The following is a 57,378-nucleotide window of genomic DNA, read 5'->3' as shown; positions in this document are numbered from 1 at the left end:
CTCGGCCCGTGCGGCCACCGCCACCGGGCCGATCCTGCTGACGCTCGGCCGCGAGTGGCCGTCCGACTCCGCACGGCTCAGCCAGGCACTGGACGCCCTCGAGAGCACGGCCTGGGTCGCCCCGTCCGACCTCTCCACCGCCTCGAACGCCGTGGCGGGGTCCCTCACGCTCGCCAGCGCCTCCACCGGTGACGCCCGCATCGATCAACTCGAACGGCTCGTGCAGGGCGAGCAGGGGCTCTCCGCCTTCGCCACGATCCTCACGGACCCGAACGAACTCACCGCTCCGGCCCGCCTCCGGCTGCTCGCCCTCGCCTCGAACGCCTGGCGCGACGACGACCAGGGGCTCGCAGCCGCCGTCGAGGCACGCACGGCGGCCTGGGCGAAGAGCACCACCGAGGTCGGGATCGTCGACTCGAGCAGTCTCACCCTGCTCGGCGACCGGTCGTCCCTGCCGGTCTCGATCCGGAACAGTTCGCGGTACCCCGTCACGGTGCACCTCTCCGTACAGCCGTCCAACTCGGCGCTCCGGGTCGTCCGCAACGACATCGTCGTCGAGATCCAGCCGGACTCATCCACCCGTGCCACCGTCCCCGTGCAGTCGGTCGCGAACGGCAAGGTCGAGCTGACGATGTCGCTCTCGAGCCCGACCGGTGTCGCCGTCGCCCAGCCCGCGACGGTCGAGCTGAACGTCCAGGCGCAGTGGGAGACGGTCATCACGGCCGTCGCCGCGATCGCCCTGATCGGCATCTTCGGCTTCGGCATCTTCCGCAGCATCCGCAAGCGCGCGCGGCGCCGCAACGGCGAGCTCGACGACGAGGACGACGACGACCCGAACCGCCCCCTGGCGGTCCAGCCGACGGTCGGGGGCGCGCAGGCGGCCACGACCCGGTCTGGAGGCACGGATCACCACCCCGACGCGGCCACCGCCTCCGCGATGGCCGCGTCCACCGCCGTCGCCCCTGCCGGCGGGTCCGCCGCGGCGACGGACCGCGACCCCCTGCAGGGCGCCATCGCGCGCGCCGGAGCCGAGCCGGGCCTCCCGTCCGACGCCGCACGCAACACCGTCGCGGACGGCCGCGACGCCGAGGAGCCGACCATCAGCGCCAGCCAGCCCCAGCCCGACGTCGACGCCGAGCCGATCGCCGAGCGCAGTCTCGGGCGGGCGAGCGCGATGCTCGCGGCCGGCACGATGGTCAGCCGCATCCTGGGCTTCGCCAAGACGTTCGTGCTGGCGTACGCGATCGGGCAGAACGCGAGCCCCTCGGCCAACGCCTTCGCGGTCGCGAACCAGCTGCCGAACAACATCTACGCGCTCATCGCCGGTGGCCTGCTGTCCGCGGTGCTCATCCCGCAGATCGTCCGCGCGATGAAGACCGGCGCGGACGGCGGGCAGGCGTACGTCAACAAGATCGTGACGCTCGGTGGCTCGGCGTTCATCGTCATCACCATCGTGGCGACAGCACTCGCGCCGCTGCTCGTGCGGCTGTACACCACGTCGTCCGACGCCAGGGGTCCGGCCGCGACCGACCTCGCCATCGCCTTCGCCTTCTGGTGCCTGCCGCAGATCCTCTTCTACGCGATGTACTCGCTGCTCGGTGAGGTGCTGAACGCCAAGCAGGTCTTCGGCCCCTTCACGTGGGCACCGCTGCTGAACAACGTCATCGCGATCGCCGGCCTCATCGTCTTCATCGCACTGTTCGGCAGCGGACGCAGCGACGTCGGCGAGTGGACGCCGACGAAGATCGCGGTGCTCGCCGGCAGCGCGTCGCTGGGCGTCTTCGCCCAGGCAGCGTTCCTGCCGTTCTTCTGGAAGCGCGCCGGACTGTCGTTCCGACCGGACTTCCGCTGGCGCGGGGTCGGTCTCAAGTCCACGGGGACCGCGGCCGGTTGGCTCTTCGCGATGATCCTCGTGACCCAGATCGCCGGCATCGTGCAGTCGACGGTCGCCTGGAAGGGGCAGGACGACGGGCCCGGCAACGCCGTGCTCGGCAACGCGTGGCTCATCTTCATGCTCCCGCACTCGATCATCACGGTCTCCATCGCGACGGCGTACTTCACCCGCATGAGCCACGACGCCGAGCGCGGTGACCTCGACGCGGTCCGCCGCAACCTGTCGCTGTCACTGCGCATCGTCGGGCTCTTCACCGTCTTCGCCTCGGTCGCGCTGATCGTCGTCGCCGTCCCGTTCGGCCGCCTGTACGAGGGCACGTTCGAGAGCGCCCTGCAGGTCGGTGCCGTGCTCGTCGCCTACATGCCTGGTCTCGTCCTGTTCAGCATGCTGTTCGTCATCCAGCGCGTCTTCTGGGCGATGCACGACCACCGCACCCCGTTCCTCATGCAGTGCATCCAGTCGGTGCTCTTCGTCATCGGGGCCCTGGCGGTCTCGACGTTCCCCACCTCGATCATCGGCATCGGGGTCGCCGCCTGCACCACCATCGCGGGGTCGGCGCAGACGATCGTCGCACTCGTGCTCGTCCGCAAGCGGCTCGGGAGCATCGAGGGTCCGGTCATCACCCGGTCGCACGTCCAGTTCGTGATCGCCGCGCTGATCTCCGGCGTCGTCGGGCTCCTCGTCGTGAACTTCTTCGGCGCGTTCTCGGAGGCCGGGTTCGCGATGTCCGACCGCACCGGTGCCCTCATCACGATCATCCTGACCGGCGCCGCCATGGTGGCCGTGTACTTCGGGGCGCTCGTCGTCGCGAAGAACGGTGAGATCGGGAACGCCGTCCGGATGCTCCGCAGCAAGCTCGGCCGCTGAGCAGACCGCCGGCCCGGATCCTCACGGGCCGTGCGGAATGCCACGCCGGTACGATGGGTTGACCCGGTCAGACACAACGGAAGGGCAACCAGGCATGCGCCAGCTCATCATCATCGGTTCCGGCCCGGCCGGGTTCACCGCCGGCATCTACGCCGCGCGCGCAGAGCTCAAGCCGCTCATCGTCGCCTCCAGTGTCGAGACGGGCGGTGAACTCACCAAGACGACCGAGGTCGAGAACTTCCCGGGCTTCCCCGAAGGCATCCAGGGCCCCGACCTCATGATCAAGATGCAGGAACAGGCCGAGAAGTTCGGTGCCGAGGTCCTGTACGACGACGCCGTCTCCGTCGACCTCACCGGCAAGACCAAGAAGGTCACCGTCGGCTCCGGCGAGACGTACGAGGCCCTCGCGGTCATCTACGCCACCGGCTCGGCCTACCGTCACCTCGGCCTCCCCGACGAAGAGCGCCTGTCCGGCCACGGTGTCTCGTGGTGCGCGACCTGCGACGGCTTCTTCTTCCGTCAGAAGAACATCGCCGTCGTCGGTGGCGGCGACTCCGCGATGGAAGAGGCGACGTTCCTCACCCGCTTCGCCGACAAGGTGACGGTCATCCACCGCAAGGACTCCCTGCGTGCGTCGAAGATCATGCAGGACCGCGCGATGAACGACCCGAAGATCGAGTTCGCGTGGAACAAGGAAGTCACCGGCATCACGGGTGACTCCGCGGTCGAGGGCGTCACGCTCAAGGACACCGTGACGGGCGAGGAGTCCGAGCTCGCGCTGGACGGCCTGTTCATCGCGATCGGCAACGACCCGCGCACGCACCTGATCCACGGCCAGATCGACATCGCGCCCGAGGGCACGATCGCCGTCCAGGGCCGCTCGTCGAAGACCAGCCTGCCGGGTGTCTTCGCCGCCGGTGACGTCATCGATCCGACCTACCGCCAGGCCATCACGGCTGCCGGTTCGGGCACGGTCGCCGCGCTCGACGCCGAGAAGTACCTCGCCGATCTCGACGACGCACTGACGGACGAGGCCGAGGGTGTCGGTGCGACCGAGCCCGCGATGGTCGACGTCATCGCAGCACGCGCCTGAGCGGACCAACCCGCCTCGGAATACCACAACGGCATCGCCGTTGTACCCCCTGAACGACTTCTCGAAGGAGCACACATGTCCAACGCCAAGGCTGTCACCGACGCCACCTTCTCGGATGAGGTCCTCAAGTCCGACAAGACGATCCTCGTCGACTTCTGGGCGGAGTGGTGTGGCCCGTGTCGCGCGGTCTCGCCGATCCTCGACCAGATCGCCGAAGAGCACGCCGGCAAGATCGAGATCGTGAAGCTCAACGTGGACGACAACCCCCAGTCGGCCATGAACTACCAGATCACGTCGATCCCGGCGATGAAGGTCTTCAAGGGCGGCGAGGTCGTCAAGACCGTCATCGGCGCCAAGCCGAAGCCCGCGCTCGAGGCCGACCTCGCCGAGTTCCTCGCGTAGGTCGCCCCACAGGAAACGGCCCCGCTCTCCCCGGAGAGCGGGGCCGTTCTCGTCCGGAGCCACCGGATGACGATCGGCCCCGTCGCGGAACCCTGGTTCCCGGGGCCGATGTCGTAGTGTGGCGGGAATGTCCCACTGAACGGAGCACTCGATGACGAACGGCAACAGCCTCGACCCCTGGTACGACTCCTACGCCCAGCGCACCGCCGGGCTGAGCGCCTCCGAGGTCCGAGCCCTGTTCGCCGTCGCCTCGCGCCCCGAAGTGGTCTCGCTGGCCGGCGGCATGCCGTTCGTCTCCGCGCTCCCCAGAGAGCTCGTCACGGGCTCACTGGACCGTGTCATGAACGAGCACTCCGCCATGGCGCTCCAGTACGGCGGGGGACAGGGCCTGCGCTCGCTCCGTGAACACATCGTCGACGTGATGAGCCTCGAGGGCATCCGTGCCAGCGCCGAGGACGTCGTCGTCACCACCGGTTCGCAGCACGCGCTGGACCTCGTCACCCGGCTGTTCATCGATCCGGGTGATGTCGTGCTCGCAGAGTCGCCGTCCTACGTCGGCGCGATCGGCGTCTTCCGGTCGTACCAGGCCGAGACGGTCCACGTGACGACCGACGAGCTCGGCCTCGTCCCCGAGGCGCTGCGCGAGGCGATCGCGAACCTCCGCACCCAGGGCAAGCGGATCAAGTTCCTCTACACGATCCCGAACTTCCACAACCCCGCCGGCGTCACGATGAGCCGTGAGCGCCGCATCGAGGTGCTCGACATCTGCCGGTCGAACAACATCCTCGTGCTCGAGGACAACCCGTACGGCCTCCTCTGGTTCGACGAGCCGGCGCCGCAGGCGATCCGATCGATCGACGAAGAGGGCGTCGTGTACCTCGGTTCCTTCTCGAAGACCCTCGCACCGGGCTTCCGCGTCGGCTGGGCACTCGCGCCGCACGCCATCCGCGAGAAGCTCGTGCTCGCCAACGAATCGGCCGTGCTCGCGCCCAACTCGTTCGGCCAGTACGTCGTGAACGCGTACCTCGACGCGGCGGACTGGAAGGGCCAGGTCGACACCTTCCGGGGCATCTACGCCGAGCGCCGCGACGCCATGCTGTCTGCGCTGGGGGAGTTCCTGCCCGACCTGTCCTGGACCAAGCCGAACGGTGGCTTCTTCGTGTGGCTGACGCTGCCCGAGTCGCTCGACTCCAAGGGCATGCTCCCGCGCGCGGTCAAGGAGCTCGTGGCGTACACGCCCGGGACCGCCTTCTACGCGGACGGACGCGGTGGCGGACACATCCGTCTCTCGTTCTGCTACCCCACGCCGGAGCAGATCCGGGTGGGGGTCAAGCGTCTGGCCAACGTCGTCAACGACGAACTCGAACTGATCGAGACGTTCGGCCCGACGACCCGACCGAACACCGTGGTCCGTCAGACGTCGTCGGTCAGCGCACCGCCGCCGAACATCTCCTGATCAGCGCTTTTCCTCAGTGCTCCTCGCGCAGCACCGCAGTTCCACACCGGAGGACCCCGCATGGCCGAGCTCACCCGTCGTCACGTCGTCGTCGTAGCCGGAGGCATCTCGCACGAACGCGACGTCTCCCTCCGCTCCGGCCGTCGGGTCGCCGACTCACTGACCGGCTACGGCTGGCGGGTCGACCTACGCGACGCTGACGCGCTGCTCCTGCCGGCTCTCGCCGAATCACGCCCGGACGTCGTGTGGCCGGCACTGCACGGCGCCTCCGGTGAGGACGGGGCCCTTCGGGGCATCCTGGAGGCCGTGGACATCCCGTTCGTCGGCTCACGTTCGACGTCGGCTCGGTTGGCATGGGACAAGCCCACGGCGTCAGCGCTGGTCGCCCGCGCCGGCGTCCGCACCCCTCGTTCGGTGACGCTCTCCCACGACGTCTTCCGCGAGCTCGGCGCCGTCGGTGTCCTTGAGGCCATCGCGACCGAGCACCCTGTGCCGCTCGCCGTGAAGCCGGCGCGAGGCGGGAGTGCACAGGGCGTCACGCTGGTCGACGACGTCAAGGACCTGCCTCGGGCCATGGTGACGGCGTACACGTACTGCGACGACGTCGTGGTCGAGCAGCTGATCCGCGGCACCGAGGTCGCCGTGGGGATCATCGACACCGGAGAGGGCCCCGTGGCGCTCTCCGCCGTGGAGATCGTGCCGCGGAACGGCATCTACGGGTTCGAGGCGCGCTACAACGCGGGGGAGACGACCTTTTACACGCCCGCGCGGCTCTCGGATGAGTTCGCCGGAGCAGCCGCGGACGCAGCAGTCGCCGCGCACGCAGCTCTGGGACTCCGGCACCTGTCCCGCGTCGACCTGATCATCGACGGCGCCGGGACGCCCTGGTTCCTCGAGGCCAACGTCCTCCCCGGGCTCACCGAGACGTCACTGCTGCCGCAGGCACTGTCCGCTTCCGGTTTCGACCTCGGTTGGACCTACGCCGAGCTCGCCGAGCAGGCCATCCGGGATCACCGCGGCTGACCCTGCTGCCGATGTTCCACGTGGAACACCGGCTCTCGTATCCCGTCGGCTCTGTAGCGCGAGCTTGGATGTTCCACGTGGAACGTCGTGTCACTCGCTGAAGCGGGGGCTCCCAGCAGTCGACGGTCGGCGTATCGTCCGCCACATTCCACCGGAATTGCGCCAGGTGCCAGAGGCCCGGACTCTTCCGCGATGGGTCGATCAAACTGTCGAACCGACTTCGATGTGGCGGTCACGCACCATCCGCGACCGCGTCGGCCCCCGGCTCCGGCGATGGCCAGCCAAGGAGCCCAGGCATCCTCGGGGTCGACGCCGACGATCTCCAACGGTTCACATCGCGCAAGTCGACACTGCCGAACGCCTCGACGTCGATCACGACGATCTCCACCGCCCCAGGCCGAACGTCGTTGTGGGCGATCATCGCGGCACGGACTCCGACAACTGAGGAGTGAGGAGTGAGGAGTTTAGGGACAACGTGGGCTGGTGCGCGCTCTCGAGTACCGGCCCGACGACCGTGACCCCGCTACAGCGACCTCGCGGAACCACGGATCACAGCCCGCTAGAACATCCCTCGGACAACTGGCATGAAGGCGGAGCCGCTGTTCGTCACGACTTCACCATCTCCCCACAGGCAGACCGCGGTCACCGCTGTTGCATCCGCGTCCGAGCGAGCTGTGGAGCCGCTGGAGCGACCGAGACGACCTACCTATGTCCGCACCCGCTTTGGCCGTTCCCGGGGCTCAAACAGCCGCACAGGGCCGCTCAGCGATCGGTTCAGCCCTCGAGGTCCTGCACGCCGAGCTCACCGAGGATGCGGTTGAGGTCATCGCCGTTCGCGAAGTCGATCGTCACCGAACTCTTCCGAGCACCGACGGCGATCTTGACGCGGGTGTTGAGCCGATCACCGAGGCGTTCAGCGAGGTCGTTGAAGTGCGCCTGACGCTTCGACGGCTCGGGCTTCGGCTTCGTCGCGGGGGTCTTCGCGGACAACTGCTGCGCAATCGCCTCCGCAGCACGAACGGAGAGGTCCTCGTTGACGATCTTCTCGGCGAGGTACTCCATCGCCTCCGCATCCGGAGCAGCGAGGATCGCCCGCGCGTGTCCGGCGGAGAGCACGCCCGCGGCAACACGACGCTGCACGGGGGAGGGGAGCCGCAGGAGGCGGATGGTGTTCGTGATCTGCGGACGCGACCGACCGATCCGCTGGCCGAGCTGCTCCTGGGTGATACCGAAGTCCGCCAACAGCTGCTGGTAGGCGGAGGCTTCCTCGAGTGGGTTGAGCTGCGCGCGGTGGAGGTTTTCCAGCAACGCATCCCGGAGCATCGCGTCGTCCGGGGTGTCCTTCACGATCGCGGGGATCGTGCTCAGCCCGAGTTCCTTCGTGGCGCGGAGACGACGCTCACCCATGATGAGCTCGTACTGCGGGTCGGTGCCCGTCGCACCGGGGATGGGACGCACGACGATGGGCTGTAGAACGCCGATCTCGCGGATCGAGTGAACGAGCTCCTGGAGCTCCTCTTCGCGGAAATCCTTCCGCGGCTGCTGCGCGTTGGGGATCACATCGAGCGGATTGAGGTTCGCCAGTCGTGCTCCCGGCACGGCCACCAACTCGTCTGCCGTCGGAGCGGATGCCGGCGAGCCACCGGTCGGGAAGAACACGTCGACGGGACGATCCTGCTGGTCGGTCGCCGTCGGGATCAGGGCGCCAATGCCTCGGCCGAGTCCGGTTCGCTTCGGTGCCATCAGTGCTTCGCTCCTCGTGCTGCGATCTCGGAGGCCGCTTCCAGGTAGGACAGCGACCCGGTGGAGTTCACGTCGTAGGCGACGACGCTCTGGCCGTAGCTCGGTGCTTCGCTCACGCGGACGGAGCGGGGGATCATCGCCTTGAGCACCTGGTCGCCGAAGTGCTCTCGGACATCGTTCGCCACCTGGTTCGACAGGTTCGTGCGGCTGTCGTACATGGTCAGCAGGATCGTGGACACCCGGAGGTTCGGGTTGAGGTGTCGCTCGATCAGTTCGATGTTCCGCAGCAGCTGGCTCAGGCCCTCCAGTGCGTAGTACTCACACTGAATCGGGATGAGTACCTCTTGCGCAGCGACGAAGGCGTTGATGGTCAGCAGCCCTAGGGAGGGCGGGCAGTCGATGAAGACGTAGTGGTACGGCTCATCGAGGGACTGCAGGTACATGTCGAGCGCGGTCCGGAGGCGCTGTTCACGGGCCACCAGTGACACGAGTTCGATCTCGGCGCCGGCAAGGTGAATCGTTGCTGGCACGCACCAGAGCGTGTCCGACTCGGGGGAGGCCTGCACGGTGTCGGCCATCGGTGCCTCATCGACGATCACGTCGTAGATGCTCGCGACCTCCGCCTGGTGGTCGACACCGAGCGCGGTCGAAGCGTTGCCCTGCGGGTCCAGATCGATGACCAGCACACGAGCGCCACCGTGGGCGAGACCCGCGGCCAGGTTGACCGTCGTCGTTGTCTTGCCGACGCCGCCCTTTTGGTTCGAGACGGTGATGATCCGCGTCTCTGAAGGGAGTGGGAACTGTTGCGTGGCGATCGCGCGCCGGCGACGGTTCAGGTCGGCGATCTCGCGAGCGAGCGGCGTCGACGCGTCGTAGTCGGTCGATGAACTCAACGAGTGCCTCTTCCCCGGTTCGATGTTTCACGTGGAACGCGGAGCCACTGGCGGCCGGATGACCCGGCCCGAGCCGCAGCGTCAGTCAACTGTAGCCCGGAAGACGCGGGTCGTCTCGTCGACCACACCTTCTCCGAGCTCGAGCACCTCAACATCGGAGAGGCGCTTCCGGAGGATGACCTTTCGTGCCTTCTCGATCTCTTCGTCGACCCGCGCACCCTTCATCAGGATGAGCTGTCCACCCGAACGGACCAGGGGCACGGTGAGGGGGATGAGCTTCGACAGGGCGCTGACCGCGCGTGCGGTGACCTGGTCAACGACGACGTCGTCCGCCACGTCCTCAGCACGACCGCGGAGCACCGTAACGTTCTGCAGACCGAGCCGGTCGGACTCGCCGCGGAGCCAATCGGTCCGGCGCTCCATCGGCTCGATGAGCACGAACTCGAGGTCCGGACGGGCGATCGCCAGCACGAGACCCGGCAATCCCGCTCCGGAGCCGACGTCGGCGACGCGACCACGGGCCTCCAGGAGGGGTGCGAGCAACGCGGAATTGAGGATGTGTCGCGTCCACAAGCGGGGAAGCTCGAGCGGGCCGATCAGGCCGAGCTCCTCGCCCCGCCGGGCGAGCTCGTTCGTGAACGAGCGCGCTGCCTCGATCTGGTCACCGAAGAGTGTTGCGGCCGCCGCAGGCTCAGCCTCGAGCACCGGTGCTGCCTCCGTCGGGACGGGTGCGTCCGTCATCGGGTGACGACCGTGTGGCGGTCCCGACCCTCACCCTCGGACTCTGAGTGGAAGCCCTTCTCAGCGACCAGGTCGTGCACGAGCTTGCGTTCGTAGGACGACATCGGGGGGAGTGCAGCCGACGACGAACCGGCTTCGATACGCTCGACGGCGGTGTCCACGAGCCGCTGCAGCTCGTCGGCACGGGCGTCCCGCGAGCCGCCGACGTCGAGGATGAGCCGGCTGAACTCACCGGTCTCGGCCTGCACGGCGATCCGGGTGAGCTCCTGCAGCGCCGTCACGGTGTCGGGCTTCGACAGCACGCGGAGTGCTTCTCCGTCATCGGTGACCGACAGGTACACACGACCAGCGCGTTCCTCGATCTCGATGTCACCGTCGAGGTCGCAGATGTCGAGGAGTTCCTCGATGTAGTCCGCCGCGATGTCCGCTTCGTCGCGGACGTCCTCGGTCCCGGTGTCCGTCGTCTCGCTGTCCGTCGTCTCGATGGCGGCTGCGGATTCCTGCTCGGTCACTTACTTCTTCCCGTTCTTCTTCTGGCGCTGCTTGCCGACCGGCTGCTGACGCTGGGTGGTGACGCGCACGGGCTCGATCTCCGTCGCACCGGCGCCGGCACCGGCCTCGGCGAGGACCGGGGTGGCCGTCCCACGACGCTGTGCCTTCTTGGCCAGGCGGGCTTCACGGGCCAACGCCGCTTCGGAGCCGGGCGTCGGCATGCTGCGGATGACGAAGTACTGCTGCGCCATCGTCCAGACGTTCGAGGCCAGCCAGTAGAACATGACGCCGAGGGGGAAGCTCAGGCCCGAGATCACGAAGACCAGCGGGAGGATGTACAGCATCATCTTCTGCTGGCGGTACATCGGAGACTCCTTGGTCTCCGGGGACATGTTCTTGGCGACGAGCTGCAGCTGCGTGATGAACTGCGACGCCGTCATCACGACGATCATGAAGCCCGCGATCGCACGGACCTCCCAGCCGGAGGCGTTCGTGAACGTCTCGTGCAGGGGAGCACCGAACAGGGCCGCGTTGCCGAACGACCCCGCGAGGTCGGTCGTCAGGAGGCCGATGCCCGTCTTGTTGATCTGGGCCTCGTGCAGCACCGAGTACAGCGAGAAGAAGATCGGCATCTGCAGCAGCAGCGGCAGGCAGGAGCTGAGCGGGTTGGTCCCGGTCTCCTTGTAGAGCGCCATCGTCTCGCGGCTCATGGCCTCACGCGAGAACTGGTCCTTCTTGCCCTTGTACTTGTCCTGGATCTTCTTCAGCTGCGGCGCGACCTCGAGCATGCGGCGCTGCGACTTGATCTGCCGGACGAAGATCGGGATCAGCGCTGCGCGCACCACGAACGTCAGGAAGATGATCGAGAGCACCCAGGTGATCCCCGCGCCCGGGTCCATGCCGATGCTCTCGAAGATCCAGTGGAAGCCGACGAGGATGGCCGAGACCACCCATTTGAGCGGCCAGAGGATCGTTCCGATGATGTCCATGGGGACGGCTACGCCTTTCGAGTGCGCTGGGGGAGCAGGACCGGCCGGGCCGTTCCGACCGCGGGGTGCGGCTGCTGCGGGATCGGCGCGAGGACGAACCCGAACCGGTTGACGATGAACGGGTGACGGCGTTCCTTGACGTCGTCGATGCCGCCAGCAGCCCAGGGGTTGCAACGGGCGATGCGCCAGGCGCCCATGGCGGATCCGCGCACGACGCCGTACTGCTGGATCGCCTCGAGGGCGTACCGGGAGCATGACGGGTGGTAGCGGCAGACGTTGCCGTACAGCGGGGAGACCACCGCACGGTAGGCCCGGAGCACGACGACGCACGCGTTGCGTGGGAGCAACGCGACGACCCAGGCAAGCCGGGTCCACAGAGTGCGGTTCATGCTGGCTTCTCCACCCCGCGCGCGAAGGAGCGCGTGACGTCTTCGAGAAGGGTAGGCCATCCGGCCTGCGATGCGGCTGGCAGTACACGGACCACCACGTCGAACCCCTCGGGGCACTCGACGAGCAGGTCGTGCGCGATCGCCTTGAGCCGCCGCCTGATCAGGTTCCGGGTCACGGCGTTGCCCACCGTCTTCGCGACGATGAACCCGAACCGTGTCGGTCCGATCCGGTCGGCCGGCTGACGGACCACGGACACGACGACGTGCGCCGTGGCGCTCTTGCGACCACGACGCACGACGTTCCGGTAGTCGTCCCCGCGCACGATGCGGTTGGCGCTGGCCAACACTGCGACGCCGGGGTCAGACCGAGGACCGGATCAGGCGATGAGCCTGATCAGGCCGAGAGCTCGGTGCGGCCCTTGGCGCGACGCGCCGACAGGATGGCACGGCCGGCACGCGTCCGCATGCGGAGGCGGAAACCGTGCTTCTTGGCGCGGCGACGGTTGTTCGGCTGGAAGGTGCGCTTGCTCATGATGTTCTCCACACGGCTGCTCGCGGCGAGCCGTCACGTATGTGTAGCCGTCCGGGTGTCGAACGACGCAGATGGGCGCGACCAAAGGGCCGCAGTCAACTGGTTAACGATACGTGACAGCGGCGGGCAGGTCAAACCCCGCTCGGACCGGTCACGTCGTCGCGCCCACGGTTCCGGTCGCTCGAGCCCATTCTCCACATTGGGGACAACTTCCGTTCGGTGCGACCCGCTCCGGTCCTTTACAGTGGGGTGATCGATCGCCTCCAGGCCCGGTACGACAGGGAAGCACTCCTGTTGCACGGCTCGGAGCGGTCGTGGACAACACTGTGGACAACCCTGTGGGAACGTCCGCGGCAACGAGGCGTCGACGAAGCCCCCGGAGCCACCGACGATCCGCCGGCGACGACCTGGTCCCGAGTGCGGTCGCCGAGGACGCCACGGCATGTCCGACCCCGCAGGACGCACCCTCGTCCAACAGCGACAGCACGACACGACCCCTGGAGACGAGCGCGACATGACGATGCCGGCCGACCCCGTCGAGGACCTCTGGTCATCCGTACTCGGACTCCTCGCCGAGGACCCCCGCATCACGCCGCAGCTCCACGGGTTCCTGAACCTGGTCGAGCCGAAGGGCGTGCTCGCCGGCACCCTCTACCTCGAGGTGCCGAACGACCTGACCCGGGGCATGCTCGAGCAGCGCATCCGCATCCCCATCACGGAGGCGGTCGGCCGCATCGGTGACGACGCGGTCGCCAACTTCGCGATCACCGTCAACCCGGACATGGCCTCGGAGCCGCGGGTGGACCCGAACGTCCCCGAGTACGCCGAGCCCGTGCAGGAAGCCGTCGAGCAGAGTGCCGCTCCACGCCAGTACATCGAGGCACCGTTCGTGCCGAGTCAGATCGACTCTCCCGGCACCAGCGGGCGCCCGGAGTCGCGGCTCAACCCGAAGTACAACTTCGACAACTTCGTCATCGGGTCGTCGAACCGGTTCGCCCACGCCGCAGCCGTCGCGGTCGCCGAGGCGCCGGCCAAGGCCTACAACCCGCTCTTCATCTACGGGGACTCCGGACTGGGCAAGACCCACTTGCTCCACGCCATCGGGCACTACGCCGAGAGCCTCTACCCGGGGATCCGCGTCCGGTACGTGTCGAGTGAGGAGTTCACCAACGACTTCATCAACTCGATCGCGAACAACCGCTCGAACCAGTTCCAGCAGCGCTACCGCGACATCGACATCCTGCTGATCGACGACATCCAGTTCCTGCAGGGGAAGGACTCCACGCAGGAGGCCTTCTTCCACACGTTCAACACGCTGCACGACCACAACAAGCAGGTGGTCATCACGTCGGACGTCGCGCCGAAGCACCTGACGGGCTTCGAGGACCGGATGCGCTCCCGCTTCGAGTGGGGCCTCATCACCGACGTGCAGGCACCGGAGCTCGAGACGCGCATCGCGATCCTCCGCAAGAAGGCGCAGTCGGACCACCTGCAGGTGCCCGACGACATCCTCGAGTTCATGGCGTCGAAGGTGTCGAGCAACATCCGGGAGCTCGAGGGCACGCTGATCCGCGTCACCGCGTTCGCGAGCCTCAACCGGACGGCCGTCGACATGGCCCTGGTGCAGACGGTCCTGAAGGACCTGATCACCCTCGACGAGGACAACGTCGTCGCGCCGACGGACATCATCAACCACACCGCGGAGTACTTCAAGCTCTCCGTCGACGACCTGTACGGGTCGTCCCGCTCCCAGGCGATCGCCACGGCGCGACAGATCGCGATGTACCTCTGCCGCGAGCTGACGAGCCTGTCCCTGCCCAAGATCGGGCAGCTGTTCGGCAACCGCGACCACACCACGGTCATGTACGCGAACAAGAAGATCACCGAGCTCATGAAGGAGCGACGGTCGATCTACAACCAGGTGACCGAGCTCACCAGCCGCATCAAGCAGGACCGCCGCTACCGCTGAGATCGGCCCGTCCCCGGGGTCATCCACCATCTGAGACGGTTCCATGGGCCGGAGTTCTCACAGTGTGGATAGCCTGTGGATAACTGTGGAGGACACGCCGCCCGGTTGTACACAGCTGAGGGGTCACCTGTGGAGACTGGGGATGGAAGTGGATAGATGAGTTTCATTCATCCCGTTAACGCTCACACACCGCTCACAAGTCACATGCGTGTAGTTCCCTACTGCGGAGCGGGATGCACAGGGTTATCCACAGTGTGCACAGGCGTTAACACCATTACTCCTGGTTAACGATTCATCTCCGCGGGACAACCTTGTGGACGGCGGGATGACAAGAAATCCGGCCCTCCTCCGCCTGTGCCAGAATGGGGCGGCCGGACAGTCCAAGCCGATCGACAGGGGTTCCAGCTGTGAAGTTCGAGGTCAACCGGGACGTCTTCTCCGAAGCCGTCTCCTTCGCAGTGAAGCTCCTCCCGCAGCGCACGACCCTCCCGATCCTGTCGGGCGTCCTGATCCACGCCGACGGAGATCGTCTGACGCTCTCGTCGTTCGACTACGAGGTCTCGGCGCAGACCTCCATCTCGGCGCAGATCGACGAACCGGGTACGGTCTTGGTCTCTGGCCGCCTGCTCAACGACATCGCGAGCCGGCTGCCGAACGCTCCCGTGTCGTTCACCACCGAAGACGCCAAGATCTCGGTCAGCTGCGGCTCCGCGCACTTCACGCTGCTGTCCATGCCGGTCGAGGAGTACCCGACCCTGCCCGAGATCGGCCCGCAGACCGGTGTCATCCCCGGCGACGCGTTCTCCGAAGCGGTGTCCCAGGTCGCCGTCGCCGCCAGCCGTGACGACGTCACCCCCGTCATCACCGGCGTCCAGCTCGAGGTCGGTGACAACGACCTCTCCCTCATCGCGACGGACCGCTACCGCGTCGCCGTCCGCACGATCGCGTGGGACTCCGGCCGCGTCGGCTCGGACCCGCTGCACGCGCTGGTCCCCGCACGGACCCTGCAGGAGGTCGGCCGCACGTTCGGGTCGGCATCAACGGTTTCGGTGTCGATCAGCGGCAACTCGGACCGCGAGCTCATCGCGTTCCACGCCGACGACAAGACCGTGACGTCGTTGCTCATCAAGGGCAACTACCCGCCGGTCCGCCGGCTGTTCCCCGAGACCGTCAACGACCACGCGGTGATCAACACCGCGGAACTCGTCGAAGCGGTCCGACGGGTCTCCCTCGTCCTGGAGCGCGAAGCCGCGCTCCGGTTCTCCTTCACGGTCGACGGGCTCACGCTCGAGGCGATCGGATCCGAACAAGCGCAGGCGTCAGAGTCGATCAGTGCGTTGTTGACCGGCGAGGACACGGTGGTCTCCTTGAAGCCCGCCTTCCTCCTGGACGGGCTGAACGCGGTGCACTCCGAGTTCGTCCGCATCTCCTTCACCAAGACGGAGAACCCCAACAAGCCGGGCCCGGTGCTGATCACCGGCCAGACTTCGCAAGAGGCCGCAGCGACCGATGGATACCGGTACCTGCTGCAGCCGAACCTGCTGCTGCGATAGGCGCAACAGGCAACCTGCGCTGGCGCACACCACCGGCAGCTTCAGCGCGACGACGAACAGAAGAGGAAATCATGCACATCGGTCTTGTCGGCCTTGGTCGCATGGGCAACAACATGCGTGCCCGTCTCCGCAACGCAGGTATCGAGGTCACCGGGTACGACGCGAACCCCGCCGTCTCCGACGTCGCCGACCTCGGTGCCCTCGCCGCTGCCCTCCCGGAGGGCCAGCGACTCGTGTGGGTCATGGTCCCGCACGGCAAGATCACGGACGACGTGATCACCGACCTCGCCGGCGTGCTCGGCGAGGGTGACCTGGTCATCGACGGCGGCAACTCGAAGTGGCTGGACGACACCAAGCACGCCGAGCAGCTCGGCGCGCGTGGCATCCGCTACATGGACGTCGGCGTCTCCGGTGGTGTCTGGGGCAAGGACAACGGCTACGGCCTCATGGTCGGCGGTGACGCCAAGGACGTCGAGTACGCCATGCCCGTCTTCGACGCACTCCGTCCCGAGGGTCCCCGTGAAGAGGGCTTCTCGCACGCGGGTCCGATCGGCGCCGGCCACTACGCGAAGATGGTCCACAACGGCATCGAGTACGCCATCATGCAGGCGTACGGCGAGGGCTACGAGCTCCTCGAGGCCAAGGACATCATCACCGACGTCCCCGCCGTGTTCGCCGGATGGCAGCGCGGCACCGTCGTCCGCTCCTGGCTGCTCGACCTGATGGTGCTCGCACTGAACGAGGACCCGAAGCTCGACGCGATCGAGGGCTACGTCGAGGACTCCGGCGAAGGTCGTTGGACCGTCGAGGAGGCCATCGAGCACGCCGTCCCGATGCCGACGATCTCGGCGTCGATCTTCGCGCGCTTCGTCTCGCGGCAGGGCAGCGCCTCGCCGACGATGAAGGCCGTCGCGGCGCTCCGCAACCAGTTCGGCGGTCACGCCGTCAAGAAGTCCTAGGACCTCCCGGGGAAACCCGGACTCGGCCCGCGTGCACGTCGACCATCTCCAACTGACCGACTTCCGGAACTACCGGGAGGCGGATGTCGACCTCGCACGCGGGCCGAACCTGTTCGTCGGGCGCAACGGACAGGGCAAGACCAACCTGGTCGAGGCGATCGGGTACCTCTCCACCCTCGGCTCGCACCGCGTCCCCACCGACGCAGCCCTCGTCCGTCAGGGGTGTGACGCCGCGATCGTCCGGGCACGGCTCGCCCACGAGGAACGCAGCATCCTCGCCGAGGTGCAGATCAACCGCACCGGTGCGAACCGTGCGCAGGTGAACCGGTCCGCGATCAAGCCCCGTGAGCTGCCGCGGTACTGCACGTCGGTGCTCTTCGCTCCGGAGGACCTCGCTCTGGTGCGCGGTGAACCTGCCGGTCGGCGCCGGATGCTCGACGAGCTGCTCGGCCAGATCGCTCCTCGGATGCAGGGTGTGCTCGCCGACTACGACCGGACGCTCCGGCAGCGGAACACCCTGCTGAAGTCGGCACGAGCGACCGGCGCGAAGGCGAACGCCCTGTCGACGCTCGACGTCTGGGACGACCGCCTCGTCGGACTCGGCGCGGAGATCGTCGCCGCGCGTGACCACCTGACCCGTCGGCTCGCACCCTTCGTCGCCGAGGCCTACGCGACGGTCGCCGGCGAGCACCACGACGCCTCGATCACCGGAGTCCTCTCGATCCGAGGGGGCGATCCCGAGTCCGCAGCGGCCACCGACCCCGTGCTCGGGACTCCGGACGAGCCGGTCACGGTGGCATCGGCGGCCGAGGCGTTCTCCGCGGCGCTCGAGCGACGGCGCCGGGACGAACTCGACCGCGGTCTGACCCTCGTCGGACCGCACCGAGACGACGTACTGTTCCAGCTCAATGGGTTACCTGCCCGCGGATACGCCAGTCACGGCGAGTCCTGGTCGTTCGCTCTCGCCATCCAGCTCGCGAGCGCCTCGATCCTGCGCGCGGAGTCGAACCTGGGCGACCCCATCATCATCCTCGACGACGTCTTCGCCGAGCTCGACGAATCCCGTCGTGAACGCCTGGCGAACGCGGTCGCCGACTACGAGCAGGTGCTCATCACCGCCGCGGTGTTCGGCGACGTGCCCCCGCAGCTCGCGGCGCACACCGTGCGGATCGAGGCCGGCACGATCGTGACCGACGAGGCGGAGACGACCCGGGCCTCCAGCCCGACGACGGACGCGACGGACCCGACGGACGCGACGGACGCGACGGACCCGACGGACGCGACGGACCCGACGGACGCGACGGACCCGACCGACGCCACGGACCCGACGGACCCGACCGACGCCACCCACGCGACCCCCGCGGAAGCGGACGCCTGATGCCGAAGCCCCGCAAGCCCACCGAACCCTCGCAGGTGTACCGCCACCTCCGGGCCGTCTTCGGCGACCCGTCCAAGCGCGGGGTCGACGCCCGCCGCCGACGCTCGCGCGAGTTCGACGCCGACACCGTCCCCTACGGCCGCGGTCGCGAGCCGAGGGGCCTCGGCGACGTGGTCGGATCCCTCGCTGCCGAGCTCGGCTGGACCGAGCCCCTCGCCCAGTCGGAGATCTTCACGGACTGGGCCGAGGTCGTCGGGGAGGAGAACGCGCGGCACTCACGGCCGGTCGAGATCAAGGACGGTCTGCTCTTCATCAAGTGCGACACCACGAGCTGGGCGACGCAGCTGCGCAACCTGAAAGTGAGCATCACTACCACTATCTCGGAGCGATATCCGATGGCGGGCGTCGAGAGCATCCGAGTCGATGGCCCCTACGCCCCCTCCTGGAAACACGGTCTCAAGACGGTCCAGGGGCGCGGTCCTCGCGACACCTACGGTTGAGGCGACGAAATCATCCTGGAGTGCCAGAAAAGCCCGTCTGCGGGGCAGATGAGCCCTCGAAAGAGGGGGCTCTGCGGTAGACTGGGAGGTGCAGTGCGCGGGCGTTCCGCGCGCAGGCAGGAGCACGCTCGACATGGCATCAGAATCTGACGACGACCGACAGAACCCGCTCGGCGAGGAGACCCCGCAGAGCGAACCGTCCTACGGCGCAGACCAGATTCAGGTGCTCGAGGGGCTCGAGGCCGTCCGCAAGCGCCCGGGTATGTACATCGGTTCGACCGGTCCCCGGGGGCTGCACCACCTGGTCCAGGAGATCGTCGACAACTCCGTCGACGAAGCCCTCGCCGGGTACTGCGACACCATCGACGTGAGCATCCGTGAAGACGGTGGCGTCCGCGTCGTCGACAACGGCCGTGGCATCCCGGTCGACGTCCACGCGGCCGAGGGGGTCTCCACCCTCCAGGTCGTCCTCACCGTCCTGCACGCCGGCGGCAAGTTCGGCGGTGGCGGGTACGCCGTCTCCGGTGGTCTGCACGGCGTCGGTTCGTCGGTGGTCAACGCGCTGAGTTCCGAGCTCGACGTCGAGGTCCGTCGTCAGGGCCACGTCTGGCGCCAGAGCTACACCGACGGCGTCCCCGTCGCGCCCGTCTCGAAGGACGAAGCGACCGACGAGACCGGCACGACGATCACGTTCTGGCCGAACGCCGAGATCTTCGAGTCCGTCGTCTTCGACTACGAGACCCTGCGCACGCGCTTCCAGCAGATGGCCTTCCTGAACAAGGGCCTGCGGATCAACCTCCGCGACGAGCGCGCTCCGGAAGAAGGCGAAGAAGCCCGCAACGACACCTTCATGTACGAGCGTGGACTCGCCGACTACGTCGAGTTCATCAACGCGCAGAAGAAGGCCGACCTCGTCCACCCCGACGTCATCGGCTTCGAGTCCGAGGACCCGGAGCGCAAGATCGCGCTCGAGGTCGCGATGCAGTGGAACACCTCCTATCAGGAGAGCGTCCACACCTTCGCGAACACGATCAACACGCACGAGGGCGGGACCCACGAAGAGGGCTTCCGCGCCGCGCTCACGACCCTCGTCAACCGCTACGCGCGCGAAGCGAAGATCATCAAGGAGAAGGACGACAACCTCACGGGTGACGACATCCGTGAAGGGCTCACCGCCGTCATCTCCGTGAAGCTCGGCGAGCCGCAGTTCGAGGGGCAGACGAAGACCAAGCTCGGCAACACCGAGGCGAAGTCGTTCGTGCAGCGGGTCGTCGGCACCGAGCTGACCCACTGGTTCGAGAGCAACCCGACGCAGGCGCGCGACGTCGTCCGCAAGGCGATCCAGGCGTCGCAGGCGCGTCTGGCCGCCCGCAAGGCGCGCGAGACCACCCGCCGCAAGGGGCTGCTCGAGTCGGGCGGCATGCCCGGCAAGCTCAAGGACTGCCAGTCGAAGGACCCGATCCTGTCGGAGATCTTCATGGTCGAGGGTGACTCCGCCGGTGGTTCCGCCGTGCAGGGCCGCAACCCGATGACCCAGGCGATCCTGCCCCTGCGCGGCAAGATCCTGAACGTCGAGAAGGCCCGGCTCGACCGTGCCCTCGCCAACCAGGAGATCCAGTCGATGATCACGGCGTTCGGCGCCGGCATCGGTGAGGACTTCGACCCGGACAAGGCCCGGTACCACAAGATCGTGCTGATGGCCGATGCCGACGTCGACGGCCAGCACATCACCACGCTGCTGCTCACCCTCCTGTTCCGCTACATGCGTCCGCTCATCGAGCGCGGCTACGTGTACCTCGCGCAGCCGCCGCTGTACCGCCTGAAGTGGTCGAACTCGGCGCACGAGTACGTGTTCAGCGACCGGGAGCGCGACGCCCTGATGCAGGCGGGCCTGGCGGCCGGCAAGCGCATCCCGAAGGACAACGGGATCCAGCGCTACAAGGGCCTCGGCGAGATGGACTACAAGGAGCTCTGGGACACCACGATGAACCCGGACACCCGCACGCTCCTGCAGGTCACGCTCGAAGACGCGGCAGCGGTCGACAGCACCTTCTCGACGCTGATGGGTGAGGACGTCGACGCACGTCGCCAGTTCATCCAGCAGAACGCCAAGGACGTCCGCTTCCTCGACATCTAACGGCCAGGAGGCGCGGCGTGAGCCGCGTCGACCAGTCCTGACCACCTGTGGTCGCGCCCGGCGCGACCGACGGAACCACAGCCTCCAGGCTGTCCAGAAAGGGAACGAAGCCACATGGCTGACGACAACGAGAACGGCGCCGACGAGCAGCCCGAGATCGTCCACGGCGACAGCGGGGACATCGTCGTCTCCGGTGACCGCATCTCGCAGGTCGACCTGCAACTCGAGATGCAGCGCTCGTACCTCGACTACGCGATGTCGGTCATCGTCGGTCGTGCCCTGCCGGAGGTCCGCGACGGCCTCAAGCCGGTGCACCGCCGTGTGATCTACGCGATGTTCGACGGCGGCTACCGCCCGGACCGCGCGTTCTCGAAGTGCTCCCGTGTCGTCGGTGACGTGATGGGTCAGTTCCACCCGCACGGTGACTCGGCGATCTACGACGCCCTCGTGCGCCTGGTGCAGCCGTGGTCGCTCCGGTACCCGCTCGCGCTCGGCCAGGGCAACTTCGGTTCGCCCGGCAACGACGGTGCGGCCGCCCCGCGGTACACCGAGACGAAGATGGCGCCACTCGCGCTCGAGATGGTCCGCGACATCGACGAGGACACCGTCGACTTCCAGGACAACTACGACGGCCGCACGCAGGAGCCGGCGATCCTGCCGGCTCGGTTCCCGAACCTGCTCGTGAACGGCTCGGTCGGCATCGCGGTCGGCATGGCGACGAACATCCCGCCGCACAACCTGCGCGAGGTCGCCGAGGGCGCGAAGTGGGCGCTCGACAACCCCGACGCCACGCGTGAGGAGCTGCTCGCGGCGCTCATGCAGCGCATCAAGGGCCCGGACTTCCCGACGGGTGCGCAGGTGCTCGGTACCAAGGGCATCCAGGACGCCTACCGCACCGGTCGTGGCTCGATCACGATGCGTGCCGTCGTCTCGGTGGAGGAGATCCAGGGTCGCACCTGCCTCGTCGTCACCGAGCTGCCGTACCAGGTCAACCCGGACAACCTGGCGATCAAGATCGCCGAGCTCGTCAAGGACGGCAAGCTCGCGGGCGTCGCCGACATCCGCGACGAGACCTCCGGCCGCACCGGACAGCGCCTGGTGATCGTGCTCAAGCGCGACGCCGTGGCCAAGGTCGTGCTGAACAACCTGTACAAGCACACGCAGCTGCAGGAGAACTTCGGCGCGAACATGCTCGCGATCGTCGACGGGGTGCCCCGCACCCTGCCGCTCGACGGCTTCATCTCGGCGTGGGTCGCCCACCAGGTCGACGTCATCGTCCGCCGCACCCAGTTCCGTCTGCGTGAAGCCGAGAAGCGCGCCCACATCCTGCGCGGCTACCTGGCAGCGCTCGATGCCCTCGACGAGGTCATCGCGCTCATCCGTCGCTCGCCCGACGTCGAAGAGGCCCGCACCGGCCTGATGGACCTGCTGTCGGTCGACGAGATCCAGGCGCGCGCGATCCTCGAGCTGCAGCTCCGTCGTCTCGCCGCACTCGAGCGTCAGAAGATCCACGACGAGGCCGAAGAGCTCGAGCGCAAGATCGCCGACTTCCAGGACATCCTCGGATCGGAGAGCCGTCAGCGCTCGATCATCCGCGACGAGCTCAGCGAGATCGTCGACCGCTTCGGCGACGACCGCCGCACCGAGATCATGTTCGGCTACGACGGCGACATGTCGATGGAAGACCTCATCCCCGAAGAGGAGATGGTCGTCACCATCACCCGCGGTGGGTACGTCAAGCGCACGCGGAGCGACCAGTACCGGTCGCAGCACCGCGGCGGCCGAGGTGTCCGGGGCGCCCAGCTCCGTGCCGACGACATCGTCGAGCACTTCTTCGTCACCACGACGCACCACTGGCTCCTGTTCCTCACGGACCAGGGCCGGGTCTACCGCGCCAAGGCGTACGAGCTGCAGGAGGCCGGCCGCGACGCGAAGGGCCAGCACGTCGCGAACCTGCTCGCGATGCAGCCCGACGAGCAGATCCAGCAGGTGCTCGACATCCGCGACTACGAGGTCGCGCAGTACCTCGTCCTCGCGACCGAGCACGGCCTGGTGAAGAAGACCGCACTGACCGAGTACGACACGAACCGCACCGGCGGCATCATCGCGATCAACCTGCGCGACGGCGACAAGCTCCGCCAGGCGCTGCTGGTCGACGAGCACGACGACCTGCTCCTCGTGTCCCGCCAGGGCATGTCGCTCCGCTTCACCGCGACCAACGACACCTTGCGCCCGATGGGTCGGTCGACCTCGGGTGTGAAGGGCATGTCCTTCCGCGACGGCGACTCGCTGCTCGCAGCCCGGGTCGTCTCGGACGACGGGTTCGTCTGGGTGATGACCGAGGGCGGCTACGCCAAGCGCACCTCGGTCGACCAGTACCGGGTGCAGGGCCGTGGTGGTCTGGGCATCAAGGTGGCCAAGCTGGCGCTCGACCGAGGCGATCTTGTGGGCGCTCTCATCGTCGGCGAGGACGACGAGGTGCTCGTCGTGCTGCAATCGGGCAAGGTGGTAAGGTCTGCCGTGGCCGAGGTCCCTGCCAAGGGCCGTGACACGATGGGCGTCGTCTTCGCGAGGTTCGCGGAGAACGACCGGATCATCGCGGTGGCCCGGAACACCGAGCGGAACCTGGAGGACCAGGACGACGCCGAGATCGAGCCCGCGGGCCCGGTGGAGACGGTCAGCCCAGCCGAAGCGGCCCCGGATTCCACTGATCCCATCGACACCGAGCCCGTCGCAGACGAGGCCGGAGAGGACCAGTCAAGCAATGAGTAGTGTCGCCGAGAAGCTCCAGAAGAAGGCGAAGCGTCCCGTCGGCACCCGCCAGGTGCGACTGCGTCTGGTCTACGTCGACTTCTGGTCGATGGTGAAGCTGAGCTTCCTCATCGCCCTGGCCGGCAGCATCGTGATCGTGGTTGCCACGGCGCTGGTGTGGGTCATCCTGAACCAGACGGGTGTGTTCACCCAGGTCGACGCCCTGTTGAAGGACGTCACCGGGCAAAACAGTTACTCGATCATGGACCAGTTCTCACTGGGCCAGGTCCTCGGGTTCTCCATCGTCGTGGGCATCCTCAACGTGGTCGTCGGCACCGTGCTCGGCGCCATCGTGAGCGTCCTCTACAACCTCAGTGTTCGGATCACGGGCGGTCTGCTCGTGGGCTTCACGAACAACTGACACACCCGGGCCGGATGGGCCCACCGCCCGATTTCGTTCCGACGGGATCGTACGGTAGGCTTTCATCCGGTCTGAGGGGCTATAGCTCAGGCGGTTAGAGCGCTTCGCTGATAACGAAGAGGTCCAAGGTTCAAGTCCTTGTAGCCCCACCAGTTCTTCGGAACACCACGACAATTCCATCCCGTCACCGAGCACCTCGGTGGCACTCGGGGCCTTAGCTCAGTTGGTAGAGCGCCTGCTTTGCAAGCAGGATGTCGGGAGTTCGATTCTCCCAGGCTCCACTCGCATCAGCCCCTGGTTGACGACTTCGTCGTCTGCCCAGGGGCTTCGTTCTGTGCTCATGCGCGCCGCCGCCCCTGCGGCGCGATCGTCGCGAGCGGTTCGGTCGTCGTGCTTGTCTGCGCGCCTTCGGCGACGCGCCGCTCCGCGATGGCTGGGGCCGCCACTCCGTGTCGTTCTTGTCGAGTGGTCACGACGTGCCGCGTGCGTGGTGGGGCGGTGGCACGAAGTGTCGTCTGCGCGCCGTTTTGGCGACAGGTTGCGACCGCTCGGCATTGCCGCCGCGCGTTGCGTGAGCACATGGCGGACGGGAGGCGCGGTGGCGGGCCGGTGTGCGCCTCCAGACAGGTGGGTGGGCGGGTTCAGGGCACGCGGTGCCCGGGTGCGCCACCTGCCCTGGGAACGACGAAGGGCCCCGGCAGCAGCCGGGGCCCTTCGTACGAACCGGGAGGTCAGGCGGCGGGCTTCTCCGCCGTGTCGGCGTCGTCGGCGACCCACAGGTCGTCGTCGGCGCGGAGCGTCTGGTACGCGGCGTACGCAGCACCCGCGACGGCGACGACGCCGACGATGATGAGTGCGACTCCGCCGAAGCCGAGACCCTTCTTCTGCTGCGACGGGACGTACTTCGCCGCGGCCTTCTTCGCGCTCTTGCTCTTCTTCTGCGCGTTCTTCACGATCTTCTTGACCCGGGGGTCCTTCGCGAGGTCGGTCACGCTCAGCACCGAACCAGCGGTCGAGACGAGTCCGGGGACCACCTCGGACTGGAACTTGTGCGAAGCGCTCTGCGCTGCCGAGGTGGCAGCGTGCACACCGGTTGCGAACGCGGGACGGATCCCGTTGTCGATCGCGTTCTGCACACGGGGTGCGATGTCCTTGCGAGCTGCGTCGGCGGCGTTCGACCGGGCCTCAGCCAGGATCGCGTTCGCGTGCTCGAGGACCTTGCGCTGCTCGCCGAGGAGCGAGGCGGTCTGGCCCTTGAGCTTCTTGATCTGCTTCCGGCGCTTTCGCGGAATCTCGATCGTCGTCATCTGGTACCTCCATCGGAACGGCGTGCCCCCATCCTGCCACCACACTGCCTGACAGGTCACGGAACCGCAGCTGTGGGATCCGTCCACGGTCAGGAGTACATGCGAGAATCGGAACATGTCTCTGCACACCGCTGTCGCAACGATCCACACCAACAAGGGCGACATCCGCGTCAACCTGTTCGGCAACCACGCACCGAAGACCGTCAAGAACTTCGTCGACCTCGCCACCGGCCAGCAGGAATGGACCCACCCGGGCACGGGCAAGGTCTCGACCGACAAGCTGTACGACGGCGTCGTCTTCCACCGCATCATCAAGGACTTCATGATCCAGGGCGGCGACCCGCTCGGCCAGGGCATCGGCGGCCCGGGCTACCGCTTCGACGACGAGATCTCCCCGGAGCTCACGTTCCAGAACCCCTACATCTTCGCCATGGCGAACGCCGGCATCCAGGGCGGCCGCGGCACCAACGGCTCGCAGTTCTTCATCACCACGGTGGCGACGCCGTGGCTGCAGGGCAAGCACACCATCTTCGGTGAGGTCGCCGACGACGAGTCCCGCGCGGTCGTCGACGCGATCGAGGGCGTGCCGACCGACGGTCGCGACAAGCCCGTCGAGGACGTCGTCATCCAGAGCATCGACGTCGAAGGCGTCTGACCCTCACGTGACCGACCAGGCGTACAACCCGAACAACACCTGCTACCGGCATCCGGACCGGCAGAGCTTCGTCCTCTGCCAGCGCTGTGGGCGGACGATCTGCCCGGAGTGCCAGACGCCGGCGGCGGTCGGGGTGCACTGCCCGGAGTGCGTGCGTGAACAGCGCGCACAGTTCGCAGCGAACCGTCGAGCGTCCGGGGCCCCCAGCGGGTTCACCGTCGCTCGGCGGCGCTTCGCGATGCTCGACCAGAAGGGCACGGTCGTCATCATCGCGATCTCGGCCCTGATCTGGCTGCTCGACCAAGTCAGCGGCCGAGCCCTCACGAGTTGGCTCGCCTTCTACACGCCGGCCATCGGCACGCAGCCCTGGCGGCTCGTGACGGGGCTGTTCGTGCACTCGTCGTTCCTCCACATCGCCTTCAACATGTTCGCTGTCTTCATCTTCGGACGGATCCTCGAGAACATGCTCGGCACGTGGCGGTTCCTTGCGCTGTACTTCTTGGCAGGGCTGGGCGGTGATCTCGCCGTGGCGTGGTTGAGCCCCGGTACCCCGGTGGTCGGAGCCTCCGGAGCGATCTTCGGCTTGTTCGCCGCGTTCTTCATCATCCAGCGAAGCCTCGGCTACAACGCGGTCCAGCTGCTGGTGGTGATGGGCCTCAACCTCGTCATCGGGTTCCTCCCGGGCACGCAGATCTCGTGGCAGGCGCACGTCGGCGGGATCGTGATCGGGTTCGTCACCGGGTACGTGTTCTCCAAGACGCGGAACGTGCGGAAGCAACGGCTGCAGACCGGACTCCTGATCGTTGAGGTCGTCGTGCTGATCCTGGCGATCTACGCCGCCTTCATCAGTATCGGTGGCCTCAGCGTGTGGGGCGCCTGATCCATCCCCTCGAACGCCCCGTCGCACTGCGGCGGGGCGTTCGTCGTTCCCGGCGCTGTTTGTCAAGGTCGTCCACAGTGATCCACAGCGCTGCAGGAAGTTATCCCCAGGTGTGGAGAAAGCGGTGAGTTACACCGGTGTGATTATCCCCACTGTGGACTCAGCTGTGGATAACTCCGGGGTGCGGGTGTGGATGGTCGTGTGGAGAGTGGGGAAAAGTGTGGAGAACGACCGGATCGTGGAGGATCTGCGTTCTGCCGCTGACCAGGGTTGTGGAGAACGAGAACGCCCGCCGCACCTTGCGGTGCGACGGGCGTCAGGAAAGCAGCTGCTCGGAGGTCAGCGCCACCGGGTGGTCATGAGGAAGCCGACGAACATGATGCCGAAGCCGATCAAGATGTTCCACGAGCCGAGGCTCGGCACCGGCAGCGTGGCGTTCGAGATGTAGAAGACGATCACCCACACCAATCCGATGAGCATGAAGCCGAACATGACCGGCTTGAACCACACCGGGTTGGGGGCGTCCCCAGCGGTGTCGACCGAGTCGGCTCGGGTCCTCCGGGCGGGCTTGGTGCGGTCCTTGTCCTTGGCCATGGCCGGTATCCTACCGTGACCACGTGTGTGGATCGGCCCGCGGACCGCCGCACACATCCCCCACGAGTACGGTGAACCGCCATGACCAGGATCCTCGTCGTCGACAACTACGACAGCTTCGTCTACACGCTGAACGGGTACGTGCAGCAGCTCGGTGCCGAGACCGACGTCGTCCGCAACGATGCCTTCCCCGAGTCCGAGATCGCCGACCGCATCGCCGAGTACGACGGGGTGCTGCTCTCCCCGGGTCCGGGCACTCCGGCAGCCGCAGGCGTCTCGATCCCCACGGTGCACGCGGCCATCGCGGCCGAGACCCCGTTGCTCGGCGTCTGCCTCGGGCACCAGGCCATCGCGGAGGCACTGGGCGCCACGGTCACGCACGCCGACGAACTCATGCACGGCAAGACCTCCGAGGTCGACCACGACGACAGCCCGCTCTTCGCCGGCGTCCCGCACCCCTTCACGGCCACGCGCTACCACTCGCTCGCGATCGTCGACGGCACCGTCCCTGACGAGCTCACCGTGACCGCGCGCACCGGTGGCGGGGTCATCATGGGCGTGCAGCACCGCGAGCACCCCGTGTTCGGTGTGCAGTTCCACCCGGAGTCGGTCCTGACCGAGGGCGGCTACCGCATGGTCGGCAACTGGCTCGAGACCACGGGCCTGTCCGGCGCCGCCGAGCGTGCCGCCGGCCTCGGACCGCTCATCGCCACCCACCGAGCCTGACGAACGCCCACGGCGGCAGACGCCGTCGTGTCATCGAGACGCCGCCGAATCCGGCGGCGTCTCGTGCGTTCCGGGGCGTCTTGCCGACAGGACGGCGTCTCGCGGTGCGGACAGGGCGCTGGACTGGAGGCCCGCCACGCGTCCGTCAGGACGGAACCGTCAGGACGTGGTCGGCTCAGCGGCCGTCGTCACCCTCGTCGTCGCCGCTGTCCTTGCCGCCGTTGTCGCCACCGCTGTCGTTGTTCGAGGTCGGTGCCTTCGACGGGGCCGCGGAGCGCGCGCAGTAGGTGAGTGTGACGGCGCTGCCCTGTGCGACGTCGCCTGCCGGGGTGTCCTGCTGGGTGACGAGCCCGCCGGTGCACGAGTACGACGGCGCCGGGTTCACGGTGAGGCCGAGCTGCTCCACGGTGGCCTTCGCCGCCGAGTACTGCTGCTGCGTGACGTCGGGCAGCTGCACCTTGCCGTTGGAGATCGTGAGGTTGATCACGATGCCCTTGGTGTGCAGGGACGCCGCCGCGGGGTCGGAGCTCAGCACCGTGCCCTCGGGGACGTCGGCCGAGTAGTCGCTCGAGATCGCGCCGAGCCGGAAGCCGGCGTCGTCGAGAGCCTGTTGCGCCGCAGCCTGCGTCTGCCCCTGGAGTTCGGGGACGGGGACGCGCTCCGGGCCGAGGGAGACGACCACGTTGACGCTCTGGTTGCGCCCGACGTTCACGCCGGAGCCGGGGTCGGTGCGGATGACGGTGCCCTTGTCGACGCTGTCGGAGTTCTCCTCGACCTTGACGGGCTTCAAGTCCTTCTTCTCGAGCGCACCGGCTGCCGCGCTGTAGGTCGACCCCGCGACGTTCGGGACGCTGACGGAGGACGACACCGGCGGCTTGCCCGGCTGCAGGTTCGCGACGAAGAACACCACGGCGACGATGACGGCGACGGTCAGCAGGATGCCGACCCAGATCCACGCGACCGGCGGGCGGTTCTGCGTGCGCTGCGGTCGGTGCTCGGCGGTGTCGTCGTCGAGCTCGCGGAAGGCCGAGGCGGCGTTGGTCGTCGTGCGGGGGTCGACCCCGAACAGCACGGTCGAGGCGTCGTTCGCGGCGTTCTGCTGCTGCTTCTTGGTCGACGCGGGGACTCGTCCGGCCGCGGCCTGCTGCAGGTCGGTGCGGAACTCGGCGGCGTTCTGGAACCGGCGCGTGCGGTCCTTGACCAGTGCGTGGAGTGTCACGGCGTCGAGGGCCGGTGACACGTCGGGCGAGATCGTCGACGGCGCGACGGGCTGCTCGCTGACGTGCTGGTAGGCGACCGCCACCGGGGTGTCCCCGAGGAACGGTGCGCGGCCGGTCAGGAGCTCGAAGAGCACGACGCCGGTCGAGTAGAGGTCGGTGCGGGCGTCGACGGTCTCGCCGCGCGCCTGCTCCGGCGAGAAGTACGACGCGGTGCCGAGGATCGACGTGGTCTGCGCAACCGTGGCAGAGGTGTCGGTGATGGCCCGGGCGATGCCGAAGTCCATGACCTTGACCTGGCCACTGTGCGTGACCATGACGTTGGCGGGCTTGATGTCGCGGTGGACGACGCCGGCCCGGTGCGAGTACTCGAGCGCGGTGAGGATGCCCTCGGTGATGCGGACGGCTTCATCAGGTGCCACTGCACCCTCGGCGATGATGTCGGAGAGCGGACGGCCCTCGACGTACTCCATCACGATGAAGGGGACCTGCACCTCGGCGCCCGAGGGCTCGGACACCGTCTCTTCGCCGGCGTCGTACACACGCACGACGGTCGGGTGCGCCATGCGCGCGGCCGCCTGGGCTTCCTGCCGGAAGCGGGTGCGGAAGGCCGGGTCGTTGGCGAGGCTCGGCTTGAGCAACTTCACCGCGACCTTGCGGCCGAGGCGGGTGTCGTTGCCGAGGTGCACGGTCGCCATGCCGCCTCGACCGATCACGTCACCGATCTCGTAGCGATTCGCGAGGAGCGTGATCCCCGCGGTCACACCTTCTGGCACGTACTCCTCCGTCTGTTCGTCCGGCTAGTGTACGGCAGCACCACCTGGTGAGACGCTGGTCGAGGAGGGGTCGACCGAACCGTTACCGAACAGTGTCGAGTCCCCGTCCGGGGGTCAGTCCATCGGGCCACCCTGGCTCGGGTTCGTGCCCTCGCTGGGGTCGATTCCCTCGTCAGGGTTCGTCGGCTGTTCCTCCGTGGGCTCGGTCCACTCGACCTGGGCGCCCGGTGAAGAGGCGGAGACGACCGATGCGTCGGACTGCGGCGACTTGCAGGTCACCTTGTAGGACAGGGTCACCTTGCCGTACTGGGCACCCGCGACGGTCACGGCGGTGCCCGAGGTGGAGCCGGAGCTGCTGCCGTTCGAGGGGACCGTGCCGTTGTCGATCGTGTAGGTGTAGCTCACGTCCGAGTAGCCAGCGGGGCAGCTCGTGTACGCGGGCCAGCTGAAGGTCACACGACCGGACTCGCTGACGGTGCCGCCGGTCGCACGCGCGGGAGCCGGTGCGGTCAGGACGTCACCGAAGGCCTTGATGCTGACGAGCGTCCCGGGTGCGAGGCTGCCCTCGGGGCTGAGCGACTCGACGGTACCCACCTGGTCGGACGACGTCGCGTTCGACCCGGGGACGACCTCGGCCTGCAGCCCCTGGCCGCGGAGCTGGTTCGCGACCTGCTCGGCGTTCTGCCCCTGGTAGTCGGCTGCCGAGACCGTGACGCGGGTCTCGGTCGGCTCGGGGGTCGGCGTCGGCGTGGGCGTCCGGCTCGGCTTCGGCGTGCTCGAGGACTTCGTCGGTTCCGGCTCCGGGTCGTTGGCGTTCAGGGCGTAGGCCCCGATGCCACCCGCGATGGCGAGCAGGACGACGATGCCGACGAGCCACCAGATCCAGGCGCGCTTCTTCTTCGGTTCCTCGGGCTCGTCGGTGACGGGCGAGCGGGGGGTCCCGGGTACGCCGGCCATCGCTCCGGCCTGGGTACCGATGAGGGCGGTCGCGGCGTCGTTCCCCTGACCCTGCGGCGGGTTGAAGGCAACGGTGCCGTTCTGCGCGATCGCCGGGACGGCCACGGTGGCTGCGGCGACGTCACCACGACGGAGTGCCTGTGCGGCACGCGCGAGGTTGGCGGCGGTGGCCGGACGGTCGGCGGGCTTCTTCGCGATGCACGAGATCACCAGTGCCGAGACCGGCTCGGGGATGTCCCCGGGCAGCGGCGGCGGCTGCTCGTTGATGTGCGCCATCGCGATCGCGACCTGCGACTCACCGGTGAACGGACGACGGCCTGCGAGGGCCTCGTACGCGACGATGCCGAGCGAGTAGATGTCGGTCGACGGCGAGGCGGGGTGACCGCTCGCCTGCTCGGGCGACAGGTACTGCACCGTGCCCATCACCTGACCGGTCGCGGTGAGCGGGACCTGGTCGGCGATGCGGGCGATGCCGAAGTCGGTGATCTTGACGCGGCCGTCCGGCGTGATGAGCAGGTTGCCGGGCTTGATGTCGCGGTGCACCAGGCCGACCGCGTGTGCGGCCTGCAGGGCGTTCGCGGTCTGCGCGACGATGTCGAGCACCTTGTCGACCGGGAGCGTGTGCTCGCGTTCGATCATGGTCGACAGGGCCTCGCCGGGGACGAGCTCCATCACGAGGTAGGCGCTGCCGTCCTCCTCGCCGTAGTCGAAGACGTTGGCGATGCCCTCGTGGTTGACGAGCGCAGCGTGCCGGGCCTCGGCGCGGAAGCGCTCGAGGAAGCCGGGGTCACCGAGGTACTCGTCCTTGAGGATCTTGAGTGCGACGGTTCGGCCGATGACGAGGTCGGTTGCCTGCCACACTTCTCCCATGCCGCCGATGGCGACCCGGGAGGAGAGCTGGTACCGCCCACCGAAGGTGAGTCCGCTGGTGGGTCTCATTTGTTCAGCACCGCCTCCATGACTTTCTTCGCGACCGGGGCCGCGACCGTGTTGCCCACTCCGGACTGCCCGAGCCCGCCGCCGTTCCCGACGACGACCGCCACGGCGACCTCCGGGTCCTTCGCCGGGGCGAACCCCGTGAACCAGAGCGTGTAGGGATCGCCGGTACCTGCTTCGGCCGTGCCGGTCTTGCCGGCGACGTCCACACCGTCGATCTTGGCATTGGTGCCGGTCCCCGCGCTCACGACGCTCTGCATGGCCTCGGTGAGGTCAGCGGACTCGGAGGACGACAGCGGATCACTGTACTGCCTCGGGGAGAACGACTCGACGGTCTTCAGGTCGCTCGTGGTGATCGAGTCGACGAGCGACGGCTGCATGACCTTGCCGCCGTTCGCGATGCCGGCGGACACCATGGCCATCTGCAGCGGGGAGACCCGGACGCTGGCCTGGCCGAAGGCGCTCAGCATGAGCTGGGCCGTCGAGTCGACGTCGGGGTACTGGCTGGCGGTCGCGGCCATCGGGACCTCGATGGCGTCGCCGAAGCCGTACTTGTCGGCCATGCTCTTGATCGCGTCGTACCCGAGCTTCTGACCGAGTTCCGCGAAGGGGATGTTGCACGAGTACTGGATGGCCGTGCGCAGCTTGACCTTGTCGCCGCCGCCGCACGTGCCGCCCTCGGCGTTGTTGATGTACGAGGTCGTGCCCGGCAGCTGCAGCCGCGACGGGTTCGGGAACGTGGAGTCGAGGTTGTACTTGCCGCCCTCGAGTGCCGCCGAGGCCACCACGAGCTTGAACACCGACCCGGGTGTGTACAGGTCGCCGCCGATCGCCCGGTTCTGCAGCGGAGCGGTCTCGGCGCCGAGCAGGGCGTCGTACTGCCGCTTGACCTCGGCCGTGTCGTGCGAGGTGAGCGCGTTCGGGTCGTAGCTCGGCTTCGACACCATCGCGAGGATCTTGCCGGTCTTCGGCTGGATCGCGACGACGGCACCGCTGTTCGTGCCGAGGGCGTCGTACGCCGCCTGCTGCACGTCCGGGTCGATGGTCAGGTTGACGTTGTCGCCCTGGACGTCCTGGCCCGTGAGGATCGAGTTGAGGTTCTGGAAGAACGAGGCGTCCGAGTTGCCGGACAGCACGGTGTTCTCCGCGCTCTCGATGCCGGTGTTGCCCTGTCCGATCGTGAAGTACCCGGTGACGGCGGAGTACAGGTCACCGTTGGTGTACTTCCGCTGGTACTGGTACTGGTCGTCCACGGGGGTCGACTCGGCGATCGGGCTGCCGTCCACGAGGATCGCGCCACGCTTGGTCGAGTAACTGTCCAGGATGGTTCGGGAGTTCCGGGAGTCGGCGCGCAACGAGTCCGCCGAGAAGAACTGGATCGAGGTCGTCGACACGAACAGTGCGACGAACATGAGCACGATGACGGTCGAGACACCGCGGAGCTGTCGGTTCATCGACGACGCTCCTTCCTGGTCGCGCGCGCGGACCGCCCGCTCGCGGCGGGGAGCGCACCCTGCTGGACGCGCTGTTCGGCGGGGATCGAGTCGGTCAGGCGCAGCAGCATCGCGGCGATGATCCAGTTGGCGATGAGCGAGGAACCACCTGCGGCCATGAACGGCGTCGTCAGGCCGGTCACCGGGATGATCCGGGTGATGCCACCGACGACGACGAACACCTGCAGGGCGATGATGAAGCCGAAGCCCACGCCGAGCAGCTTGCCGAAGTCGTCCTGCGCCATGAACCCCACACGGATGCCGCGTGACGCGAACATGATGAAGAGCGCGAGGATCGCGAAGACGCCGATCAACCCGAGCTCTTCGCCCAGCGAGGCGATGATGTAGTCGGCGTTGGCGACGGGCGTGATGTACGGGCGGCCCTGGCCGAGCCCGGTGCCGGTGATCCCGCCGTTCGCGAAGCCGAAGAGGCCCTGGACGAGCTGGTAGCTCGCCTGCGTCTCACGGCTGAAGACCTCTTGGTTGAACGGGTCGAGCCACTGCTCGAACCGGCCGTGCACGTACTCGAGGACGCTCTGCGCGACGAGGGCACCACCGATGAACAGCGCGAGGCCGATCGCGACCCAGCTGATGCGCGCGGTGGCGACGTAGATCATCACGAGGAACAGGCCGAAGTACAGCAACGCGGTGCCGAGGTCGCGCTGGAACACGAGGACGGCCATCGCCGCGCCCCACATCACGAGGATCGGGCCGAGGTCGCGGGCACGTGGGAACGTCATGCCGAGGAACTTCTTGCCGACGATCGACAGCGAGTCGCGGGCGGTGACGAGGTACCCGGCGAAGAACAACGCCATGGTGATCTTCGCGAGCTCGCCGGGCTGGAACGAGAACGGCCCGATCTTGATCCACACGCGGGCGCCGCCGATGTTGTTCCCGATGACGGGCAGCATCGGCAGGAGCAGCAGGACGATCGTCAGCGCCATGAAGATGTAGCGGTACCGCTGCAGGAACCGGTGGTTCCGCACGGCGACGAGGGTGATGATCGCGAGGACCATCGCGAGCATCGTCCAGACGATCTGCTTCACGCCGATGGCGTCCCAGCCGGACAGCCCGTTGTGCACGTCGATCCGGTAGATCTCGGCGATGCCGATGCCGTTCAGCACGAGTGCGATCGGCAGGACGAACGGGTCGGCGTTCTTCGCGACGACCCGCAGCACCACGTGCATGACGAGCGCGAGGCCGAGGATGCCGCCGCCGACCCAGAGCACCGACTGGTCGAACAGCCGGCCCTTCGTGCCGAGCTGCACGAGCACCATCGCGCCGGCGCAGATGCCGCACGCGATGACGAGCAGGAACAGCTCGAGGTTCCGCGCGCGGGCGGGCTCACGGAGCTTGATCGTGATCGCCTGGGTGAAGGACTGGGCGGCCGTGGCGGTGCTCATCGCGAGCTCCGCGTCGGGCTCGGTGACGGCGTGGACGAGCGGGTCGGCGAGGGCGACGGTGACGAGCCGTCGTCGCCGTCCCCACCGGTGCCGGCTTGGTCCTCGCCGGTCGCTGCGGCCTTGCGGAGGCGGTCGACGATGTCGCGGGCGTCGGAGAGCGACTGCGCGTTGATCGTCGACCGGACGTTCTCGCGGGTGTAGTCCGGCAACGACGAGACCGTGATGTCGGTGTCCTCGTACACGTCGGACAGCGCCAACGGCCCGATCGACTGCTGCACGCCCTTGTAGATCGCGACGGTGCCGCGGTCGGTGCCGACGTAGTAGTGGTCCTGCGTGATCCGCCAGCCGACGAACACCGCGCCGATGAGCACGGCGACGGCCGCGACGAGCGCCACGGTCCAGGACACCCGGCGCCGGATGCGGCGTCGGCGGTCCTCGGCGATGAGCTCCGCGAAGAACTGGTCGGACTCGGGCTCGAAGTGCGAGTCCTCCGGAGCGGTGGTGACCTTGAGCGGGTGCAGCAGGATCGTGGGGAGGCGGATCGGCTTGCGGCCGGTCGACGCCTCGAAGGTCAGGGGTGCCGCGGCGGACCCGACGGTGGTGGCCGCGTCGTCGTCGTCGTCGACCTCGGCGTCGGTGACGTCCATGACCACGACGGTGACGTTGTCGGGGGCGCCGTGGTCGAGCGTCTCCTTCACCAGGCGCTGCGTGACCTGGTTGGCGTCCATGGTCGACGCCAGTGCGTGCCGGATCCGCTCTTCGGCCAGGTACGAGGACAGGCCGTCGGAGCACAGCAGCCAGCGGTCGCCCGGCTGGATGTCCATGATCGCGGTGTCGACCTCGGGTGCCGCGTCGACGTCGCCGAGCACCCGCATGAGCACGGAGCGGCGCGGGTGGACAGCGGCTTCTTCCGGGGTGATCCGGCCGCTGTCGACGAGTCGCTGGACGAACGTGTGGTCGGACGTGATCTGCTGCAGCTCGCCGTCGCGGTGCCGGTAGATGCGGGAGTCACCGATGTGCGCGATCGCGATCTGGTCGCCCACGCGGATCATGGCGGACACCGTGGTGCCCATGCCGGTGAGTTCCTGGTGCTCGAACACGGTCTCGGTGATGAGCTGGTTCGCCGCGATGAGCGCCGACTGCAGCGCGAACTCGGCGTCGTGCGCCGAGGGGAACTCGCGGTCGACCTCGCGGATGCGCCGGATCGCGATCGCCGAGGCGACGTCGCCGCCGGCGTGCCCGCCCATGCCGTCCGCCACCGCGAACAGGTGCGCCCCGGCGTAGCCGGAGTCCTGGTTGTTCGCGCGGATGCGCCCCACGTGGGACACAGCGGCGCTCAGCGTGCGAGCGGTCATGCCGGGTTACCGCCGCAGCTCGAACGTCGTCGTCCCGATCGTGATCGGCGTGCCTGCCGCCACGAGGACGGGAGCGCTCACCTTCTGACCGTTGACGAAGGTGCCGTTCGTGGACTCGAGGTCGGTGAGGAGCCAGCCGTCGGCACGGAGGTCGAGGCGGGCGTGGTTGGTCGAGGTGTAGTCGTCACGGATCACGACGTTCGATTCGCTCGAACGCCCGATCGTGATCGGGCCGCCGCCCAGCGGCATCTCCATGCCTTCGCGCGCGCCCTCGGTGATGACGAGGCGGGCGGCGACCGGCGAGGCGGACTGCTGCGTGCCTTCCGGCCGTTCGATCAGGTCCGTGAACGCACCGCTCGAGGCGGGGCCGGGGGCCGCCGCCGCAGGGGCGGTGGGGGTGCTCGGCCCGGACGGGGCCGACTTGGGATCGGTCGGGATCGTACGCACGCGCTGGCCGAACAGATCGCTGCGCAGGGCGAACACGATCACGAAGACGAACAGCCAGAGCACCGCGAGGAACGCGAAGCGCAGGACGAGCAGGGTCAGGCCTGTTGTCATCGAGCACCTCCGTCGTTCTCCGGGATCACCCGGAACACCATACGGGTACGACCGATCTCGATGGTGGAGTCCGGCTCAACGATCGCCTGCTGGAAGTGCTGACCGTTCAGCTTCGAGCCGTTCGTGGAGCCGAGATCGGTGGCCTGTGCGTGCTTGCCGTCCCACAGGACCTCGACGTGCTTCCGGCTCGTCCCGGTGTCCGCGATGGTGATGTCCGCGTCGCTGCCGCGCCCGATCACCGTGCGTCCGCGGTGCAGACGGTGGCGCTGGGAGCCGATGTCGAGCACCGGGATCCACGCGACGTCGCGCTGCACGGTGGTGGAGTCGATCTGCAGGATGCCCGTCGAGAGCGTGCCGTCCTGCTGGAGCCGGATGGTGACCGGGCCGGAGAACGAGTAGTTCTGCGCCACGGCGTGTTGGTGCACCATCTGGGTCAGTTCGTCGATGAGCGGACGGCCGACGTCGTTCATGCGGGTGAAGTCCGGCGGCGCGAGGTGCACGGTGAACTCGTTCGGCACGAGGATGCGCTCGCGGGAGACCACTGCGGCCTTCGTGTCGAGCTCGCGCCGGAGGGCGCTCGAGATCTCGACGGGCTGCACCCCGGAGCGGAAGGTCTTCGCGAACGCACCGTTGACGGCGCGTTCCAACCCTCGCTCGAAGTTGTCCAGCAGGCCCATGCGTCTCCCGTGTCGTCGGTCGTCAACCACTGCATGGTAGTGGTTGGCGTTGACACCCGTCTGTGCGTGGTAGTGTTTCGGGGCTGGCGCGAGTGGCGGAATTGGTAGACGCGCACGGTTCAGGTCCGTGTGCTGGAAACGGCGTGGGGGTTCAAGTCCCCCCTCGCGCACCAGGCGAAGAACAGGAACGGCCCCGGAGCAATCCGGGGCCGTTTCCTGTTTCCGGGGGTCGATCCGGGAACGCTCGCGGATCAGGACCGATCCGGCTCCGTCGTGTGGTCGGCATCCGGCCTGGAGGCACGGCTCGGCCCCGACACGCCGGTTCCGCGGATCCCGTGGCCGGTTCGTGCCGCGTCCGTCGCCGCGAAGAACGGGCGCGCCGTGGGCAGGAAGAGCAGGACCGCGGCGACGACCGACAGCGCGATCGTCAGGACCGCGAGCTCGCCCCCGGTGAGGCTGAGGACCGCGCGGAAGGCCGCGACGACCACGAGCACGATGCGCGCGACCCGGGAACCCGCCGCCATCCGGAACACCGCCCAGGCCACCAGGGCCCAGAGCACCAGGGCCACGATCCCGGCGAGGACCGGCGCCCGTCCGGTCATGGCGTTCGTCGCGGAGAACTGGAGCACCGTGGACGCGACGCAGGCGGCCACCCACACCAGCCACAGCACGAAGGACACGGTGACCACCTGCGGTCGGTCCGGTCGTCGGGGGATGAAGGTCCTGGTCATGCTGCACCGTCCTCTGCCGCTCCCTGGTGCGGCACCTCGAGCGTACCGACCGGGGCAGCGCGGGGCCGTGGTGCCCCGCTAGCGTGACCGGGGTGACCGACGAACCCACGACCGTTCCCCGCCCCGGTGTCGACGTGCCCGATGACCGTGGGCGGACCGGGCTCGACGCCGTCGGCCGCGATCTCGACCGCAACCCGGACGTGGTCGTGCGGGACGTCGAGGTGGTGTCGAACGGCTGGCACGTGCTCCGGCGCACGACCCTCGACGTCCGGCGCCGTGACGGTCGGTGGGACCGGCAGCAGCGCGAGACCTACGACCGGGGCAACGGTGCGACCGTGCTGCCGTACGACGCCGAGCGCGGCACGGTGCTGCTGACCCGGCAGTTCCGGTGGCCCGCGTACGTGAACGGGCACCCGGACGGCATGTTGATCGAGGCGGCGGCGGGACTGCTCGACGAGGACGACCCCGAGACCGCCGTCCGCCGCGAGGCCGTCGAGGAACTCGGCATCCGGCTCGGCGCCCTGGACCGCCTGGGCGACGTCTTCATGAGCCCGGGGTCGGTCACCGAACGGGTCCACTTCTACGTCGGCGCGTACACGCCGGCGGACCGGGTCGAGGCCGGCGGTGGTGTGGAGGACGAGGGCGAGGACATCGAGGTGCTCGAGGTCGCGCTCGACGACGCGCTCGCGATGGTCGCGGACGGCCGGATCGCCGACGGCAAGACGATCATGCTGCTGCAGTGGGTGGCGCTCCGGCGCGCAGCCGCTCGCTGAACGGGGGTGGGTACCGGTCCGCGTACCGTCCGGACCATGACTGATTCGACGACACCGGACGGATCCAGCGATCCCACCGAGACCCAGCAGCAGTACACCGAGGACCTCCCGGACGGCTCGTCCACGGGCGACGCGACGGAGGACCCGCAGCAGGACAGCGACGTCGACTCGGGCGGCGAGCCCGCCGACCCGCAGTAGCGGCGACTGACGACGGACGGGAGGCGCGGTGCCAGATGGCAACGCGCCTCCCGTCCGTCGTTCCGCCGGTCCGGAGACGGGTCAGGTCCCGGTGTCGACCAGCAGCCGGCCGAGCGAACGTCGGCGGGCCTGGAGCACCGGGTTGACCGTCGCGACGAGCATGATCACGAAGCCGATGGCCATCACGAACGGCAGTGGCCTGAGCGGTTCGGTCCAGCTGGAGAGGGCCGTCGGGACGGTCGCGAGCGCGACGGGCAGCGCGATGAGCACGGCGGTCACCACCATGGCGAAGGCCTCGAGGACCGCGCTCACCACGGCCGTTCGGAACGTGCCACCGGCGACGACGAGGAGCGCGACATCGCGGCGGCGGCCCATGGTCGTCATCACCACCGTGGCGGCGCCGGTGAAGAGGATGATCAGCACCGGCGACCCGAAGATCGCGAGTCCGGCCAGGTAGTACGAGGGTGAGTCCCAGACGCCGGCCAGGCCGGTGAGCGATCCGAGCATCAGCGCCACGGCGAGCAGGGCGATCGCCGAGTGGCTGCGGGCGACGTGGTGGGTCAACGACTCGCGGGCGAGGAACCAGGAGGCGGGTGCCTCGGGCAGCGCAGTTGTCCACCAGGCCACGAGCGTGCGGCAGAGCCACGGTGCCACCGTGACGACGAAACCCATCGCCGGCACGAGGAACATCATCGTGACGCCCTGCGCGCCGAGCAGGTTGAGGACGTACATCGACACGGTCGTCACCCCGAGCACGACCGCCGTGGTCTTCCGTCCGAGGCCAGTTCTGGTCACCTCGAGTTCCGGCTCACGGACGGCGAACAGTGCGGGCGTCCGGGAGGCCGCCCGTGCAGCACCGAGTGCGCTGAGGAGCACGGTGAGCTCGAAGACGGCGAAGGCGACGAGGCCCTCCACCAGACCGAGGCGCGGCTCCAGGGCGGGGGCATCGACGCTCCGCAGCGGCGCGGAGAGGAACGCCATGAGCTGTTGCAGGACGACCGGGATCACCAGGAGTGCCGTCCCGAACGCGGCGAGGGACAGGGCGGCGGCCTGGGTGAGAACCACCCGACCGATCAGTGCGGGCCCGATGCCGCCGAACTGCCAGAGCGCGTGGGTACGCCGCTGGACCCGGATGGTGAAGGTCACCAGCACGTTGAGCGCACCGACCACGACGATCGAGTTGATCCCGCCGAACACCAGCGCGTGGTTCCGGAGGCCAGCGGCGTCGACCGGGTCGGTCAGGACCGCAGCGGTGGAGACGTCGCCGGCGCAGACGAGGGCGACCACCGCGGCGAGGACCATGATCACGAAAGCGGAGGCCCACAGGCGCCAGGCCCGGACGACCTCGACGAGGACGAGCCGGGCGATCACCGTGACACCGCCTCGAGCACGTCGTCCACCGTCGGTGACACGAGTTCGCGGTGCAACCTGCCGTCGCGGAGCACGAGCACCCGGTCGCCACGGGCCGCTGCTTCGAGGTCGTGCGTGACCATCACCACCGAGCGTGACCCAGTGGCCGCGCTCTGCAGCAGGTCGAGCACCCGCGCGCCGGACTCGGAGTCGAGGGCACCCGTCGGTTCGTCGGCGAACACCACATCGGGCGCCGTGACCACCGTGCGGGCGATCGCCACCCGCTGCTGCTGCCCACCGGAGAGCTGTCCGGGCCGTCGTCGGGCGACCTCGGACAGTCCGACGGCGGCGAGGGCCTGGCGGACGACCGCGCGGTCGACCGACCCCGATGCCAGGCGGAGTGGGAGTGCGACGTTGTCGAAGGCGGTGAGCGCGGGGATGAGGTTGTACGACTGGAAGACGAACCCGAGGTGGTCGCGGCGGAACCGGGCGAGTGCGTCGCCGCGGAGCGTCGAGAGGTCGGTGCCGTCGACGCGGACCGATCCGGAGGTGGGGGAGTCCAGCCCGGAGAGGCACTGCAGCAGCGTGGACTTCCCCGAGCCGCTGGGCCCCACGACCGTCACGAACTCGCCGCGCGGGATGGTGAGGGTGACATCGTCGAGGACCGTGACGTCGTGTCCGCCAGGACCGCGGAACCGGCGCGTCAATGCGGTCGTGCTGATGAGAGCATTCATCCATTCAATATATGACATATGTTACGAGCGTGGGTCGGGCGGAGCGGCGGTGGACGCACGACATGTCGCACGCGTAGGTTCCAGCCATGAGTGCAGAGCTGACGCTCGGCGCCGAGGAAGAGCTGCACCTCATCGACCTCGAGTCCGGACGACTTTCCGCGAAGGCCCCGCGCCTTCTGCCCAAGCTGCCCACCGACCGCTTCGGCGCCGAGCTGCAGCGCACGACGATCGAGACGAACACCCCGGTGGTGCGGACCCTCGACGACCTCCGGCGGGTGATCGTCGACCTGCGCAGTGAGCTCAGCGCCGCGATCGCCCCGGCCGGGGTCACCATCGCCGCCGTCGGCACCGCGCCGCGGTCGGAGTACGCCGACTTCGAGCTGAGCTCCGGCGGACGGTACGGCCGCATGCAGGAGCAGTACCGGATGCTCGTTGACGAACAGCTCATCTGCGGTCTGCAGGTGCACGTCGGGGTGAGCGAGCGCGACCTGGCGGTGCTGATCGCCCAGCGGGTGGCGCCCGTGCTCCCGTCGCTGCTCGCACTGAGTGCATCGAGTCCGTTCTGGAACGGGCAGGACACCGGGTACGCGTCGTTCCGCAGCATCATCTGGCAGCGGTGGCCGTCGGCCGGCAGCTTCGGTCCGGTCGCGGACGCCGCCGAGTACGACCGGGTGCTCGACGACCTGATCGCCTCCGGGGTGATCGCCGACAAGAAGATGGCCTACTTCGACGTGCGGCCGTCGTCGCACGCGCCGACGCTCGAACTGCGGGTCTGCGACGCCACACCAGTGGTGGACGACGCCGTGCTCATCGCCGGACTCTTCCGCGCCGCGGTGCGCAGGGCCGAGAAGTCGGTCGAATCCGGCGCCGAGTGGCACCCGCGCAGCGAACCCCTGCACCGTGCGGCGATGTGGCAGGCGGCCCGTTCGGGGCTCAGCGGTGAGCTGGTCGGCCTCGGGCAGCACCCCGAACGCCTGCCCGCCGAGGTCGCGGTGCGCCAGCTCGTCTCCCGCCTGCGCCCGGAACTCGAGGAGCTCGGCGACTGGGGCACGGTGACGGAGCTGCTGGAGGACACCCTGGCGCGCGGCAACTCGACCGACCGGCAGCGCACCGCCTACGCCGAGCGCGGGGAGCTCGACGACGTCGTCGCCCTGGTGGTCGAGGACACCGCGGGGCTCCCGTCCGGCCGCGACGAGGACCCGGTGGCCCCGATCCCGGGGTACCGCGTCCGTGCCGGTGACGAGGCGGTCGGGCCGGGAGCCCGCCCACGCCCCGCGTTCCGTGCGCTCGCGACCTTCTTCAGCGGCTGGGACGCCCAGACCGCGATCGAGCGCTGCGCCGCCCGCGACGTCTGGACCCGTGAGCACCACGTCGGCTTCGTGGTGGACGGTGGTGCGCAGGAGTTCGGATGCGACCTGGTGCCCCGGACGATCAGCGCGTACGAGTGGTCGCAGCTCGAGCGGGGCCTCGGCCAGCGCGCCCGTGCGATCGAACTGTTCCTGCGTGACGCCTACGGCGACCGGCGGATCGTGGCCGACGGGGTGCTGGACGCCGACCACTTCGTCGGCGCGAAGGGCTGGGACCCGGACGCCACCCGACTGCCTGCGACGGCGGTCCGTGCGCCGGTGCTCGGGTTCGACCTGGTGCGCAACGAGTTCGGCGGCTGGCGGGTGCTCGAGGACAACGTCCGCTCGCCCTCGGGCGTCGCGTACGGCATCGCCCTGCGCGAGCTGATGGACGACGTCGTGCCGGACGCCCCGCGGCCGGCGCACCTGCGCGACCCGCACGGCGTGACCGACCGGCTGTGCCAGACCCTCTGCGAGAACACCTCCGCGGTGACGGGCGCGACCGATCCCGTGATCGCACTGGTCAGCGACGGCCCCGCCGCCGGCGCGTGGTTCGAGCACCGCAGGCTGGCCGACGGGGCCGGGCTGCGCCTCCTGTCCGGGTCGGACCTGGACGTCCGTGACGGACGCGTGGTCGACGCGACGACGGGCGACGTGCTCGACGGGCTGTACCTGCGGATCGACCGTGACGTCAGCGCCCTGACCGCCGAGCACGCTCCAGATCTGGGTGCCCGGATCCTCGACGTGGCGGAGGCGGGACGGGTCTACCTGGCGAACGCGCCGGGCAACGCGCTGGTCGACGACAAGGCGATGTACGTCACCGTGCCGGACCTGATCTGGTACTACCTGGACGAGAAACCCCTGTTGGCATCCGTGCCGACGTACCGCACCAGCATCGAGGTCGAACGGCTGTCGGTCCTGGACCGCGTCGGGGAACTCGTCACGAAGCCGGTCGACGGCGAGGGCGGCCGCGGGGTCCTGATCGGACCGAGCGCGAGTGCCCCTGAGGTGGCCGAGCGACGGCGCGAGATCGCCGCGGACCCCGCCGGGTGGGTGGGGCAGGAGGTGGTGCAGCTGTCCTCGCACCCGACGATCGGACCGGCCGGGCTGGACCCGCGGCACGTGGACCTGCGGGCCTTCGTCTACGCGACCGGGACCGGGCCGGACGACGTGCACCTGGCCGACGTGGCGCTGACACGCGTCGCGCCCGAGGGCAGCATGGTCGTCAACTCGTCGCAGGGTGGTGGCGTGAAGGACACGTGGATCGTGGGGACCGCTGGGGCCGGAGGCGACGGCGTGGGGCGGTGAGTGCCCTGCTGGAGCGACCACGCGCCGGCGGCGCTCGCCGCGGGCGGAGAATGGTGGGATGACGACGACTGCGACCGCGCTGCCCCGACCCGGAGAGGTCCTCGTGGCCGAGGCATCGGACGTCGAGCAGGTCGTGCACCGTGCCACGAACCAATACGCCTCCGGGGTCGTCGCGGACACCACCGGGTGGGCGGACGGCGATCGTCGGCGGATCGAGGACCTCGGGTTCCGCGGCGGCGACGCCCGTGGCGAAGCGCTCCGGACGCTCGACCTGACCATCGCCGACGACGGCACCCCGACACGGGTGCTCGATGCGCCCGCGATGGCCGCGCTGAACAGCCACCACGCGCGGTTCGCCGAGCGGCGCGGTGAGGTCGTCCGGTACCAGACCGACGTGTCGGTGTGGACGGGGATCCCCGCGCAGCCCACGCCGCAGGACTGGGAGGACGTCCGGGCGCTGCTCGGGTCGGGCGGGATGCTCGGCGTCGGTGCGGCTGCCGTCCTGCCCGAGGGGTGGGAACTCGTCGAGGGTGCCGGCGGCGTGCAGCTGACCGGTGAGGCGATCGAGGGTGTGCCGGATCCCGAGACGATCGTGCTGACGCCCGACGACGTGCCGGAGATGACCGCCCTGGTGGAGCGGACGAAGCCGGGGCCGTTCCTGCCGCGGACGATCGAGCTCGGCACGTACCTGGGCATCCGGCGGGACGGACGGCTCGTGGCGATGGCGGGGGAGCGGTTGCACCCGCCGGGGTGGACCGAGATCAGCGCGGTGTGCACGGACGAGGCGTACCGGGGGCAGGGGTTCGGGCGTCGGTTGGTGCTCGCCGTCGCGCACGGGATCCGGGAGCGTGGCGAGACCCCGCTGATGCACGCGGCCGCCGGGAACACCGGGGCGATCGGTCTGTACCAGCACCTGGGGTTCCGGCTGCGGGACCGTGGGGCGCCGCGGTTCGTGCGGGTGCCGTGAGCGGCGTCCGGGCCTCGGCAGTCGGGATCGAACGGCCGCAGTCCCCGTTTCACTGAGCTATCGGTCACCGGTCACAACGCGGAGCGGTCATGAGTGGGGCATGCTCGACTCATGACGTTCTCCTGGTGGATCTGGTCTGCCTTTGTGCTCGTCGGGCTCATCGGAGCGGGACTGCTCTTCCGTTCGGTTGTGGTGACGGTCCGCGAGTACGGGTTCGGACGAGGTCAAATGACCAGGCGACCGGGGGCGCCCTGGTTCTGGACGGGGCTCGCGACGCTGATCATCGCGGGGTTCCTCGTTATCGGCTGGGCCTTCATGCTCGACGTGTGACTCCGCAGGATGGCGAGTCTCGGCCGCGTCTCGACGACCGCCTTGCGTTCGGAGCTCCGGCGGAGCGCGCAGCAGTTCACCCGCGCCCGCTGACCGATCCTCTACCGGGCGGCGTGCCCGGTTGGAACGACCGCCGCGCTCGCCCTATAGCCTCTCTGGCGTGAGCATCTCCGACTTCGACGTCGAGCCCAGAACCGGGTCGCGCTTTGGGGCGGTCGTGCTCGGAATCGCGAGCGCAATCGTCTCAGGAACATTCGCTGAAGATCAACGAGTCAAGAGCGTCCGCTAGCCGATCCGCTACCGGGCGATGTACGAGGCGGTCTTCTCGGTGTGGGTGCATCCGCTCTGCCTGTTCAATTGCGCAGCACGGTGATCCACGTGGCGTTCGCCCTGGTTGGTGTCTGCCATGATCACCCCATGTCCACGACCCCGACCACCGATGCCCGGCATGGCGGCACACGCCGACTCCGCCCGGTGTCGATCGACGGGCCTCGTCTGGCCGGATGGACCACGATGTTCGTGGTCGTGCAGGCCGTCGCATCGGCGTGGCAGGTCTCGGCGACACAGCCCGGCGTCGCAGACCGCGAGTTCGACTTCCAGTCGCATCCGACCTGGTGGATCGTCGCGATCAACGTCGCGGCCGCGGCGGTCGGATGGCAGCTGTCTCGACGGATCGATCCGTCCGGAAGGTTCGACCCGCAGGCCGTCCTGGCGTGGGCCGTTCGCGTGATGTCCGTGCTGACGGTGTTGGTCGTCATCGCCTTGCCCGCCCAGATGGTGTGGGTGGTGTGGGCAGTGCACCACGGTGTGCTCGATCCGATCACATTGCCCAACGTCGTGCGGACCGTTCGACAGTTCTGATCGTCAGAGACGAGAAGCACGAGCATGGCGCGAGCCAGATCGCCGCGGCGGCTGCGGACCCCTGGGCTTGCCGACTGGTGACCGATGGGCAAGCGGGCACTCAGGAGCTGATGCGACGTTGCCACTCGCGGCGTCGATGTCCGTGGTCCTCAAACCCCGATGCGTCGACGCGGCTGAGTCGGGTTGAACCGGACGCAACTCGATCGGCCTCAGTCGACCCGAATGCGGACAACCCACCCGACGATCGTCCCCTCGTGCGGGATCCGCGGAGCCAATGCTCGCGCCGCATGCTGCATCGCAGAGCCTGGGATCGGTTCTTGCCCTCCCGCAAAAAAGCCCGGTGAACGGGCGCTGAACGTTCCACGGTTTCGCGCTCCTCCTCGGGGTGCTTAGCAGTGGGAGCCGCGCGACAGCGCGGCGGAGGTCGCGAGCAAGCAGGTCAAGGGACTGAAGGGCTGTGTCGCCCCGAGTAAGTTCGTCGTGGGCCTGGTCGTGCGAGTCGATCGCAGGAGGGGGCCCGGCGATGGCGCAGCCTGGCCCGGGGCCCTCGCACCGAGCCCGAGTCGTGGATTCTCTAGGATCGACCCATGTCCACGACCATGCCCGGCTTCGGGACGGAGCGCATCACGCAGCTCGGCCTGCGCGACCGCGTCTACGACCGGGTGCTCGAGGTCCTGATGGGCCACGACGTCGAACCGGGCATGCGACTGTCGATCGACGGCCTGGCCCGCTCCCTCGGAGTGTCCCCGACCCCGGTGCGCGAAGCCCTGGTGCAACTCGAACGCACCGGCCTCGTCACCCGTGAAGCGAACAAGGGGTACCGGGTCTCCCCGCCCCTGGCCGGCGACCAGCTCGAGGCCCTGTTCGACGCCCGGCTCATCGTCGAGAGCGGCGCCGTCGAGCTCGCTGCCCGCGGCGACGTCGACGGCCTGCGCGAGCGACTGGCGGCAGCGCTCGACGAGCAGGCCGCGGTTGCCGCCGAGGTCGCGTCCGTCGGTGCTGCGCACGCTCCGGAAGAGCTGATGGCCCGCTTCTTCCGCAGCGACTGGCAGTTCCACCAGCTGATCTTCGACGCGACACGGAACCCGTTCCTCGAGGAGATGTCCGAGATCATCACGACGCGCGTGCACCGCATGCGGCAGATCGTCGAGGGTGGCGGGGACGACACGGATCGTGCGGTCCAGGAGCACCGGGCCATCCTGGAGGCGCTGGCTGCGGACCCGACGTCGGCCGTCGCCGCGATGCGGCTCCACATCGACGCCGTCCGGTTGCGTTCGCGCGCGGACGCCTCCCACACGAGCTGAGGCGAAGGGGTTGCGTTCCGGCGTCGTGCGAGTATCTTTCCTATAGGAAAGAGGTTCATCGCTGAACCACCACGACATGCAAGGGAGCATTCCGTGACCACTCCACAGGACTGGGTCGACCAGGATTGGGACCCCACCACCTGGACGTCGAAGACCTGGCCGATCGCCGCCTGCCTGCACGGGTTCGCGCAGGTCACCCGCGACGGGACGGCCTTCCACGACGCCCCCGCCGAGGTGTGGGACGAGGTGTTCGCGCAGATCGAGGCCGTCGGCTTCTCGCTCGCCGAACTCGCTGACAGCCACATCCGCCCCGCAGACCTCGAAGCCTCGCGCCGCGACGAGCTGTTCGCCGTCGCGAAGTCGCACGGCATCGGGATCCCGTCCGTGCACCTGCAGCGCAAGAGCGTCATCCAGCCCGGGCACGAGGACGAGAACCTGGCCTACGCCCACCGCACCATCGACGCGGCGGCCGAGTGGGGCATGCAGGTCTTCTCGACGGGCCTGCACCAGCCGTTCACCGACGCGCAGAAGCGCGCGCTGTGGTTCTGGACGGCGCCGGGCCCGAAGGACCCCGACGACCCCGAGGTCTGGGCCGCCGCGGTCAAGCGACTGCGGGAGCTCGGCGAGCACGCTGCGAGCGTCGGGCTGCCGATGGCGCTCGAGCTGTACGAGGACACGTACCTCGGCACCGCCGACAGCGCGGTCCGCCTGGTCGAGGAGATCGGGCTCGACAACGTCGGGCTGAACGCCGACGTCGCGAACCTCATCCGCCTGCACCGTCCGGTCGAGGACTGGCGGGAGCTGTTCGCGAAGACCATGCCGCACACGAACTACCTGCACGTGAAGAACTACACGCGTGACGAGGCCGGCGACGGCAGCTGGGCGACGAGCGCGCCGAGCACCATGGAGACGGGCCTCATCAACTACCGCCAGGTCCTGCGCGACGCCGTCGCCGACGGGTTCCGCGGGATCGTCATGACCGAGCAGTACGGCGGGGACAGCCTCGGCGTCTGCGCCACCAACCAGCAGTACATCCGATCCGTCCTCGCGACGACGAAGCTCGACGCGACGGCGACCCCGACTGCAGCAACCAGCACCGAAGGAGCAATCCGATGAGCACCCTCGACATCGCCGTCGTCGGGTCCGGCTACATGGGCGGTGGGATCGCCCAGGTCCTCGCCCTCGCCGGCCACACCGTCCGGATCGCCGACGTCTCGGCCGAGATCGCCGAGCAGAACCTGGAGCGGCTGCTCACCGAGACCGCACAGTTCGTCGCTGACGGGCTGTTCCCCGAGGACGCCGTCGAACGAGTCCGCGCACACCTGAGCGCCGCAGAGTCGATCGAGGCCGCCGTCGCCGACGCGGACTTCATCGAGGAGGCCGTGCCGGAGAAGCTCGAGATCAAGCACGCCACGCTCCGCCGCATCAGCGAGGCCGCCCGCCCCGACGCCGTGATCGGCTCGAACACCTCGACGATCCTGATCGAGTCGCTGGCCGAGGCGGTCGTGGGCCCGGAGCGGTTCCTCGGCGTGCACTTCTCGAACCCGGCACCGTTCATCCCCGGCGTCGAGCTCATCCCGCACCCGACCACGAACGAGCACGCGATCGAGGTCGGCGAGACCGTCGTCGCCGCGACCGGCAAGCAGTCGGCGCGGGTGAAGGACTCGACGGGGTTCGTCCTGAACCGCCTGCAGTACGCGCTGTTCGAGGAGGCCACGAAGATCGCCGACGAGGGCATCGCGAGTCCCGACGACATCGACACCATCGTGCGCACCACGTTCGGGTTCCGCCTGCCGTTCTTCGGCCCGTTCGCGATCGCCGACATGGCCGGGCTCGACGTCTACGCGTTCTGCTTCGAGTCGCTGCAGACCCGCTGGCCCGAGCGCTTCGCCACCCCGCCGTCGCTGCAGCAGCACGTCGACGCCGGTGAGCTCGGCACGAAGTCCGGCGCCGGGTACCTCGAGGTGCCGGCCGACCGCACGCCCGAGCTCGTCGCCTACCGGAACAAGGCGTACGTCGCGATGCAGAAGCTCCTCGACGAGCTCGGCCCGGCACCGATCCACTGAGGCGGACCACGATGAGCGACCAGAACCAGTCAGCCGGCCAGCGCCAGGACCGCACCGTCGTCCTCACCGGGGCCGCCTCACCGCGGGGCATCGGCCGCGCGACCGCCCACCACCTGGCCGAGGCCGGGTGGGACATCGGGATCATCGACCTCGACCAGACCGCGAGCGAGCAGGTCGCCGCCGAGATCCGTGAACAGCACGGCGTGCGGGCCGTCGGTGTCGGGGCGAACGTCGCCGACGAATCCGCCGTCCGTGCGGCCTTCGACACGATCGAGGCCGAACTCCGCCCGATCACCGCACTGGTGAACCTGGCCGGGGTCTCGTCCGCGCACGCCTACCTCGACCTGCCCGAGGGGGAGTGGCACCGCGTGCTGTCGATCAACCTCGACGGCGTGCACTTCGCCAGCCTGCGGGCGGCGGAGTCGATGGTGCGGTCCGGCTACGGGCGCATCGTGAACCTGTCGTCGGTCTCCGCCCAGCGCGGCGGCGGCACCTTCAGCAAGACGCCGTACACGGTGGCGAAGGCCGGCGTGATCGGGCTGACCCGTGGCCTGGCGCGCGAGCTCGGTCCACGCGGCGTCACCGTCAACGCGATCGCGCCCGGTCCGATCGACACCGACATCATGGGCGGCACGCTGTCCGAGGAGCGGAAGGCCGAGATGGCCGCCGACGGCGTACTGCCGCGCATCGGCACCCCGCGGGACATCGCCGCGGCGATCGCGTACCTGATCAGCGAGGACGCCGGGTTCGTCACGGGCCAGACGCTCAACGTCGACGGCGGCCTGTACATGCACTAGGGCCAGCCGCCCACGGAACGCGCGCCGACCGCGCGACGCGATCCGTGCCTCCCGTCCGGACGACCGAACCGACCGCCGGACGCCAGAACGACCGCACCGTGCTCGCAAAGGAGCGAACCCGTGTCACTACCCCCTGCCCCCGCGCTCGGGTCGACCAACGACCCCGGCCTCAAGTCCGCCATCGGCAAGGCGACGAAGCACCTCATGCCGATGCTCGTCATCCTGTACTTCGTCGCGTTCCTCGACCGCACGAACGTCGGTTTCGCCGAAGAGGCCCTGAGCGTCGACCGCGGCATCTCCGACGCCGCCTTCGCCCTGGGTGCCGGCATCTTCTTCATCGGCTACGCGATCTTCGAGATCCCGTCGAACCTGCTGCTCAAGCGGTTCGGTGCGCGCTTCTGGCTCGCCCGCATCGCGGTGACGTGGGGCATCGTCGCCGCCCTGTTCGCCTTCACGACGAACGACACGATGTTCATCGTCCTGCGGTTCATCCTCGGCGTGACCGAGGCGGGGCTGTTCCCGGGCGTGATCATGTACCTGTCCGAGTGGTTCCCGAACAAGGTGCGCGTGCGCATGTTCGCGATCTTCTACCTGGCGCAGCCGTTCTCGCAGATGATCGGCGCCCCGCTGTCCGGTGGGCTGATCAGCATCGGCGATCAGGTCACGCCGTTCCACGGCTGGCAGGTCATGTTCGCTGGCGAGGGGTTGCTGGCGGTGTTCGCGGGCATCGCGGCCCTGGTGTTCCTGACGAACAGTCCGCAGCAGGCGAAGTGGCTCGAGCCGGGGGAGAAGGCGTCGCTCACCGCGGCCATGGAACGCGAGGACACGGCCCGCACCGAGGACGGCCCGAAGGGCATCTGGCGCGCGATGGCGAGCGGGCGCGTCTGGTACTTCACGATCATCTACTTCTGCCTGCAGGTCGCCGTGTACGGCACGACGTTCTACCTGCCGCAGCAGGTGTCCTCGCTGCTCGGGCAGGACGTCGGCTGGCAGGTCGGGCTCGTGACCGCGATCCCGTGGCTCGTCGGGCTCGTCGCCTGCTACCTGATCGGGTCGCGTGCGGACTCCGTCGGACGCCGTCGTCGCTGGGGCACCCTGTTCTACATCACGACCGGCCTGTCGATCCTCGGGTCGGCGTGGGCGGGTGCGAACGGGCAGCCCGTGCTCGGCATCCTGTTCATCACCCTGGCCGTCGCGAGCTTCCTGGCCGTCGGCCCGATCACCTGGGCCTACCCGACGGCGTTCCTGACCGGTGCCGCAGCCGCCGCGGGCATCGGCCTGATCAACTCGCTCGGCAACCTCGGCGGGTTCGTCGCCCCGATCATGCGCACCGCGATCAACGAGGTGGTGCCCACCGACAGCGGCGCGTTCGGCATCGTCTCGCTCGGCGTCCTGGCGTTCGTCGCCGCGGTGATGATCTTCTGCACCAAGTTCTTCCGCGGGGCCAAGGCCGACGAACTGCTCGACACCTCGCACGTCCGCACCACCGACCCGAAGGGCAGCACGCGATGACCAGACTGTTCAACGACCCGGCGGACTTCGCCGACGAGGCGACCGACGGCTTCGTCGCCGCGAACGAGCGGTGGGTGCGCGGGGTGCACGGCGGGGTCGCCCGTTCCACCACGAGCCCCGACGGCACGGTCGCGGTCGTGATCGGCGGCGGCTCGGGCCACTACCCCGCGTTCGGCGGGCTGGTCGGACACGGCCTGGCCGCGGGTGCCGCGATGGGCAACCTGTTCGCCAGCCCCAGCGCCCAGCAGGTCACCGGGGTCGCGAAGGCCGCGGAGCACGGTGGCGGGGTGCTGCTCAGCTACGGCAACTACGCCGGCGACGTCCTGAACTTCGACGCCGCGGCGCGCACGCTCGAGGCCGACGGCATCCCGGTCCGGACCGTCCGCGTCACCGACGACGTGACGAGCGCCCCGGCCGACGACCGCGCGAAGCGCCGCGGCATCGCGGGTGACCTCTGCGTCTTCAAGGTCGCCGGCGCCGCCGCCGAGCGCGGGGACGACCTCGACACGGTCGCCGCCGTCGCCGAACGGGCGAACGACCGGACGCGCAGCTTCGGCGTCGCGTTCTCCGGGTGCTCGCTGCCGGGTGCTGAGGAACCCCTGTTCACGGTGCCCGAGGGGCGGATGGCGGTCGGCATGGGCATCCACGGCGAGCGGGGCATCGACGAGACGGACGTGCCCACCGCGGACGGGCTGGCCGAGCTGCTGGTGTCCCGGCTGCTCGACGAACTGCCCGACGGCGTGGCACTCGAGGGCCAGCGGGTGGTCCCGATCCTGAACGGCCTGGGCTCGGTCAAGTACGAGGAGCTCTTCGTCGTCTACCGCTCGGTGCAGCGGCGCCTGGCGGACGCGGGGGTCGTCATCGTGGAGCCCGAGGTCGGCGAACTCGTCACGAGCTTCGACATGGCCGGGGTCTCCCTGACGCTGTTCTGGCTCGACGACGAACTCGAGGAACTCTGGGCAGCACCCGCGGACACCCCCGCCTACCGCAAGGGCGGTGCGGTCGCCGAACAGCGGGTCGACCCGTCCACCGTGGCGGCCGACGCCGAGGGCGTGGGCATCGGCCCGGCGACCGACGAATCCCGCGTGGTCGCCGAACAGGTCGCCGCCGGGTTCGCCGCGGTCCGAGCCGTCCTCGACGAGCACGCCGACGAACTCGGCCGCATCGACGCCGTGGCCGGCGACGGTGACCACGGCATCGGGATGCAGCGCGGATCGCACGCCGCCGACGTCGCAGCCGCCGACGCGGTCAGCCGCGGTGCCGGTGCCGGCACCGTCCTGCTGGTCGCCGCGGATGCCTGGTCCGACAAGGCCGGCGGCACGTCCGGTGCGATCTGGGGTGCCGCCCTGGAGGCACTGGGTCGCGTGGTCGGGGACGACTCGCGTCCGTCGGGTGCCACCGTCGCGCAGGGGGTCCGCGCGGCCACCGAGGCCGTGCTCGCGTTCGGCGCCACCGTCGGTGACAAGACGATGGTGGACGCCCTGGTGCCGTTCGACGAGGTGCTCCGCACCCGGCTCGACGCCGGGGCGGCGCTCGCCGAGGCCTGGGGCGACGCCGTCCGCGCCGCCCGACAGGCAGCGGACGCCACGGAGTCCCTCGTGCCGAAGATGGGCCGGGCACGGACCCACGCCGACCAGGCCGTCGGCACCGCGGATCCCGGCGCGCTGTCCTTCGCCCTCGTCGTGGAGACGATCGCCCCGTGATCACCGTCGGGGTGTCGCTGAAGACGTACTTCTCGCACGCCCGGACGCTGTCGTGGGCGGCCGAGGTCGCCGACATCGCCCGGCGACACCCCGCGGTGCGCTCGGGTGCGGCGTCGCTGTTCGTGGCGCCGACGTTCCCGGCCCTCGTCCCGGTGCGTGACCTGCTCGCCGGCACCGGTGTGCAGCTCGCCGCGCAGGACCTGTCGTGGGCCGACGCGGGCGCGTTCACCGGCGAGGTCTCCGGCGCCGAACTGCGGGAGATCGGTGTCGACCTGGTCGAGATCGGGCACGCCGAACGGCGTTCCCTGTTCCACGAGGACGACGCGACGATCGCGGGGAAGGTGCACGCGGCCTTCCGCAACCACCTGCGTCCGCTGGTCTGCGTCGGGGAGCCGGACCGGGCCTCCGATCCGACCGAGGCCGTGGCGGCGGTGACCGCGCAGCTCGACCGGGCCGTCTCGACCGCCGTCGCGGACGGTCTCGCCGGACCCCTGACCGTCGCCTACGAACCGGTGTGGGCGATCGGTGCCCCGGCACCCGCACCGGACGACCACATCGTGGCGGTGCTCGCCGGCATCGAGCAGCACCTCGCCACCCGGCCCGAGCTGCACGGCAGCACCGTGCTCTACGGGGGCAGTGCCGGGCCCGGCCTGCTCACCCGGGGGCAGGGGCGGATCGGCGGGCTGTTCCTCGGACGGTTCGCCCACGACCCCGCCGCGATCGCCACGATCCTCGACGAGGTCGCGGCGCTCGATGCCCGGGGACTGCAATAGGCATACCTTTCAAGCGTCGCGGGTGCCCGCCAGCCCGTGGTCGTGTGCGTAGACGACGAGCTGCACCCGGTCGCGCAGCGAGAGCTTGCCGAGGATGCTCGAGATCTGGGTCTTCACCGTCGACTCGGTGACGTACTCCTTCGTGGCGATCTCGGCGTTCGACAGCCCGCGGGACGCCCACCCGAACACGACCCGCTCCCGCTCGGTCAGGCTCGCGAACTCGGGCGGCTGCGGGGCCGGGGCCCGTGCCACGTCGGTGCCGAACAGCTGCGCGAGGTCGTTCGGTGCGATCACCGAGCTGCCCTCGTGCACGGCCCGCACCGCGGCGAACAGGAACGGCGGCGTCGTGTCCTTGAGCAGGAAGCCGCTGGCGCCGAGCCGGATCGCGGTCGCCGCCGCCGGGTCGAGCCCGAAGGTGGTGAGCACGACGACGCGGGGGAGCGGGCCCGCGACGGCACCGGAGTAGAGCTGCCGGACGGTCTCGACGCCGTCCATGCCGGCCATCCGCATGTCGAGCAGCACCACGTCGGGGCGCACCTGGGGGATGAGTGCGAGCGCTTCGGCTCCGTCGGAGGCCTCACCGACCACGCGCATGTCGTCCTGGGCGTCGAGCACCACCCGGAGCCCGGCGCGGAACAGCGCCTGGTCGTCGGTGAGCAGGATCCTGATCGGTTCGGTCATCGGACGGGTCCCCCTTGGACGTCGAACGGGATGCGGGCGCGTGCGGTGAACACGTCGTCGAGGACGGCGGCGTCGAACGACCCACCGAGGGCGCCGAGGCGCGAGTCCATGCCGTCGATCCCACGGCCCGAGCCCGCGGTGGTGCCGTCCCCGACGACGTTCTCGACCTCGAGCACCAGGTCGGCGCTCCGCCAGGTCTCCCGCACGACCACCGGGTTGCCGGGGGCGCCGTGGCGCAGGGCGTTCGTCAGCATCTCCTGCAGCACGCGGCGGGCGGCGGTGCCGGCGTCCGGGCGCAGGCCCAGCGGGACCCCGCGGACCGTGCGGTCGACCTCGACCCCGGCGTCGCGGATGCCCTGCACGATCTCCTCGAGCGAGCCGGGCCCGGTCGCCTCGGACGAGCCGTCGATGTGGCCGAGGACCTGGCGGACCTCGACCAGGGAGCTCCGGGCGGTGCTCGCGATGGTGGCGCTGACCGCTCGGATGCGGGCCTCGTCGTCGAGGAAGGGCACCGAGTCGGCCTGCGCGATGATCACCGCGAGCGAGTGGCCGACGACGTCGTGCACGTCGCGGGCGATGTCGGCGCGGATGCGTTCGGACTCGGCGACGTCGATGGCGCGGGTGGCGGTGGCCTCGGCCTCGGTGGCGACGGCTTCGGCGCGGGAAGCGGCGGCTTCGGCGTCGGCTCGGCGCTCCGACTCGCGGTCGCGGGAGCGGAAGGCCCGGACGGCGACCCCGCCGGCCCAGACGCCGAGCAGCGCGGTCACCGGGGCGGCCATCGCCAGGAAGGCCTGGTCGCGCGGGCCGTTGATGAGCACCAGGAACCGGAAGCCGGTCGACGCCAGGTAGACGGTCGCTCCCGCACCGGCGACGACCGCGAGTACGCCGGAGACGACGACCTCGGTGCGGGTACCCACGACCGCGGCGGTGCCGATCACGACGAACAGTGCGAGGTCGACCAGCGAGGGGCGCTCGCCGCCGCCGACCTGGACGACCCCGAGGACGACCACCATCACCATCGCGGCGGACGGGGAGACGCGGCGCAGGGCGATCGCGACGGACGCCGACAGGACGGCGGCGAGGCTCGCGTGCTCGAGCTCGAGGTCGATGGGCAGCAGGAAGACGAACGCCGCCAGGACCGCCCAGGTGACGTCGATGACGATCGACCGGGTGGCGAGCGGCCGGAGGAACCTGCCCCGTTCGGTCACGAGAGCGATCCTCCCATGCCGCACCGCCGTCACGCGGGCGGCGTCATGGCCATGAGTGCGACGACGGTGGCGACCACGATCGCCGCGCAGAGCAGCAGCGTGGCGATCGTGTGCTTGGTGGAGGTCTGCATGCTCCCAGCCTGGGCAACCGTCCGGCCGACGGCATCGGGCGGTCGAACGAAGGGCCTCGTCCTGCCGGGTGAAGCCTGCCGGGTGAAGCCTGCTGCGGACCCGGTGCCGCGGAACCAGCGCATCCGGGACACCCTCTGCGTGATCCGGCCACCTTGGACGGCCGCTCAGTGCCCCCGGCGAACCATCGGCCGTGCAATCGCTCGATCGACACGAAGGAGCACGATTTGTACTTCCACAAGCAGGAACTCCAGTTCAAGGCAACGCCCGACAAGCCCGACGCGATCTACGCCCGCAAGCTGCAGGAGGTGCTCGGTGGCCAGTACGGAGAGATCTCCGTCGCGCTGCAGTACCAGTTCCAGGCGTGGAACATGCACATCCCCGGCAAGTACCGCGACATGGTGTTCGGCATCGGCGCCGAGGAGATGGGCCACGTCGAGATGCTCGCGACGATGATCGCCCAGCTGCTCGAGAAGTCGCCCCTCGGCATCACCGAGGACGCGCTCCAGGACGACCCCACGGTCGCCGCGATCGTCGGCGGCACCGACGTCCAGCACGCGATCGTCGCCGGTGCGGGTGCCCGTCCGGTGGACAGCAACGGCAACCCCTGGCAGGGCTCGTACATCACCGCCAGCGGCAACCTGCTCGCCGACTTCACGGCGAACGAGAACGCCGAGATGCAGGGTCGTGTGCAGGCCGCTCGGCTCTACCACATGACCGACGACCACGGCGTGCGGGACCTGCTGTCCTTCCTCATCGCCCGCGACACCATGCACCAGAACATGTGGGCGACCGCGGCCGCCGAGCTGCGCGAGAAGGGCGTCGAGGGCTTCCCGGTGCCGAGCAACTTCCCGCAGTCGAAGGAGAACCAGGAGGTCAACTACCAGTACC

The 57,378-nt window shown here is 69.0% G+C and carries 52 protein-coding genes and 3 tRNA genes (2 of these 55 only partly in view); 33 read left to right on the top strand and 22 right to left on the bottom strand.

All coding sequences use genetic code 11. The features are described from left to right. From KK097_RS17885 to KK097_RS04290, 5 genes are all read left to right on the top strand, one after another. A protein-coding gene (locus KK097_RS17885) for a DUF6049 family protein (protein ID WP_250896426.1) crosses the window boundary here: on the top strand, positions 1–2,761 show its 3' portion. Its footprint begins 1,370 nt before the window's first position; only the last 2,761 of its 4,131 coding nucleotides appear in the window; the start codon falls outside the window, past its left edge; its stop codon occupies positions 2,759–2,761. Positions 2,762–2,855: 94 nt separating this feature from the next. Further along, a complete protein-coding gene (gene trxB, locus KK097_RS04305) occupies positions 2,856–3,854 on the top strand; it encodes a thioredoxin-disulfide reductase (RefSeq protein WP_214543814.1) in 999 nt (332 codons plus the stop codon). A 75-nt stretch (positions 3,855–3,929) separates the two neighbouring features. Further along, entirely contained in the window at positions 3,930–4,256 is a 327-nt protein-coding gene (gene trxA / locus KK097_RS04300; protein WP_017887828.1) for a thioredoxin, read from the top strand. Between the two features lie 151 nt (positions 4,257–4,407). After that, positions 4,408–5,712 carry an aminotransferase-like domain-containing protein gene (locus tag KK097_RS04295; protein ID WP_138802186.1) on the top strand — a complete coding sequence of 435 codons (1,305 nt, stop codon included), beginning with the start codon at positions 4,408–4,410 and terminating at the stop codon, positions 5,710–5,712. Positions 5,713–5,772: 60 nt separating this feature from the next. Beyond that, positions 5,773–6,735 carry a D-alanine--D-alanine ligase family protein gene (locus KK097_RS04290; RefSeq protein WP_214543813.1) on the top strand — a complete coding sequence of 321 codons (963 nt, stop codon included), beginning with the start codon at positions 5,773–5,775 and terminating at the stop codon, positions 6,733–6,735. A 774-nt stretch (positions 6,736–7,509) separates the two neighbouring features. On the opposite strand, the gene KK097_RS04285 is transcribed toward KK097_RS04290, so the two are convergent. The 8 genes from KK097_RS04285 to rpmH all read right to left on the bottom strand — a co-directional run bounded on the left by KK097_RS04285 (position 7,510) and on the right by rpmH (position 12,514). Then, positions 7,510–8,478 carry a ParB/RepB/Spo0J family partition protein gene (locus tag KK097_RS04285; protein ID WP_214543812.1) on the bottom strand — a complete coding sequence of 323 codons (969 nt, stop codon included), beginning with the start codon at positions 8,476–8,478 and terminating at the stop codon, positions 7,510–7,512. Beyond that, positions 8,478–9,371, bottom strand: coding sequence for a ParA family protein (locus tag KK097_RS04280; RefSeq protein WP_284730976.1), 894 nt, complete (start codon positions 9,369–9,371; stop codon positions 8,478–8,480). The genes KK097_RS04285 and KK097_RS04280 overlap by 1 nt, the downstream gene beginning before the upstream one ends. A gap of 81 nt (positions 9,372–9,452) precedes the next feature. Continuing rightward, positions 9,453–10,112 (bottom strand): 16S rRNA (guanine(527)-N(7))-methyltransferase RsmG, encoded by a 660-nt coding sequence (gene rsmG / locus KK097_RS04275; protein ID WP_214543811.1) that lies wholly within the window; start codon positions 10,110–10,112, stop codon positions 9,453–9,455. Then, positions 10,109–10,597, bottom strand: coding sequence for a Jag family protein (locus tag KK097_RS04270; protein ID WP_307858375.1), 489 nt, complete (start codon positions 10,595–10,597; stop codon positions 10,109–10,111). Before KK097_RS04270 ends, rsmG begins: the two co-directional genes overlap by 4 nt. A gap of 27 nt (positions 10,598–10,624) precedes the next feature. Beyond that, positions 10,625–11,593 carry a membrane protein insertase YidC gene (yidC, locus tag KK097_RS04265; protein WP_214543810.1) on the bottom strand — a complete coding sequence of 323 codons (969 nt, stop codon included), beginning with the start codon at positions 11,591–11,593 and terminating at the stop codon, positions 10,625–10,627. Between the two features lie 8 nt (positions 11,594–11,601). Then, complete coding sequence (gene yidD, locus KK097_RS04260; protein ID WP_214543809.1) at positions 11,602–11,982, bottom strand: membrane protein insertion efficiency factor YidD; 381 nt, start codon at positions 11,980–11,982, stop codon at positions 11,602–11,604. Next, positions 11,979–12,329: a ribonuclease P protein component gene (gene rnpA / locus KK097_RS04255; RefSeq protein ID WP_214543808.1), complete on the bottom strand. Its 351-nt coding sequence runs from the start codon at positions 12,327–12,329 to the stop codon at positions 11,979–11,981. Before rnpA ends, yidD begins: the two co-directional genes overlap by 4 nt. Positions 12,330–12,376: 47 nt before the next feature. Continuing rightward, positions 12,377–12,514 carry a 50S ribosomal protein L34 gene (gene rpmH / locus KK097_RS04250; RefSeq protein ID WP_022889115.1) on the bottom strand — a complete coding sequence of 46 codons (138 nt, stop codon included), beginning with the start codon at positions 12,512–12,514 and terminating at the stop codon, positions 12,377–12,379. 514 nt (positions 12,515–13,028) lie between these two features. Here rpmH and dnaA point away from each other — a divergent pair. The 10 genes from dnaA (at position 13,029) to KK097_RS04200 (ending at position 24,463) form a co-directional block, all read left to right on the top strand. Then, positions 13,029–14,483: a chromosomal replication initiator protein DnaA gene (gene dnaA / locus KK097_RS04245; protein ID WP_214529336.1), complete on the top strand. Its 1,455-nt coding sequence runs from the start codon at positions 13,029–13,031 to the stop codon at positions 14,481–14,483. Positions 14,484–14,890: 407 nt separating this feature from the next. Next, positions 14,891–16,036 carry a DNA polymerase III subunit beta gene (gene dnaN / locus KK097_RS04240; protein WP_214529252.1) on the top strand — a complete coding sequence of 382 codons (1,146 nt, stop codon included), beginning with the start codon at positions 14,891–14,893 and terminating at the stop codon, positions 16,034–16,036. 71 nt (positions 16,037–16,107) lie between these two features. Further along, positions 16,108–16,995, top strand: a complete 888-nt coding sequence (gene gnd / locus KK097_RS04235) for a phosphogluconate dehydrogenase (NAD(+)-dependent, decarboxylating) (protein WP_214529251.1) — start codon at positions 16,108–16,110, stop codon at positions 16,993–16,995. A 31-nt stretch (positions 16,996–17,026) separates the two neighbouring features. Continuing rightward, the gene (gene recF, locus KK097_RS04230; protein ID WP_214543807.1) at positions 17,027–18,373 is read left to right on the top strand and encodes a DNA replication/repair protein RecF; all 1,347 of its coding nucleotides are present in this window, start codon (positions 17,027–17,029) and stop codon (positions 18,371–18,373) included. After that, a complete protein-coding gene (locus tag KK097_RS04225; protein ID WP_214529249.1) occupies positions 18,373–18,873 on the top strand; it encodes a DciA family protein in 501 nt (166 codons plus the stop codon). The genes recF and KK097_RS04225 overlap by 1 nt, the downstream gene beginning before the upstream one ends. A gap of 133 nt (positions 18,874–19,006) precedes the next feature. Next, entirely contained in the window at positions 19,007–21,010 is a 2,004-nt protein-coding gene (gyrB, locus tag KK097_RS04220; RefSeq protein WP_214543806.1) for a DNA topoisomerase (ATP-hydrolyzing) subunit B, read from the top strand. A 114-nt stretch (positions 21,011–21,124) separates the two neighbouring features. Further along, positions 21,125–23,782, top strand: coding sequence for a DNA gyrase subunit A (gyrA, locus tag KK097_RS04215; protein ID WP_214543805.1), 2,658 nt, complete (start codon positions 21,125–21,127; stop codon positions 23,780–23,782). Next, positions 23,775–24,182, top strand: a complete 408-nt coding sequence (locus KK097_RS04210) for a DUF3566 domain-containing protein (protein ID WP_027466922.1) — start codon at positions 23,775–23,777, stop codon at positions 24,180–24,182. The genes gyrA and KK097_RS04210 overlap by 8 nt, the downstream gene beginning before the upstream one ends. A 75-nt stretch (positions 24,183–24,257) precedes the next feature. Then, positions 24,258–24,334 (top strand) — tRNA-Ile (locus KK097_RS04205). A 56-nt stretch (positions 24,335–24,390) separates the two neighbouring features. Further along, a tRNA-Ala gene (locus KK097_RS04200) sits at positions 24,391–24,463 on the top strand. 450 nt (positions 24,464–24,913) lie between these two features. On the opposite strand, the gene KK097_RS04195 is transcribed toward KK097_RS04200, so the two are convergent. Then, on the bottom strand, positions 24,914–25,489 hold the full coding sequence (locus KK097_RS04195) for a hypothetical protein (RefSeq protein WP_051597033.1): 576 nt from the start codon (positions 25,487–25,489) through the stop codon (positions 24,914–24,916). A gap of 115 nt (positions 25,490–25,604) precedes the next feature. Here KK097_RS04195 and KK097_RS04190 point away from each other — a divergent pair, with 115 nt between their 5' ends. Continuing rightward, on the top strand, positions 25,605–26,144 hold the full coding sequence (locus KK097_RS04190; protein WP_194631454.1) for a peptidylprolyl isomerase: 540 nt from the start codon (positions 25,605–25,607) through the stop codon (positions 26,142–26,144). A 7-nt stretch (positions 26,145–26,151) separates the two neighbouring features. Next, positions 26,152–27,024 (top strand): rhomboid family intramembrane serine protease, encoded by an 873-nt coding sequence (locus KK097_RS04185; RefSeq protein ID WP_214543804.1) that lies wholly within the window; start codon positions 26,152–26,154, stop codon positions 27,022–27,024. A gap of 339 nt (positions 27,025–27,363) precedes the next feature. On the opposite strand, the gene KK097_RS04180 is transcribed toward KK097_RS04185, so the two are convergent. Next, positions 27,364–27,618, bottom strand: coding sequence for a cell division protein CrgA (locus KK097_RS04180; RefSeq protein WP_214529245.1), 255 nt, complete (start codon positions 27,616–27,618; stop codon positions 27,364–27,366). A gap of 81 nt (positions 27,619–27,699) precedes the next feature. Between KK097_RS04180 and KK097_RS04175 the strand changes: the two genes are divergently transcribed. Further along, positions 27,700–28,344: an anthranilate synthase component II gene (locus KK097_RS04175; protein ID WP_214529244.1), complete on the top strand. Its 645-nt coding sequence runs from the start codon at positions 27,700–27,702 to the stop codon at positions 28,342–28,344. 175 nt (positions 28,345–28,519) lie between these two features. On the opposite strand, the gene pknB is transcribed toward KK097_RS04175, so the two are convergent. The 7 genes from pknB to KK097_RS04140 form a co-directional block, all read right to left on the bottom strand. Then, positions 28,520–30,337 (bottom strand): Stk1 family PASTA domain-containing Ser/Thr kinase, encoded by a 1,818-nt coding sequence (pknB, locus tag KK097_RS04170; protein ID WP_307858372.1) that lies wholly within the window; start codon positions 30,335–30,337, stop codon positions 28,520–28,522. Between the two features lie 114 nt (positions 30,338–30,451). Beyond that, on the bottom strand, positions 30,452–32,233 hold the full coding sequence (locus KK097_RS04165; protein ID WP_214543803.1) for a protein kinase domain-containing protein: 1,782 nt from the start codon (positions 32,231–32,233) through the stop codon (positions 30,452–30,454). Further along, entirely contained in the window at positions 32,230–33,684 is a 1,455-nt protein-coding gene (locus KK097_RS04160; protein ID WP_214543802.1) for a peptidoglycan D,D-transpeptidase FtsI family protein, read from the bottom strand. Before KK097_RS04160 ends, KK097_RS04165 begins: the two co-directional genes overlap by 4 nt. Further along, positions 33,681–35,126, bottom strand: a complete 1,446-nt coding sequence (locus KK097_RS04155) for an FtsW/RodA/SpoVE family cell cycle protein (protein WP_214529241.1) — start codon at positions 35,124–35,126, stop codon at positions 33,681–33,683. The genes KK097_RS04160 and KK097_RS04155 overlap by 4 nt, the downstream gene beginning before the upstream one ends. Continuing rightward, positions 35,123–36,481, bottom strand: coding sequence for a Stp1/IreP family PP2C-type Ser/Thr phosphatase (locus KK097_RS04150; protein ID WP_214543801.1), 1,359 nt, complete (start codon positions 36,479–36,481; stop codon positions 35,123–35,125). Before KK097_RS04150 ends, KK097_RS04155 begins: the two co-directional genes overlap by 4 nt. Before the next feature lie 6 nt (positions 36,482–36,487). Continuing rightward, positions 36,488–37,039, bottom strand: a complete 552-nt coding sequence (locus KK097_RS04145) for an FHA domain-containing protein FhaB/FipA (protein ID WP_214543800.1) — start codon at positions 37,037–37,039, stop codon at positions 36,488–36,490. Beyond that, entirely contained in the window at positions 37,036–37,716 is a 681-nt protein-coding gene (locus tag KK097_RS04140; RefSeq protein ID WP_214529238.1) for an FHA domain-containing protein, read from the bottom strand. Before KK097_RS04140 ends, KK097_RS04145 begins: the two co-directional genes overlap by 4 nt. An 86-nt stretch (positions 37,717–37,802) precedes the next feature. Between KK097_RS04140 and KK097_RS04135 the strand changes: the two genes are divergently transcribed. Further along, positions 37,803–37,889 (top strand) — tRNA-Leu (locus tag KK097_RS04135). Positions 37,890–37,967: 78 nt separating this feature from the next. Here KK097_RS04135 and KK097_RS04130 read toward each other — a convergent pair. Continuing rightward, the gene (locus tag KK097_RS04130) at positions 37,968–38,447 is read right to left on the bottom strand and encodes a hypothetical protein (protein WP_214543799.1); all 480 of its coding nucleotides are present in this window, start codon (positions 38,445–38,447) and stop codon (positions 37,968–37,970) included. A 92-nt stretch (positions 38,448–38,539) separates the two neighbouring features. Here KK097_RS04130 and KK097_RS04125 point away from each other — a divergent pair, with 92 nt between their 5' ends. After that, positions 38,540–39,220 (top strand): NUDIX domain-containing protein, encoded by a 681-nt coding sequence (locus tag KK097_RS04125; RefSeq protein WP_214543798.1) that lies wholly within the window; start codon positions 38,540–38,542, stop codon positions 39,218–39,220. A gap of 36 nt (positions 39,221–39,256) precedes the next feature. Beyond that, positions 39,257–39,418 (top strand): hypothetical protein, encoded by a 162-nt coding sequence (locus tag KK097_RS04120; RefSeq protein ID WP_198657199.1) that lies wholly within the window; start codon positions 39,257–39,259, stop codon positions 39,416–39,418. 81 nt (positions 39,419–39,499) lie between these two features. Here KK097_RS04120 and KK097_RS04115 read toward each other — a convergent pair whose 3' ends face one another. Both KK097_RS04115 and KK097_RS04110 read right to left on the bottom strand, forming a co-directional pair. Further along, the gene (locus KK097_RS04115) at positions 39,500–40,789 is read right to left on the bottom strand and encodes an ABC transporter permease family protein (protein ID WP_214543797.1); all 1,290 of its coding nucleotides are present in this window, start codon (positions 40,787–40,789) and stop codon (positions 39,500–39,502) included. Further along, on the bottom strand, positions 40,786–41,502 hold the full coding sequence (locus tag KK097_RS04110; RefSeq protein WP_250896424.1) for an ABC transporter ATP-binding protein: 717 nt from the start codon (positions 41,500–41,502) through the stop codon (positions 40,786–40,788). The genes KK097_RS04115 and KK097_RS04110 overlap by 4 nt, the downstream gene beginning before the upstream one ends. Before the next feature lie 86 nt (positions 41,503–41,588). Here KK097_RS04110 and KK097_RS04105 point away from each other — a divergent pair, with 86 nt between their 5' ends. The 11 genes from KK097_RS04105 to KK097_RS04060 all read left to right on the top strand — a co-directional run bounded on the left by KK097_RS04105 (position 41,589) and on the right by KK097_RS04060 (position 54,469). Further along, complete coding sequence (locus tag KK097_RS04105; RefSeq protein WP_214543795.1) at positions 41,589–44,156, top strand: carboxylate--amine ligase/circularly permuted type 2 ATP-grasp protein; 2,568 nt, start codon at positions 41,589–41,591, stop codon at positions 44,154–44,156. 58 nt (positions 44,157–44,214) lie between these two features. Continuing rightward, positions 44,215–45,123, top strand: a complete 909-nt coding sequence (locus KK097_RS04100; protein WP_214543794.1) for a GNAT family N-acetyltransferase — start codon at positions 44,215–44,217, stop codon at positions 45,121–45,123. A 490-nt stretch (positions 45,124–45,613) separates the two neighbouring features. Further along, on the top strand, positions 45,614–45,742 hold the full coding sequence (locus tag KK097_RS18335) for a hypothetical protein (protein WP_284730977.1): 129 nt from the start codon (positions 45,614–45,616) through the stop codon (positions 45,740–45,742). Between the two features lie 128 nt (positions 45,743–45,870). Further along, complete coding sequence (locus KK097_RS04095) at positions 45,871–46,314, top strand: hypothetical protein (protein ID WP_214543793.1); 444 nt, start codon at positions 45,871–45,873, stop codon at positions 46,312–46,314. A 587-nt stretch (positions 46,315–46,901) separates the two neighbouring features. After that, positions 46,902–47,618 carry a GntR family transcriptional regulator gene (locus KK097_RS04090; RefSeq protein WP_017887786.1) on the top strand — a complete coding sequence of 239 codons (717 nt, stop codon included), beginning with the start codon at positions 46,902–46,904 and terminating at the stop codon, positions 47,616–47,618. Positions 47,619–47,711: 93 nt separating this feature from the next. Beyond that, positions 47,712–48,734, top strand: a complete 1,023-nt coding sequence (locus tag KK097_RS04085; protein ID WP_214543792.1) for a sugar phosphate isomerase/epimerase family protein — start codon at positions 47,712–47,714, stop codon at positions 48,732–48,734. Beyond that, positions 48,731–49,684 (top strand): 3-hydroxyacyl-CoA dehydrogenase family protein, encoded by a 954-nt coding sequence (locus KK097_RS04080; protein WP_214543791.1) that lies wholly within the window; start codon positions 48,731–48,733, stop codon positions 49,682–49,684. The genes KK097_RS04085 and KK097_RS04080 overlap by 4 nt, the downstream gene beginning before the upstream one ends. Positions 49,685–49,695: 11 nt before the next feature. Further along, complete coding sequence (locus KK097_RS04075; protein WP_214543790.1) at positions 49,696–50,481, top strand: SDR family NAD(P)-dependent oxidoreductase; 786 nt, start codon at positions 49,696–49,698, stop codon at positions 50,479–50,481. A 120-nt stretch (positions 50,482–50,601) separates the two neighbouring features. Further along, positions 50,602–51,993, top strand: a complete 1,392-nt coding sequence (locus tag KK097_RS04070) for an MFS transporter (protein ID WP_214529225.1) — start codon at positions 50,602–50,604, stop codon at positions 51,991–51,993. Further along, complete coding sequence (locus KK097_RS04065) at positions 51,990–53,696, top strand: dihydroxyacetone kinase family protein (RefSeq protein WP_214543789.1); 1,707 nt, start codon at positions 51,990–51,992, stop codon at positions 53,694–53,696. The genes KK097_RS04070 and KK097_RS04065 overlap by 4 nt, the downstream gene beginning before the upstream one ends. Next, the gene (locus tag KK097_RS04060; RefSeq protein ID WP_214543788.1) at positions 53,693–54,469 is read left to right on the top strand and encodes a triose-phosphate isomerase family protein; all 777 of its coding nucleotides are present in this window, start codon (positions 53,693–53,695) and stop codon (positions 54,467–54,469) included. Before KK097_RS04065 ends, KK097_RS04060 begins: the two co-directional genes overlap by 4 nt. Positions 54,470–54,478: 9 nt before the next feature. Here KK097_RS04060 and KK097_RS04055 read toward each other — a convergent pair whose 3' ends face one another. Both KK097_RS04055 and KK097_RS04050 read right to left on the bottom strand, forming a co-directional pair. Next, complete coding sequence (locus KK097_RS04055; RefSeq protein ID WP_214543787.1) at positions 54,479–55,150, bottom strand: response regulator; 672 nt, start codon at positions 55,148–55,150, stop codon at positions 54,479–54,481. Next, positions 55,147–56,358, bottom strand: a complete 1,212-nt coding sequence (locus KK097_RS04050) for a sensor histidine kinase (RefSeq protein WP_307858373.1) — start codon at positions 56,356–56,358, stop codon at positions 55,147–55,149. The genes KK097_RS04055 and KK097_RS04050 overlap by 4 nt, the downstream gene beginning before the upstream one ends. 356 nt (positions 56,359–56,714) lie before the next feature. On the opposite strand from KK097_RS04050, the gene KK097_RS04045 reads away from it, so the two are divergent. Continuing rightward, a protein-coding gene (locus tag KK097_RS04045) for a manganese catalase (protein WP_071404423.1) crosses the window boundary here: on the top strand, positions 56,715–57,378 show its 5' portion. It continues 218 nt past the right edge of the window; the window shows 664 of its 882 coding nt (coding positions 1–664); its start codon is at positions 56,715–56,717; its stop codon lies beyond the right edge, outside the window.

The organism is Curtobacterium flaccumfaciens (genome assembly GCF_018598405.1).
GTDB lineage: Bacteria > Actinomycetota > Actinomycetes > Actinomycetales > Microbacteriaceae > Curtobacterium > Curtobacterium aurantiacum.
Note: the sequence above shows the minus strand (reverse complement) of the source record. Positions and strands in the feature narration are given on the sequence as shown.

Excerpts from the sequence above, each read along its gene's own strand:
- gyrA (WP_214543805.1), top strand. The coding sequence starts at position 21,125 with ATGGCTGACGACAACGAGAACGGCGCCGACGAGCAGCCCGAGATCGTC.
- KK097_RS04120 (WP_198657199.1), top strand. The coding sequence starts at position 39,257 with ATGACTGATTCGACGACACCGGACGGATCCAGCGATCCCACCGAGACC.
- KK097_RS04110 (WP_250896424.1), bottom strand. The coding sequence starts at position 41,502 with ATGAATGCTCTCATCAGCACGACCGCATTGACGCGCCGGTTCCGCGGT.
- KK097_RS04290 (WP_214543813.1), top strand. The coding sequence starts at position 5,773 with ATGGCCGAGCTCACCCGTCGTCACGTCGTCGTCGTAGCCGGAGGCATC.
- KK097_RS04295 (WP_138802186.1), top strand. The coding sequence starts at position 4,408 with ATGACGAACGGCAACAGCCTCGACCCCTGGTACGACTCCTACGCCCAG.
- KK097_RS04285 (WP_214543812.1), bottom strand. The coding sequence starts at position 8,478 with ATGGCACCGAAGCGAACCGGACTCGGCCGAGGCATTGGCGCCCTGATC.
- KK097_RS04075 (WP_214543790.1), top strand. The coding sequence starts at position 49,696 with ATGAGCGACCAGAACCAGTCAGCCGGCCAGCGCCAGGACCGCACCGTC.
- KK097_RS04105 (WP_214543795.1), top strand. The coding sequence starts at position 41,589 with ATGAGTGCAGAGCTGACGCTCGGCGCCGAGGAAGAGCTGCACCTCATC.
- KK097_RS04225 (WP_214529249.1), top strand. The coding sequence starts at position 18,373 with ATGCCGAAGCCCCGCAAGCCCACCGAACCCTCGCAGGTGTACCGCCAC.
- trxA (WP_017887828.1), top strand. The coding sequence starts at position 3,930 with ATGTCCAACGCCAAGGCTGTCACCGACGCCACCTTCTCGGATGAGGTC.
- yidD (WP_214543809.1), bottom strand. The coding sequence starts at position 11,982 with ATGAACCGCACTCTGTGGACCCGGCTTGCCTGGGTCGTCGCGTTGCTC.
- KK097_RS04100 (WP_214543794.1), top strand. The coding sequence starts at position 44,215 with ATGACGACGACTGCGACCGCGCTGCCCCGACCCGGAGAGGTCCTCGTG.
- KK097_RS04130 (WP_214543799.1), bottom strand. The coding sequence starts at position 38,447 with ATGACCAGGACCTTCATCCCCCGACGACCGGACCGACCGCAGGTGGTC.
- KK097_RS04210 (WP_027466922.1), top strand. The coding sequence starts at position 23,775 with ATGAGTAGTGTCGCCGAGAAGCTCCAGAAGAAGGCGAAGCGTCCCGTC.
- trxB (WP_214543814.1), top strand. The coding sequence starts at position 2,856 with ATGCGCCAGCTCATCATCATCGGTTCCGGCCCGGCCGGGTTCACCGCC.
- KK097_RS04155 (WP_214529241.1), bottom strand. The coding sequence starts at position 35,126 with ATGAGCACCGCCACGGCCGCCCAGTCCTTCACCCAGGCGATCACGATC.
- KK097_RS04165 (WP_214543803.1), bottom strand. The coding sequence starts at position 32,233 with ATGAGACCCACCAGCGGACTCACCTTCGGTGGGCGGTACCAGCTCTCC.
- rpmH (WP_022889115.1), bottom strand. The coding sequence starts at position 12,514 with ATGAGCAAGCGCACCTTCCAGCCGAACAACCGTCGCCGCGCCAAGAAG.
- KK097_RS04055 (WP_214543787.1), bottom strand. The coding sequence starts at position 55,150 with ATGACCGAACCGATCAGGATCCTGCTCACCGACGACCAGGCGCTGTTC.
- gnd (WP_214529251.1), top strand. The coding sequence starts at position 16,108 with ATGCACATCGGTCTTGTCGGCCTTGGTCGCATGGGCAACAACATGCGT.
- KK097_RS04090 (WP_017887786.1), top strand. The coding sequence starts at position 46,902 with ATGTCCACGACCATGCCCGGCTTCGGGACGGAGCGCATCACGCAGCTC.
- KK097_RS04140 (WP_214529238.1), bottom strand. The coding sequence starts at position 37,716 with ATGGGCCTGCTGGACAACTTCGAGCGAGGGTTGGAACGCGCCGTCAAC.
- KK097_RS04195 (WP_051597033.1), bottom strand. The coding sequence starts at position 25,489 with ATGACGACGATCGAGATTCCGCGAAAGCGCCGGAAGCAGATCAAGAAG.
- KK097_RS04190 (WP_194631454.1), top strand. The coding sequence starts at position 25,605 with ATGTCTCTGCACACCGCTGTCGCAACGATCCACACCAACAAGGGCGAC.
- KK097_RS04175 (WP_214529244.1), top strand. The coding sequence starts at position 27,700 with ATGACCAGGATCCTCGTCGTCGACAACTACGACAGCTTCGTCTACACG.
- KK097_RS04150 (WP_214543801.1), bottom strand. The coding sequence starts at position 36,481 with ATGACCGCTCGCACGCTGAGCGCCGCTGTGTCCCACGTGGGGCGCATC.
- yidC (WP_214543810.1), bottom strand. The coding sequence starts at position 11,593 with ATGGACATCATCGGAACGATCCTCTGGCCGCTCAAATGGGTGGTCTCG.
- dnaA (WP_214529336.1), top strand. The coding sequence starts at position 13,029 with ATGACGATGCCGGCCGACCCCGTCGAGGACCTCTGGTCATCCGTACTC.
- KK097_RS04145 (WP_214543800.1), bottom strand. The coding sequence starts at position 37,039 with ATGACAACAGGCCTGACCCTGCTCGTCCTGCGCTTCGCGTTCCTCGCG.
- rsmG (WP_214543811.1), bottom strand. The coding sequence starts at position 10,112 with ATGACGGACGCACCCGTCCCGACGGAGGCAGCACCGGTGCTCGAGGCT.
- gyrB (WP_214543806.1), top strand. The coding sequence starts at position 19,007 with ATGGCATCAGAATCTGACGACGACCGACAGAACCCGCTCGGCGAGGAG.
- KK097_RS04180 (WP_214529245.1), bottom strand. The coding sequence starts at position 27,618 with ATGGCCAAGGACAAGGACCGCACCAAGCCCGCCCGGAGGACCCGAGCC.
- KK097_RS04160 (WP_214543802.1), bottom strand. The coding sequence starts at position 33,684 with ATGAACCGACAGCTCCGCGGTGTCTCGACCGTCATCGTGCTCATGTTC.
- KK097_RS04080 (WP_214543791.1), top strand. The coding sequence starts at position 48,731 with ATGAGCACCCTCGACATCGCCGTCGTCGGGTCCGGCTACATGGGCGGT.
- KK097_RS04065 (WP_214543789.1), top strand. The coding sequence starts at position 51,990 with ATGACCAGACTGTTCAACGACCCGGCGGACTTCGCCGACGAGGCGACC.
- KK097_RS04095 (WP_214543793.1), top strand. The coding sequence starts at position 45,871 with ATGTCCACGACCCCGACCACCGATGCCCGGCATGGCGGCACACGCCGA.